Origin of the sequence: Clostridium sp., from assembly GCF_050717545.1 — a bacterium.
Lineage (GTDB): Bacteria > Bacillota > Clostridia > Clostridiales > Clostridiaceae > Clostridium_AD.
The window spans coordinates 115,343-160,801 of record NZ_JBOITN010000029.1 but is presented as its reverse complement, the minus strand read 5'-3'; the positions used below and the strand labels follow the sequence as shown (position 1 = coordinate 160,801).

Genomic DNA, 45,459 nt, shown 5'->3' with positions numbered 1-45,459 from the left:
TCGCGAAATGCATTTAAAGAAGAAAATACTAACCCCTGGTGAAATGGAAAGCGTTAAACTTACTAAAGCAATTTTTGATAAATATAGTGACTGCACTAAAATTACTATAAAAGTAGAAAAGGAGTAGAGATTATGAGCATAAAAGAATTGACCTGTATTGGATGCCCCGTAGGTTGCGCTCTTGAAGTAGAGCTTGATGGTGATAAAGTAATAAAAGTAACAGGGAATACTTGTAAGATTGGTGAAAACTATGGAAAAAAAGAATGCACCAATCCAACAAGAGTAGTTACTTCGTCAGTTTTAGTAACAGGCGGTGATATTACGGTGCTCCCTGTCAAAACTGAATCAGATATTCCCAAAAGTATGATTTGTGATTGCGTAAAAGCATTGAAAAGTGTTATAGTTAATGCACCTATACTTATCGGTGATGTAATACTCAAAAATGTACTAGGAACCGGAGTAGATATTATAGCAACTAAGAATGTAAATAAAGCAGACTAATATTCCCCTTAATGAATTAGTTAGATAAAATTTCACGATATTATTTAATATATATGTAATATCGTGTTTTTATAAACTTTGAGTAAACGGTTACTAATAAATTAATAAGGAGTGTATAAATTATGCCTCAGTATGTAATTGCACTAGATCAAGGAACTACAAGTTCAAGATGCATCTTATTTAATAAAGAAGGATTAATAGCAAGTGTAGCTCAAAAAGAATTCACTCAAATATACCCTAAACCAGGTTGGGTTGAGCATGATCCTATGGAAATATGGGCAACCCAATTAGGTGTAACGCAAGAAGCTATGGCGAAAATTGGAGCTACAGCTCAAGATATATCCGCTCTTGGAATTACAAATCAAAGAGAAACTACAGTTGTCTGGAATAAACATACTGGAGTTCCTGTATATAACGCTATTGTATGGCAGTGCAGAAGAACAGCAGCTACATGTGATGAATTAAAGGCTGAAAACTTTGATAAAGTAGTACAATCTAAAACAGGCCTTATACTCGATGCATATTTTTCTGGAACAAAAGTAAAATGGATACTTGATAATGTAGCTGGGGCAAGAGCTGAAGCTGATAAAGGAAATTTATTGTTTGGAACTATAGATACCTGGCTAATATGGAAGTTAACAAAAGGCAAGGTTCATGTAACCGATTATACTAATGCTTCTCGAACAATGTTATATAACATTCATGAACTTAAATGGGATGACGAAATACTTAGCACTTTAAATATTCCTAAATCAATGCTTGCAGAGGTTAAACCATCAAGCTATGTTTATGGTTACACTGATGCTTCAATATTTGGATCTCAAATAGCAATAGCTGGAGCCGCAGGGGATCAACAAGCAGCGTTGTTTGGACAAACTTGTTACCAAGCTGGAACTGCTAAAAACACTTATGGTACTGGTTGCTTCTTATTAATGAACACTGGTGAAAAGGCAATAGATTCGCACAATGGCTTACTTACAACAATAGCATATGGTATCGATGGAAAAATCAACTATGCTCTAGAAGGAAGCGTATTTGTTGCTGGTGCTGCTATTCAATGGTTAAGAGATGAATTAAGAATGATTAAAAGCGCTCCTGACTCAGAAGAATATGCTACTGATGTTGATAGTACAGATGGAGTATATATGGTACCAGCTTTTGTTGGACTTGGTGCACCCTACTGGGATCCATATGCAAGAGGCACAATAGTTGGTTTAACTCGTGGAACTAAGAAGGAACACTTTATAAGGGCAGCACTAGAATCAATAGCATATCAGACAAATGACGTGTTAAAGGCTATGCAAGAGGATTCTGGTATTATACTCAAATCATTAAAGGTTGATGGTGGTGCATGTGCAAATAACTTTTTAATGCAATTCCAATCAGATATATTAGATGTTCAAGTTGACAGACCAGAAGTTATTGAAACAACAGCTTTAGGTGCCGCATACCTGGCAGGCTTGGCAGTAGGATACTGGAAAGATCAAGAAGAAATTTCGAAAAATTGGGCACTTTCAAGATCTTTCGATTCAAAAATGGGAGAAGAAAAGAGAGTAGAACTCTTAAAAGGATGGCATAAAGCTGTTGGTAGATCAAGGGACTGGGAAAAATAATTTTAGGCACTATGATATTTATCCTTAAAAAAAACATCTGCGTTGCAGATGCTTTTTTTGTTTATTTTTCTTCTCTCTTAGGTTTTTTGTTGCATATCTTTTCGCGTCTAGTTTCAAGTTCGTTTGCGACATCCTCTATTTTTATACCCTTTGCCACCATAAGTACTAAAGTGTGATAAAACAAGTCTGATATTTCTCCAACAGTTTCATTAGCATCACTGTTTTTGCTACTAATTATTACTTCCGCACTTTCTTCTCCAACTTTTTTAAGAATTTTATCAATCCCTTGTTCAAACAAATAACTAGTGTATGAACCCTCTATAGGATTTTCTTTTCTATCCTCTATTACTTTATAAAGCTGCTGAACTATATTATTTTGACTCATTTTACATTTCCCCTTTTATATTTATTTTTTTTCACCATCACTTTTTTTCATTAAAATATCTCTATAAAAACAACTTCTATTCCCAGTATGACATGCTGCTCCAACTTGCTCTACCTGAACAAGAAGTGTATCACCATCACAATCAAAACTTATTTTTTTAACATGTTGAAAATGTCCTGATGTTTCACCTTTATTCCATAACTTCTTCCTAGACCTACTCCAAAACCAAGTTGTTTTAGTTTCCATAGTTTTCTTAAATGATTCTTCATTCATGTATGCAAGCATCAAAACTTCTCCGCTCCACTCATCTTGCACTATAGCAGGTACTAATCCATTGTTAAATTGTATTTCATTTATATCATCCACGTTTTTCACCACATTTCTTTATTTATTATAATAATTACATTGTAATATTTAAATTATAATATATCTATATCCTAATTTCTACACCTTTATCTTTAAGATAGACTTTTACCTCTTTTATTGATAGTTCTTTATAATGAAATAAAGAAGCAGCAAGAGCTGCATCTGCTCCACTTTCCTCAAAAACGTTATAAAAGTCCTCTATTTTTCCACAACCACCTGATGCAATAACTGGAATATTTACAATATCCGTAATTGCATTTATAAACTCTATATCATACCCTTGTTTTGTTCCATCCGCATCCATACTTGTTAAAAGTATTTCACCTGCTCCTAAATCTTCTACTTTTTTCGCCCATTTTACTGCATCTAGTCCAGTATTTATTCTTCCACCATTTATAACTACATGCCACCCTAACCCATCATCATTTTTTTTACCGTCTATTGCAACTACAACGCATTGGCTTCCGTATTTTTTTGCAGCCTGGGTTATAAGGTCAGGACTTCGAATAGCCGCAGAATTTACAGATATCTTATCTGCCCCAGCTCTGAGAATTTCTTTAAAATCCTCTATAGTCTTAACCCCTCCCCCTACTGTAAGAGGAATAAACACCTTTTGGGCAGTCCTTTTTATAACATCTATCATTGTTTTTCTACCATCATGAGTTGCAGTTATATCTAGAAAAACAATTTCATCTGCTCCCTCTTTGTTATAAAACTCTGCAATTTCTACGGGGTCTCCTACATCTGTTAAGTTAATAAAGTTTATTCCTTTCATTACACGGCCCATAGTTACATCTAAACATGGAATAATCCTTTTAGTAAGCATGTTAACCTCTCCCTTCAAGTATCGCTTGCTCAAGGGATATATTGCCACTGTAAAGTGCTTTCCCTATAATTGCTCCGTATATGTTCATTTTCTTAAGTTTCTTAATATCTTCAATACATTTCATACCGCCTGATGCAATAATATCACAAGTAACCTCATCATTCATTTTACCCGTTGCTTCAAAATTAGGTCCGCTCAAAGTTCCATCACGGCTTATATCAGTGAAAATTATTGTTTTAATTCCTATACTCTCCATTTGTTTTGCAAAATCTATGTATTCTACTTTACTGCTTTTTTGCCAACCTTCTACAGCTACAAATCCATCTCTTGCATCTATTCCAATTGCAATTTTATCTCCATACTTTTTCACTGCTTCTTTTACTAGTGAAGGATTATTTAAGGCAGCAGTGCCAAGTATTACCCTACTTAAACCTTTATCAATAAGCATATCAATAGTATCTAAACTTCGAATTCCACCACCAAGCTGAATAGGGATTTTTAAATCATTTATAATTTTATCAATACTATTCAAATTTTCAATAGATCCTTTTAAAGCTCCATCTAGATCTACCATATGTAAATATTCTGCGCCCTTATTCATAAAGTTTAGGGCAGTTTGAAGTGGATCTTCTCCCACAACTTTAGCTGACATAAATTCACCTTGAAAAAGTCTAACACATTTCCCACCTTTTAAATCTATTGCTGGAAATATCTTCATTATATAACCTCCACAAAGTTTTTGAGTAATTTTTGCCCAAATTCGCCACTTTTCTCTGGATGAAACTGCATACCGAATATATTACCGTGGCTTACAATCGCAGGTATCTTTTTCTCATACATGCTATAAGCATTAGTAATACCTTCCTCACAATTTACAACATAATAAGAATGAACAAAATATACATACTCATTTTCTTCTATTCCTTTTAGAAGTGGCGAAGGAGTTTCAAAAGATAAACTATTCCATCCCATATGGGGAATTTTTATAGAACCTTCTAGTTTTATTATGTTTCCTTTTAATAATCCTAGTCCTTCACATTTTTCAACTTCATCACTTTCTTCAAAAAAAAGCTGCATTCCAAGGCATATACCAAGAATTGGTTTTCCTTCTTTCGCTGCTGCTTTAATTACCCTATCTAGCCCCGAAACCTTCATATTCTTCATTGCATCCGGAAAAGCACCTACTCCTGGAACGATAATACTTCTGCACTTTGATATAACCCCTGCATCTGATGAAATGATTGATTTAATATTCATAGAATTAAGTGCATTTTGAACGCTATTTAAATTTCCAACACCGTAATCAACTATACCTATCATAGTTTTCCTCCTTATAAAGATCCTTTTGTAGATAATACTCCTTTTATCCTTTTATCATAAGTTAATGCTTCACTTAATGCTTTTCCTAAAGCTTTGAACAAAGCCTCCACCATATGATGATTGTTTTTTCCGTAAATTACTCTTGCATGAAGTGTTATTCCACCGTTTGTTGCAATAGCCCTAAAAAATTCCTCAACCATTTCACAATCGAAACCTCCAATTTTATCTACAGTAAACTCAGCATCAAATACAAGATAGGCTCTACCGCTTAAATCTAGTGATACAGTGGCCAATGTTTCATCCATAGGTACAAAACTAGTGCCATAACGTTTTATTCCCTCTTTACCCTTTAGTGCCTCTTTAATAGCCATTCCAATTACTATTCCAACATCCTCAATTGTATGATGAGAATCTACGAATAAATCTCCTACAGCCTTAACATATAGATCTAATAGTCCATGTTTTGCAAAAAGGTTTAACATATGATCAAAGAAACCAATTCCTGTATCACCTTCATAATTTCCAGAACCATCTAAGTTTATATGGGCTTCTATATTTGTTTCATTACTTTCTCTGAGTATTTTCGCTTGTCTTTCTATCATATATATATCTCCTTTTTTTATAGGATATTTGTATTTTTATTTAAACCTCACTTTAATCGAATTCCCGTGAGCAGAAAGCCCTTCAACTTCTGTTAACTTTATAACCTGTTTTTCAACCCCTCTGAGGGCTTCTTTAGTATAGTATATATAACTAGATTTTTTAATAAAGTCATCTACTGATAATGGTGAAAAGAATTTTGCAGTTCCACTAGTTGGAAGAACATGATTCGGGCCTGCTACATAATCACCTAAAGGTTCTGGTGCATATTCACCTAAAAATATAGAACCTGCATTTTTTATATCTCCTAGATAATTAAACGGCTGGCGAACCATTAGTTCAAGATGTTCTGGCGCAATTTTATTTGCAAGGTCTATAGACTCTTTTATATCCTGCGTTATTAAGATAACTCCATATTTATTTAAAGATTCTTTAATTATCTCGCGTCTACTCATATCCTTTATCTGGATTTCAAGCTCACGCACTACCTTATCTGCAAATTCTCTTGAAGTTGTTATAAGCATTGCTGACGCAAGAACATCATGTTCTGCTTGAGACATTAAATCTGCTGCAATAAACTTTTCATTTGCAAACTCATCTGCAATAATTAATATTTCACTAGGACCTGCAATCATATCTATAGCAACAAACCCAAATACACTTTTCTTTGCCATAGCAACGTAAATATTCCCTGGTCCTACTATTTTATCAACTTTAGAAATCTTTTGTGTTCCATATGCAAGTGCTGCAATTGCCTGCGCACCACCTACTTTGTATATTTTATCAACGCCTGCTATATCCGCCGCTACAAGAATATGAGGATTAATACTTCCATCCTTAAGAGGAGGTGTTACCATAACTAAATTCTCAACACCTGCAACCTTTGCTGGAATTGCATTCATAATAACTGATGATGGATATGATGCTGTGCCACCAGGTACATATATCCCAACACTTTCAAGGCCTCTTACGGTTTGGCCTAAAATAACGCCCTTTTCTTTTGTCATCATCCAAGCGTTTCTCTTTTGCTTTTCATGGAATTCTAAAACATTTTTTTTCGCAAGCGTTATTGCTTCTAAAAAATCCTGATCTACTATTTTATATGCATCTTTAATTTCTTCTGATGTTACAATAATATTTTTATCCGTAACAAGTTCACTATCAAATCTTTGAGTGTATTCTATTATAGCATCATCGCCTCTAGCCTTTACATCTGCTAAGATTTTGTCAACTACTATGCTTACATCCTTTTGCAGCTCCTCTGATCGTTTCTTTAGAAATTCTATATATTCTTTTCCTTCATTACTATTTGCCTTCGTAATTTTTATCACAACGATGTCACCTCATTTTCATCCACATATTGTTGAACCTTTAATATTAATTTACTTATCTTTTCTTTTTTCATCTTCATACTGGCTCTATTTACAATCATTCTTGCACTAATATCACATATTTTCTCTATTATAATCAATCCATTTTCTTTTAAAGTATCTCCCGTCTCTACCAAATCTACAATGGCATCAGATAACTCGAGTATTGGAGCAAGTTCCACCGACCCATCAAGTTTAATAATTTCCACATCTTCATTGTTTTTCTTGAAGTACTCTTTAGCTACCGCTGGGTATTTTGTAGCTATCTTTTTACGATTATATCCATCATAACTTTTAAAACTTGGTAATGCTGCCACAGCAAACATACATTTTCCAACTTTTAAATCCACTACTTCATAAAATTCTTTGTTCTGTTCCATTAAAGTATCTTTGCCAACAATTCCAATATCTGCAGCTCCATGTTCTACATAAGTTAAAACATCTGTAGACTTAACTAGTACAAATTCTATATTGTTTTTTTCATCTTTAAGAATTAGTTTTCTGCCTTTGTTTCTAAGCTCTGTGCAGTCTATACCGATTCCTTCAAACATTGAAACAGCATATTTTTCTAATCTTCCTTTTGTTAATGCTATCCGTATTGCTTTCATTATTTTTCCTCCAAATCATTAATAGTTCCATCTAAACTATTTATAAATTCCTCAAAACTTGCTATATAACTTTTTTTACTTATTATATTTGTTATTTCAACTTTTTCATTTTCTGATATACACATCATTTTATCTATGTTTTTTTTCTGCGCATAAGCTACTGTTTTCTCTTTTTCTTCAAATAAACTTAACTCAGTTGTAAAACCTTTATTACGAATTTTCGTTGCAAGATTGTATGCACCTTCTATTAATGAATCTTCATAATGAATAATAAATTTCTCAGGAGCTACCTTATTGTTGCGCCCTTGTTTTTCTAGAACTGATAATATATTATCTACTTCTATTGCAAATCCAACAGCAGGCATAGATGCACCAAACTTTGAGATTAAATTATCATATCTGCCACCACTAATAATTGTAGTTCCAACTTCACTACTGTATCCTCTAAATGTTATGCCTGTATAATAGTCTATGTGTTGTACCATTCCTAAATCAATTGAAATATATTCACCAAGACCTACACTTTCTATTCTCTTATATATTTTTTCTATTGTGTCTATGGCCCCTAATGCTCTTTTATTTTGAGTTAATATTCTTGCCTTTGTAAGCACTTCAATACCACCAAATAGCTCAGGCAATTTTTTTAATGCCTCTACATTTTTTAATCCAAGTATACCTTGCTTATCCTGTATGAATTCTCGGAGTGCACCAAAGTTTTTATTTTCAACAAGCCCTCTTAATCTTTCCATTTCGCTTTCTGTAAGTTCTATATCTTCAACAAGTCCTTTGAAAAACTCTGCTTGACCAATTTCAAGCTCAAATTTTTGTACCCCTATAGCTATAAGTTCCTTAATTGCAGTTATAATTACTTCTGCATCGGCCTTTGGGCTTTCACTTCCTATTATCTCAATTCCTGATTGGGTCATTTCACTGACCTTCCCATTCCAATTTTCATTTATTCTAAATATATTTCCACTGTAACATATCCGAAGAGGAAACGCAGAATCTCTAAGTTTTGTAGCAGTAATTCTTGCTATAGGCATTGTCATATCTGGCCTTAAAACCAATATTCTTCCTGAATTATCAAAAAGCTTATACATTTTTTCTTGCTCTATTGATACATCCTCTCCCTGAAAAACATCATAAAATTCTAGTGTTGGAGACAACACCTCTAAATAACCTGCATCTATATTTAATTTCCTAAGTGTATCTATAATCTTAATTTTATTATTACAATCCTCAAAAAGTATATCTCTTGAACCTTCTGGTATATGCCTTTTCCAATTACTCAAAATTCCATTCCTCCAGTTTTAATTTATTACTTTAATACTTTAATACTTTATCACTGTAAACCAATAATGTAATAAAAGGTTACCATTTTTTTTTAAGAAAGTCAATAGTTAATGATTTTTTAAATCATTAACCAATTATATCATGCAATTCTATGTAGCTCTACATAAAAAAACTTTGTAACAATATATATCCAGCATATTGATATCTAAAAATCATTATGCTACTATTTTTGAAATTATGATTAATGCATTAATTGTTTAACGACATTTCAGCTCAGCAGGGGATGATTTAATTATGTGATTTATAATTATAGATAAAATCCAATAAATTATTGACTTTGGGTAAGATTTTGTATATCATTTAATATGAATATGAAAACTTCTAACCTCTTTTAAAATTGGTTAGGAGTTTTTTAAGGTTTATTAATTTAAGGAAGGCAAATAAATGTATTTGCCGTGGAGGTTAAAAATGGGTAAAAATCAAAGTGTTAAAGGTAATTTTATATACAACAATATAGAGAAACTAGATAAAAACTTTATGTATAAAAATCTTGAGAGAAGCAATTGCTATAATTGTGAGTTTTCTGGTTCTAATTTTAATTTTGTAAATTTTAGAGGTGCACATTTTAAATCCTGTGTTTTTTATGAATGCACATTTAAATGGGCAGAATTTATTGGTACCAACTTAAAAGGCAGTGATTTCGAAAAAGCTATATTTGAAAACACTTTATTTGATTCTGTAAATTTAGAAGGTGCCGATTTTAAAGATGCTCAGTTTAAAAACACAATATTTCTTTCAACTGATATTACGAAAGCTATTAATCTTAATGTTAAAAATCCAGGCATTAAAATTTACGATGAAATGCCATTATTAGAAATAAGCAAGGATCTTGAAACAGCTGTTATTAATGTAATGAAGAACAAATATGTAAAAGCTGCAAGAGTTCTTGATACAAAAAATGGTGGCATTAACGTAATAAATCTAATGATATTATTAGAAAATTTTGACGAACTTACTTTAATTAATGGTTTAAACATAGTGCAAGATGAACTTAATTGTGATTTTCACACATTAAGTTATATAGTAAAATATTTAAATAACAATATGTAATTAATTTTTCAAAAATGACATTAGATGAGGTAAGGAGTACATAAGATGAATGGGCGATCACATCAAAAAATAGCAATGTTATCATATGCAATTGTAGCAACAATACCTGCTATTAATTCAATGATAATTTTCAACAATAGATATATACGTATTCCAATGGGGATAACCCTTATGGGCCTTGGGGCTGCAGCTGTTTCAGGACTTATTGTTGATGCAGACAGTCAAAATAGTATGATAAGTCAAATTAACCCCCTTACAAGCGCTAGTACTAAAGTAATAAATAATATAGGGGATTTACTAAGGCTTTTATTAAGATTATTGTTGGGGCTTGGGTCCTGCGCACTAATTTTATGGTACATAACCCCTATTACAAATTGGTTAACATCAATAAAATATATAGGTGAATTTTCTCATATTTATTCTTATGAGAATATCCACCTATATGCTAAGGTATTTACATATTTCCTATCTCTGATTTTTTTGATTTTAGGACTAACAAATGAACGAATTTATAAAAAAATTCCCATAATTGGTTCTGTATACAGAAAATTATCTAAATCAATAAGTAAAAGCTCACATAATTTTAAAAGGATAACTTTGATGTTAACATATGTTATTGTAAGTATTATATTAGCAATTTATAACTACACTAATATAAACGATATTTATGTATACCTTATATGTATTTTGTTAATTTGCATTGCCGCTTTTCCCCATAGATCATTTTTACATTCAATTGAAGGTGTTATTGTTTTTACTATTTCAGCATCATATGTGTTTGACAAGTTAGGTCAAAAATATTTAACAGGGTGTTTTTTTATAGGCTATATAAGCCATATATATTGGGCTGATATATTTACTAAGGAAGGAGTACCATTTCTTTCACTTCCAAGATTTATAGCACAGGCATTAAAAAAATTAGGATTTCGTAATATATTTGTTATAACCCTAGAAAAAATCGGAAAGTTAAAACTTAGATTGCCACCACATATCAGCACTGGCTCTGAATATGGAAATTTGTTTGAAGTAATATATATTTTATTTTTATTTACAGTAGCTATAATAGGTTTCCTTGTTTATGGAGTAGACTTTAGATTAATTTAGTTAAATCATATTACGCACAAACATAAATTTAGGTATACAATTAAACATATACAAATGAAATAGTTAAAGGAGAGATTACATGAATTTTGTTTCTGATTTACATACACATACTATCGTAAGTGGACACGCATATAGTACTTTACTTGAGAATGCTAAATATGCTAGTGACATAGGTCTTAAAATACTGGGAATTACAGATCATGGTCCTAATATGCCAGGAGCTCCTAACCCTTGGTATTTTGGCAATTTAAAAGTTCTGCCAAGAGAATTGTTCGGTGTTAAAATGCTTTATGGATGTGAATCTAATATAATTGATTATGAAGGAAATCTTGATATCGAAGTGGAAAGGCAACAACTTCTTGATATAATGATAGTTAGTTTGCATGAACCTTTAATGGAGGGCGGAGGTGACATTGACTTAAATACTAATGCCATACTTAAAACTATGGATAATCCTTCTGTTAATATTTTAGGACATATCGGCAACCCAAGATTTCCTATACATGAAGAACTAATTGTAAAAAAAGCAAAAGAAAAAAATATATTAATAGAAATAAACAACAGTTCTTTTCTAACTTCAAGAATAGGTAGCGACATAAATTGTACTAGAATAGCAAAACTTTGCAAGGAATTTGATGTTAAAATTATTGTTAATAGTGATGCTCATTTCTGTTATTCCATAGGAAATTTCGCTGCTGTAGAACAAATGCTTAAAGATATCGATATGCCAGAAGAACTTATTGTTAATACAGATGAAGAAAGATTAATAAACTTCCTTAAACAAAAAGGCAAAAATATACAATAAATTCATATAGATATTTATAATTTAATATACTAAAGCCCACATTGAACATTACTTCAATGTGGGCTTTAAAACTTATATTTTACTTCTTTTCCTCATTTTCTTTATATTCCTCATCTTCTAAGTCCTCAAGTGCCTTTTCCATTGCAACCCCTACATCACCTACAGATTTCACATCAGTTTTTAAAACTGTTTGCTTTATTTCATCCGAGTTGTTATCTGTCTCTTCATTAACATTATTTGCATTGTTAATAATAATATTTTCTATTTCATCCATACATTTCCTAGCTACTATACCTGCAATTATCCCCCCAACTGCAAGCCCGATTACAGTAAAAATTATAACATTATCAGCAGAATTGTTTTTTTGTTTCCTTCTTTTACGTTTTATGTTTTTTGACAATTGGTCTAAATAACTCATGTTAACCCTCCTAAATATAATAAACATTTATATTACTTATTCTATTGTTTCCCACTTATCATAAAAAAATACTATTCCTATACTTATTAAAATTAATAGAAATATATAAACATATACACAAACTAAAAAACGAGGTACTGTAATGGATAAAAAATTGTTTATTTATACTTTATTTTTGGTAAATCTAAATATATTGAAAGTAAACCACAAACTATCATCAGATAAGAATATATTGAAAAAGGAATAATCTTCATAGGCGATATTTTACCGATTGTTGCTGCGAGTAATATTTGCGCTGCATAAGGACTTATACCTTGGAAAGCAGACGAGAATATATCTAAAATGCTTGCTGTTTTTACTTTGCTAACCATATATTCATCTGATAAATCCTTTGCCAGTGGTCCTGAAGTAATAATAGCTATTGTATTATTTGTAGTAGTTATATCTATAAGGCTTACAAGCGCTGCTATTCCTATTTCAGCTCCCTTCTTCGTTTTAACTCTAGATGTTATCTTTTCTAATAAAAACTCAATTCCACCATAGTAATGCATTAATCCAACTAATCCCCCTACCATAATAGAAATTAGCGCTAAATCTTCCATGCTAACCATTCCACGTTGTAATACTGACAGCATCTCAACTATATTAAAACTTCCCATTAATAGACCTATTACTGATCCTGCACTTATGCCTATAGCTAAAACAACCATTACATTTAGTCCAACTACTGCGCTAATAATAATTGCAACATATGGAATTATCCTAATTAATGAGTATTCATGTGGTGAAAGCTGGACATTTCCACCTGATAGAAAAGTTAAAATTATTATAGTTATAACAAAAGCAGGTAGAACAATTACACTGTTTGACTTAAACTTATCTCTCATTTCTACCCCTTGCGTTCTCGTAGATGCAATTGTTGTGTCAGAAATAAAAGATAAATTATCACCAAACATTGCACCTCCAACAACTGTCCCTAAAACCAAAGGTAAGCCCATACCAGTTTGCGTTGCTATCCCAACTCCAATTGGTGCAAGTGCTGTTACCGTCCCCATGGATGTACCCATAGAAAATGATAAAATTGAGCCAACTACAAATAAACCCGGAAGCAACATATTAGATGGTAAAACACTTAACCCCATATTCACGATTGATGTTACTGCACCCATTGCATCAGCAATAGAATAAAAAGCACCTGCTAATATAAATATAATAACCATTACCATAATAGTAGGCTCTCCTGCTGCTTTCGCAAATATATCAACTTTTTTTGATAATGATGTTTTTGCATCCTTTTTATCCAATAATAAAGAAAAAGCAGCAGACAAAGTAAATGCTACTAATAAAGGCATACTCGAGAAATTCCCTGTTAAAATACCAGACCCCATAAACAATATTAAGAAAAATACCAAAGGCAATAATCCCACAAAACTAGTTTTCTTTTTCATTTCATTTTCCTCCTAAGTGTAATAAATATTCTTCTATATCATTAATTACAAAGTTTCGTATAGCATTTATTATTTTAACATTTATATTCATTAATTTCGATAAATTTCAATATATTTGTTATATATTCATATAAATTATTTAGTAAAATAGAGTTTATATATATATAAGTGAAATACTATAACTGCTTATTTATAATTTTAACTACACATAGTATATATTTTACTATATTAAATAACCATATATTGATATTATATAAGAATACGGTAACTCACGAACAATTAACTATAAGTATTCCTAAAACGTATATGTATTAAAATAAAAATTAAGCACACAATTTTATTAGTAAAGGGCTAGGTGGAAAATATGAAATCAAAATCATTTAAATTAAAGGTTCTTGCTTTAGGGGTTATAACCATAATTGGAATAAGTATAGCAGTTAACGGTGCTATAAAAAACAATAATATAAAAAATGATGTTATTGCAGCAAGTATCAAAGCAGATTTAGCCGCAAACAAAATCAAAGAAATAAAACAGCAGCAGTTAAACCAAAACGAGCAAAAAATACAGCTCCAGATAAATCAAAAGCAGAAAAGTTTAGAGGCTACATGGAAAATAGGGTATGATCAATTTTTCAAAAAAGAATATAATAACGCAATTGAAACTGAAAGAAAAGTGATACAAGAAGATCCTACTTTTTACAAAGCATATGCTGTAGAGGGAATTGCATTGGCTTACAGTGGTAATTTTGAGAAAGGTATGGCGCAAATTGATTTATCATTAAAACTTAATCCAAGTTATGGTTATGCTAGGTTTAACAAAGCTTTAACTTATGAATTATACCATCATTATGATGAAGCATTAACCTGGTATAATAAAGCTTTAGAGGTTGAAAAATCCGAATGGAGTTATTACGGCATTGCTAGCATCTATGGAAGAAAAGGCGATACTTTAAACACTATAAAATATTTGAATCTTGCAATCGAAATAAACCCAAGTGTTAAAAATACTGCAAAAACCGAGGAAGATTTTAATAACGTTCGCGAAAGTCCAGAATTCAAGAAGCTACTAAACTAATACATAGTATAGGAAATTAACAAAATAAAAACATCCAATTAGTGTAAACATATTGGATGTTTTTATAATTCTATTTGTCTGTAATTCATCTTAAAAAATAGAGAATTTTAAAATGAATGCTGCAAATACAATTGATACCATTGAAAGTAATTTGATTAATATATTTATTGATGGGCCTGAGGTATCCTTAAATGGATCTCCTACAGTATCACCAATAACAGCAGCTTTATGACAATCTGATCCCTTTCCACCTAGGTTGCCTGCTTCAATATGCTTTTTCGCATTATCCCAAGCTCCACCGGAATTCGCCATCATAACAGCAAGTACAAATCCTGTTACAGTTGCTCCTGCAAGTAACCCGGCTACCCCATTTACGCCTAAGAGCAAACCAACTGTTATTGGTATAATAATAGCTAATATGGCAGGAAGAATCATTTCCTTTTGGGCTGACTTCGTGCATATGTCAACACATTGAGCATAGTCAGCTTCTGCTTTGCCCTCCATAAGACCCACTATTTCTCTAAATTGTCTTCTAACTTCTACCACTATAAGTTGTGCCGCTTTCCCTACTGCATCCATTGTAAGCGCTGCAAATACAAAAGGTACCATTCCACCAATAAATAATCCTATAAGAACCTGAGGATTTAATATTGATAAATTAAAAACAAAATCTAAATTCTCTTTTTTTACAATAATCTCCACTTGCTCTCTATATGCTGCAATAAGTGCAAGAGCTGTTAACGCTGCAGAACCTATAGCAAAACCTTTACCTGTAGCTGCAGTAGTATTTCCTAAAGAATCGAGAGCATCTGTTCGCTCACGTACTATAGGCTCTTGATGAGTCATTTCTGCAATTCCACCAGCGTTGTCCGCCACAGGACCATAAGCATCTGTAGCTAATGTTATCCCTAATGTACTAAGCATTCCTACTGCTGCTATACCTACACCATATAAACCCATATTATAATCTGCTGATCCTCCAGCAAAATAGAAACTAGCTGCTATAGCTGCGGCCACTATTATAACCGGAAGGAAAGTGGACATCATTCCAAGTGATAAACCGCCTATAATAACAGTGGCTGCACCTGTTGTTGTTGTTTGAGCTAATTTCTTAGTAGGCTTATACGTGTCAGACGTAAAGTATTCTGTACAAAATCCAATTAAGTTACCTGCTATAAGTCCACTTAATATTGCAAAATAAACTCCGATACGCTCCCATCCAAGTACATTCCAAACTAAGAAGAAAGAGAGCACAGCAATTATTGCAGAACTGACATAGATACCGCGTCTAAGTGCTGCTAAAAGTACTTTTTGCTCAGCTTTCTCCCCAGCTTTAACAAAGAAGGTTCCAATAATAGATGCAACTACCCCTATAGCTGCTATAGTCATAGGAATTGAAACACCTGAAACTCCAAGACCCGCAGCTACGGCAAGTGCAGAAGTGGATACTATCGAGCCTACATATGACTCATAAAGATCAGCACCCATACCTGCAACATCTCCAACATTGTCCCCAACGTTATCCGCTATAACTGCAGGATTTCTTGGATCATCTTCCGGAATTCCTGCTTCTAACTTACCAACAAGATCTGCACCTACGTCTGCCGCTTTAGTAAATATACCTCCACCAACACGTGCAAATAATGCCATAGAACTTGCTCCCATTCCAAATGTAATCATTGCGCTTGTTATATTTTGAATTCTTAATGCTGGCTCTAGATTTCTATAGAAAAAATCTAGTAAAAAATACCATATACTAATATCAAGAAGACCAAGACCTACAACAGTAAGTCCCATTACTGCGCCACTTGAAAAAGCAATATTTAATGCACTGTTTAGACTTCTCCCAGCTGCATGTGTTGTTCTAACATTTGCTTGCGTTGCTATTTTCATACCTATAAATCCTGAGAGACCTGAGAAGAAACCTCCACTTATGAAAGCAAAAGGTACAAACGGGGTAAGAAATCCAAACCCTACCAGTATCCATAGTATTATAAACAAACCTATAAAGAAAAAAGCCACTCCAGTGTACTGCCTTTTTAGATAAGCATTTGCACCTTTTCTTATATCATTAGCAATTTTTTTCATTTGTTCGTTTCCCTCATTTTCTTTTAATACTTTAGATGCAAGATATCCAGCAAAAGCAAGGGCTAATATGGAACAAATTGGGGCTAAAATAAATATACTCATAATAACTACCTCCTAGAAATTTTAATATACAATTATATAATAATACTTCTCTAAATAGTAATTAATTCCTCTTTTTTCATATATAATAAATAAAATATTATTTAATTTATTACCATTGCTATTAATTAAAAATATAATATCATTCATTTCAGTATTGTCATTAAAATTGGTATTACAATCAGAGTCCCTATAGTTGTAATAGCTATCATTAATGAGGCAAAATTATAATCGGACCCATAAGCTTTTGCAATTATTGCAGAATTAGCCATTACAGGCATAGCTGCTTCAACAACAAAAACCGAACCCATAAGGGTCGGTATAGGAAACATAGGTACAATTAATAGCACTAGTGCTGGTGATATCACAAATCTACCTATTAATACCCAAACTATATCTAAGCTGAACTTTACTGATTTCAAATTTATTAAGTAAATGGATGCCCCTATAAAAAACATTGATAGAGGCGTTGTAAGATTACCCAAACTTTTAGTGGTACCCATAATAACTGATGGTAATTTAATATTTAATAACACCAGAATCATTCCAAAGATAAACCCCATTAGTGGAGGAGAAAATATCTTTTTTATAAAATCAACTGATAAAAATTTAAACGCTCTTTTATTCCCGTCCTTAGTTATTTCATAAACACCTATTGTCCAAAAAAAAGCACTATTAGCTATGTAATAAAGTAACACATATGGCACACTTTTTTCTCCAAATAGAGCCATATTAACTGGGATTCCCATATATATAGTATTTGAATTAGAGAACATACACACAAAAAGTCCACGCCTACTAGTCTTAACTTTAACAATTTCAGCAAATATCTTTGCAATAATAAAAGTACCTCCGATTGTTAAAAAAGGAACTACTAATCCACTTGAATCTGCTATAAGTTTCTGTTTTGTAAAATTAGTCATAATTGTATTAATCATCATCATCGGAAGTGAAATATTTATAACAATGGTTGTTATTAAATTAATTCCTTTTTCATCAAGTATTTTTTTATATGCTAAAAAATACCCTACTATAATCAGTATCATTATACTTAATACACTTTGATTTGCTGCAAAAAACATATAAACCCTCCCCCCCTCTATTTAATAGCCTTCCTATATTCCATTGGAGCACAACCCTTTAACTGTTTAAATACTCTGTTGAAAGTCTTAACACTATTAAATCCAGATTTATATGCTATTTGAGTAATAGAATCCATTTCCACCATAAGATGCCATTCTGCCTTAGTTATTCGAAAATTATTCAAATAATCTACAAAGGTCACTCCAGTGTTCTCTTTAAAAAATTTTGTGAAATAATATAAACTAAATCCAGCTACATTTGAAATTTCCCGTAAATTAATATTTGATTGATAGTTTTTATCCACATATTGAAACACTTTATCAAGCTTTTGTAGTTTTTCCATATGGTGACTCTCAGCCTTCGCCGAATACTCACCTTTAGGCATGTATCTAATTAATATTCCGGCTAAGTCGTAAAGTCTAGCTTTCATTATAAGTTTATACCCTTCTCGTTCTCCACTGTTTTCACTTATAAGCTGCTGAATTTGTTTTTCCATTAGAGTATGGATAACAGTGCCAGGGGTAAGATATTTAGAATGAGTGAACATAGGCCTTATAACTTTGCTATCCTTAGCTCCAGAAAGAAATGCATCGTAAATTGACATTCTAAATTGTATTACTACCCTATTGCTAGGCTGCTTTTCTTTTAAAAAGAAATGCACCTCCCCAGGCCCTATTATTAAAATATCTCTTGCTTTAAGGTGATATAAATCGTTAGCTATACCTACTTTCACTTTTCCTTCTACATGATAGATTATTTCAATATCTTCATGCCAATGATGAGGTGTACTCTCATAACCATCATTTAAAAATAACCTAAAAGGAAAATCTGGTTCTAACACAGTTTTTTCAAAACTACATTGCATAATTTCCTCCAAAAGTTTATTTGAAACATGCAATTTACATGCTACACCTTAATTTTAACTCTTTTCATGCCAGATTCATAGATGCAGCATATATTAAAAAATTCTATATCAATTTTTCAAGATAATTTATTCCAATTTTTAATCCTTCTTTTACTTTTTCTTCACTGCCTTCATAAAGCGGATCTTCATGCTCAATACTTACTACACCATCGTATCCAATTTCTTTTAGTTCATTTAGAAATTTTACCCAATCAATAGTTCCAAGTCCAGGCATTCTGTATCTCCAAAATCCAAAATCTTCATTGCTAACATTTAGTTGTTTATCAAAAGTACCATACATTTTTATTTTATCCTCAAATACTTCAGTATCCTTTGCATGTACATGGAATATTCTATTTTTAAATTCCTTTATTGGGCTAATATAATCAATTAGCATAGAATGTAAATGAGAAGGATCATAATTCAATCCGAAATTTTTATTTGGAACTCTTTTAAACATTTCTCTCCATAACTCTGGTGTAAATGATATAGTTCCTGGTATGCCCTTTACTTGCCATCCATTCATTGCACAGTTTTCAATTACTACATCTATACCTTTATCCTCTGCGTATTTTACCAAATCACTAAATACAACTTCAAACTCATCAAAGTTTTCCTCTAAAGATTTATCTATATCCCTTCCAACGAAAGTCCCAACACAACTCACTCCTAGCAATACCGCTGCATCTACACATTTTTTGAAATGGTTATTTACGAATTTTCTTTTTTGTGGGTCATGATCTAAATTATTATCGTAATAGGCTATTGAAGATATTGTAAGTCCATATTCTTTAAAATATAACTTTATTTCTTCTGCTTCTTCCTTTGTAAAATTAGCTACATCTATCTCACTTCCTGAATAATCGCGGCTATTAGTCCTTGGCCAACAAGAAAGTTCCAATGCTTTAAACCCATGTTCACTAGCCCATTTTGCTTTTTCCTTTAATGGAATCCCACCGAGACACCCTGTTAATAATCCTATATACATATTAAACACCATCCTTAATTATTTTTTTAAAGTTTTTAAATCCTATTTCTACACTTTAACGACATTTCAGAAGAAAAGTCTCCCACTTCTATAAGTGGGGAGATAACAATTCATTAAGCATCTTCGCCACCTTTATTTATTTAAATAAATCGGTTTTCCTGTTTTTGAAGACTCATATATCGCTTCTAGTACTTCTGTAACCACTAAAGCCTGTTCAGGTTTTACTATTGGTTGCGTGTCGTTTAATATACAATCAATCCAGGCCCTAGCCTCAGCCTCTGCTGGGTCCTCCGAAATTCCTTCATTAAATGCAACTCCAGAAGATTCAAAATCAACTTTAGTTTCATATAATCTACCTAGGTTTTCTCCATTAATTCTAAGACCATCCTTCATATCAGCCCCACCTTCTGTACCACTAAGGCTTGTCTGAGCTTCTCCAACCTCAAGACTATTTAATGCCCAGCTTGATTCAATTACTACAGTAGCTCCATTTTCCATAGTAACAAAAGCAAATGCAGAGTCTTCAACTGTAAATTTGCTTGGGTCCCAAGGTCCCCATGCATTAGCTGCATTTTCTTTTTTACTTAACTTATGGTATACATTTCCTACAACATACTTAGGTTTATAATTATCAAGCATCCAAAGAGTTAAATCTAAAGCATGTGTTCCAATATCAATTAACGGTCCTCCGCCTTGCTCAAATTCATTTAAAAACACACCCCAAGTTGGAACTGCTCTTCTTCTAATAGCATGTGCTTTAGCAAAATATATATCTCCAAGGTCTCCATTTTCACAAATGGTTTTAAGATATCTGGAATCCGCTCTAAATCTATTTTGATATCCTATAGTAAGTTTTTTACCAGTTCTTTTGGCAGCTTCAAGCATTTTTCTCGCCTCATCTGAGGTTTTTGCCATTGGTTTTTCACACATAACATGTTTTCCTGACTCAAGCACATCCACCGTTATAAAACTATGTGACCTATTAGGTGTACACACATGAATGACATCAATAGAATCATCTTTTAAAAGCTCTTTATAGTCTAAATATACCTTAGCGCCTTTACTTCCATATTTTTTTGCAGCCTCTTCAGCTTTTTCTATTTCTAAATCACAAAAAGCTACCATTTCAACTTCTATTATTTTCGCAAGACTTGGCATATGCTTAGCATTTGCTATACCACCACAACCAATTATTCCAATGTTTAGTTTCTTTTCCATAAATTCATTCCTTTCTACTTCACAATTACTATATTATTTAGTTTTATAAATTGTTTTACGTTTACACTTATTATTCTATATCATTTTTATTATAATTACTCCCCAGCAATTGCTCAATACTTCTCATATATTGCTTTTTGCACATATTAATTCAATTTGTTAGGTTCATATATTTATATATATACCCCCATACGTTGACATTACTTAAGCTATCATGTTTAATATATAGAAAGAGAAAATGTGGAGGTAACTTATGATGAGCGAATTTGAATTGAAACAAGGAATAGGAACTGTTAAGTTTTCTATTAGTGAAAAAAATCTAATTGGTGTAATTGAAAATAAATCATCAATAAGTTCTAAAACCGAGGAAGACATTATAAAAGATGCGCTTGAGAATCCTATATCTAGTCCTAAGATAAAAGAAATAGTGCAGGCTTTAGAAACAGTTTGTATAGTTATACCTGATGTTACCAGGATGTGGCAAAAACCTTATTTATATCTTCCGATTATTATAGATGAACTTTTGGGAGCTGGAATAAAACCTAAAGATATATTATTTATCAGCGCTACTGGCTCTCATAGAAACCAAACTGAGGATGAATATAGGCAACTTCTTGGTGACAAACTTTACGGGAAATATAAAATAATTGATCATGATTGTAATGACAAAGATAACTTAATTTATGTAGGCAAAACAAGCTTTGGTACATCAGTAAGCATTAATAAAATAGCTATGAATTATAACCATATTATAATTACGGGGGGCATAGTATACCATTTTCTAGTTGGTTGGTCTGGCGGAAAAAAATCAATTTTACCTGGCATTGCAGCTTATGAAACAATAATGGCAAATCACGGTCTTTCACTTAATAAAAACTTAGGGCAAGGAACCCGAGATGAAATTAAGTGTGGAAATATTACAAACAACCCTGTTCATCTGGATATGGAAGAAGCCACTGCTATGGTAAATCCATGTTTTATGTTTAATGTAATCATGGCTAGTAACGGTAATATCGCTCAAGCTGTTGCAGGCAATTATTTAAAAGCACATGAGCAAGGCAGAAAATATGTTGACGAGTCTGACAGTACAGATATAATGCACAAAGCTGACTTAGTAATTGCAACAGCTGGAGGTTACCCTAAAGATATTAATTTCTATCAATCCTCAAAACTTATATTGAATGCAAGGGAAGCTTTAAAAGAAGGCGGTACCTTAATTGCATTAACGCAGTGTAGTGAAGGACTTGGTGGTGATGATGATGTTAGATCTATACTTGCAAACTTTGATAACTTAATTGATCGTGAAAAATCATTAAGAAATCGTTATACCATATCAAAACATGTAGGATGTCTTGCTTGTGAAACTGCTGAAACTTTTAATCTTATTCTTGTTTCAGATTTAGACCCTAAATTCCTTGAAAATACAGGAATTAAAATAGTTAAAACAATAGATGAAGCATTAAAGTTGACTTATGCCCAAAAAGGTGAAAATTTAAAAACTTATATAATGCCACATGGAGCAAACACTTTGCCTAAACTTCCTCCTACTGTTTAAAATAAATATTAATTTAATTATACGCACGAAAAAAAGCTCTTGATACTAATCAAGAGCTTTAGCTATTATTAAAGCTACTTTGTTTGTCTATTTAAGTAATAATCCATTACTCCTTTTACCATAGGTGTAACATAGTGACTTTCACCTTTATTTTTTACATTTTCAATTAACATCGATACCACTATTTTAGGATTTGCAGTATCCATACATACAAACCACCCATTATCTTCTGCAGTTGTATCACTATCATCTTTTTTTAGTTCTGCTGTTCCAGTTTTACCTGCAAGAGCTAATCCGTCAATTTTTACATTATGTGCTGTACCATTTACGTCTTCTATAACTGCGGTAAGATCATCTTTTATTATTTTTATATTATCTTTTGAAATTACATTTTGTTTCCATACCACTGGCAGTATCTTTTCGCTTACAGCTTCTAAAGTTGGTGACATAATATTTCCATCATTAACAACTGCGCTATAGGATAGTGCAAGCTGGAGTGGACTCATAAGGACTTCCCCCTGACCATAACCAGTATCGGCCAGCAACTCGTCATTTTTAATTTTGTTATTATTTGCTACTTGTGAATTTCTTATAGGATAACCTACTGGAAGCTTTTCTCCTAACCCAAATTTATTGCTCCCACTTATGAATGCATCTGCTCCTATACTAATTGCTGACCTTGCAAAGTATATGTTATCGGAATAGACAAATGCATTTTTTAAGTTCACGGGACTTACATCGCCGTTAACTCTTTTAACCATATGTGATCCCCAGGATTTATCTGGTTGCCATGTATCTCCTTGTATGTCTATAGCCTCATCAGGTTTTATCTTCCCAGTATCGAGTCCAATAGCCGCCGTTATAAGTTTAAATGTAGATCCTGGAGAATATGCGGCGCTAAATCTATTTTTAAATGGTTCATCAGCAGCTTTCCATGCTGCTAGTTGCTTATTAGACTTATATGTTGAATAAGCATTTGAGTCAAAGGACGGCGAACTAACCATGGCTAGCACCTCTCCTGTTTTTGGGTTTACAGCAGTTGAAGCGCCTGGTTCCCCCTTCATCTCTGCATATATCTTCTTTTGGAGCTCAATATCTACTGATAATTTTATATTTTCACCAGCCTTAGCTTGTTTTTTAATAATTTCAACTGTGCTCTTATCCTTAACTTTAGATATATATATTGTTGAACCATTCTCACCCTTAAGTCTATCTTCGTCCACCTGCTCTAGACCTTTTGCACCTATCATGCTATGTGCGCTATAACCCTTACCAGAGTTATTTTCTAGCTCTTCTGCAGTTATAGGTCTAATGTACCCTATAAGAGAACCAAATGCTTCTCCACCTGGATATATTCTTCCTTTAGATATCTGTGGCAATACTCCCTCAATTTTCATAACTCCATCTATTTTTGCTGTTTCGCTCCTCAATATATTAATAATTGGTATAAACTGAGTAGACGCTTCATTACCTTTTAATTTATTTACTATTACCGAAGCGTTAATATCAAGTATTTTAGCCATTTGAGCTATTTTAGTATCCTTATCTTTTACAAATCTAATAGGTTCTAAGCCCAGAGTAACAATTTCATCATCTGTATTTTTAGCAAGTGCTACTCCATTCCTATCAGAAATTTCTCCACGCGTCGCAAGGATTGTAGTTACCCTTACTGTATCCCCCGCTTCCATACTAGGAAATATCATTTTCTCATCCCAACCTATTGTCCACTGATTTTTATTATCGACTTTTTCCTTTACCATATATGCCTGGTAGCCTGGAGTCGTTACTTGCCCTGCAACAGTATCCATAGCTAGAGAAAATGGTATGGTAATATCTTTTTTGTTTGCTTCTTTAATTTGATCCTCATTCTCCATTTTAATTGATATATTTTTCGCCTCTATACCATTATAAATATTTGTGTATTTATCTATAAATTCTTTTTGAGTTACTTCCCCTTTAGTTTTAACCGAAAGCATATCGTACATACTTTTATAGTCTTTCTTTACCCAATTGTTTTTATATGTATTAAAGGTTTGCGTTGCACTATCTCCCTTTGTAAAAAAAATATACGTAAATACTGCTATTACTATTAAAATAATTCCTAATGCTACAAACAAAATTGCTCTTAAAGTCTTTTTTGACATTTCTTTACCACCTCTCGCTTATTATAACACTAGGAACCTTTACTTAAATAGGAAATATTTTCTTTTATATTTATATTGTTTATCCTCTAACCATAAATCAAAAGCCTATGCAAATGCATAGGCTTTTATGTAATATATACTTTTTATTTTATTCTGCCATTCTTCTTTGTTCTTCCTTTTCTTCTTGCTTTTTCAGTTTGTATTCATAAAATAGGTATAGTTCTTCTATTTTAGTATTAAAATACTTCTTAGATATTTTGACCTGAGTTATATTACCAAGTTTGTTTAAATCCTCAAAGAATTTTCTAATTACGTTCTCTATTACTTCTACATTGCTATATTTAACCTTATCAATTATTGCATCGCATTCATCATTAAAAATTCTAAGAACTAATTTAACCATCTCGCCCGTCTTATCATCTACTATTTGATTGTCTTCGTCTATACTTGCATTAATAACCCACTGCTTAAATTCAATAGCTTCTTTAGATTTAATCATTTCCATTTGCTTTTCTCTTATATTTTGAAGCATTTTAGATGATTTTTCTGAGTCCATGAACTCATGTTTAGGTTTAGATACCCCAAAACTTTGCATTAAAACATCAGCATCTAAGTTTACTATTTGAGATTTTAGACTATCTACATTTATTTTTACATTATCATATTCTACATTAAGCTCATCAATAGATTTTGTTTTAGTATCAATTAAAATTCCAAATTCGTTTGATTTACTCTCAAGTTCATTGGCTTTAAGTTTAATTAAATCCTCATATTCTTTACTTTTATTTTCTATAAACTCATCGTATTCATTTGATTTTTCTTCAAGCTCATTTCTTTTAATTTCTATTAAATTATCATATTCATTTGATTTCTCTTCAAACTCTTTAGATTGATAACCAGCTTGGTTATTGTATTCCATTTTTAGTTCTTCTATGTCCCTTGTTTTCGTTTCAATTAACCTATTGTATCCTTCAAGCTCCACTTCAAGTTCTTTAGTTCTAGATAAAATTTGGCTCATTCCCATTTGGGATGGAGTTAGTTTTATATATTTCAAGTTTTTATTTGCCTCAATTAAATTTTCAATCTCAGATTTATATTGCTTTGCATTTAGCGCATCCTTAATAGACGTAAGTATTGCCATAGTAAATCCTCCTTATTTCTTTAATAATTTATATTATAACACAAAAGATTCACTTTTAAATATACAAAATTATCCTTTCAATTAATATTTAACACTATATTCATATTATAATGTTAAATAAATATAATGATAAAGTGTAAGTTATTATAAACATAAAATGTAAGATTACATTTGAAAATATGTCTAAATGCTTGCAAAAATGATAAAGAAAATGTAATGTATTATATAAGAAATCCAAAGGATGTGATATATAATAATTAAAATTTGTAAATCAAATAAAAACTATAATGAGTTAACGAAATCTCTTAAAGATAACAATATGGAATTTAAACACAAAAAATGTTTAAGTAAATGTGGACTATGCCACAAACAACCTTTTGCAAAAATACATGGTGAATTTATCTCTGCTGATAGTGTAGAAAAACTCATAAAAAAATTAAACCAAAACAAATAAAAATTAAGGGTAGATTTTAAAATCTATCCTTCATTTTTATTTGTTTTAAATTATTTATAAGCCCTTTTCTAATACATTTTTTAAACTATTAATTTTTTTCAGATACTCTCGGTTCAAACCCATTTTCTTCCCAATATTCCTTCATATCATAGATTTTCCGTTTACTTTTATTATCCTTTTCAAGTATAATATCATAAAATAATTGCTGACTATTTATTGATTCTTTTCCTCTTCTATCAATCCTTGTATAAGCTCCATCTTTATTTAAAATTCTGGCTTTCTGCGTATCTCCTAGTGAAATATCCAAAATAGCTTTAATTTTTTTTCTAGCTTTATTATCTTCAACTGGGAATAAAAGTTCAACTCGACTATCTAAGTTTCTAGTCATCCAATCCGCACTAGATAAATAGATATTTTCTTGTCCGTCATTATAAAAATAAAAAATACGACTGTGTTCTAAAAATCTTCCTACGATGCTTGTTACAGAAATGTTTTCACTTACACCTAATATTCCTGGTTTAAGACAACAAATTCCTCGTACTAATAGATCAATTTTTACTCCTTCTGTTGATGCTTTAAATAGTGCTTGGATAATTTCCGTATCACCTAATGAGTTTACTTTCACAATAATTCTAGCCTTTTTACCATTTTTAGCATTTTGTGTTTCCTCAAATATCATATTCAAAAATCTGTCTCTTAATTGTAATGGAGCGAGACTAAACTTATGTAATGCTGTTGGCTTAGAATTACCCGATAGCATATTAAATAATGCCGACGCATCTTCTCCAAAATAAGGATTTACGGTAAATAATCCTATATCTGTATAAAGTTTAGCAGTAACATCATTATAATTTCCCGTTCCCACATGCACATAACGCTTAATCCCATCTTCTTCACGCCTTACTACAAGCAATATTTTACAATGAGTTTTTAGTCCCACAAGACCATAAATAACATGACACCCTGATTGTTCTAGTTGCTTTGCCCAAACAATATTATTACTTTCATCAAATCTTGCCTTAAGCTCCACCAATACTGTAACTTGTTTCCCCATTTCTGCAGCATTTGCTAAAGCCTCTATAATAGGTGAGTTACCACTTACACGGTACAATGTATGTTTTATCGCTAGTACATCAGGGTCAACAGATGCTTGCTTAACAAACTCAACAATTGGGTCAAATGATTCATATGGGTGATGTACTAAAATATCTTTTTCTGCAATAGCCTCAAATATGCTATTATATTTTAAAAATTGTTTGGTTGGCTGTGGTTTTATAGTCTCATATTCTAATCTTTCATAACCCTTAATTCTTCCTATCTTGGTTAAAAATGTTAAATCTATTTGGCCATTTATTATATATTCCTGCTCTTTTGAAATTTCAAGCTCGTTCTGAAGAATTTCAAGCAAATTTTTATTCATACCCTTCTCTATTTCAAGACGTACAGCCTTTCCCCATTTGCGTTGCTTTATTGATTCTTCAATTGCTTCTAGAAGATCCTCCGCACCTTCTTCATCTAATGCCATATCTGCATTTCTAGTAATTCTATAACAACTTGTATCCATAATTTCATATCCACTAAAAAGCGAATTTAAATTCATTTTAATAATATCTTCTAAAAACATAAATGATATGCCTTCTTCATCTGGAATTTTTAAAAGTCTATCAAAAACAGAAGGAATCTTTATTGTTGCAAAAATGTTCCCATTCTTGTTATCTTTAAGGAGAATTGCAATATTTAGACTTTTATTTGATATTAATGGGAATGGGCTACTTTGATTAACCACCATAGGTGTTAAAACTAGGAAAATGTTTTTTTTATAATAATTATCAACATATTTAGTCTGCTCTTCATTTAAATCACTTATTTTTAAAAATTTAAATTTTTCTCTTTTAAGAGCTTTTTTTAATGAACGATTATAACAATTAAATTGATCATAAACAAGTTTATGTACTAATATTTCTATTCGAGCCATTTGCTCTATTGGCGAAAGTCCTGAAGGATCTTTTTTATCAAACTTAGCTGTAATTTGATCAGAAAGCGATCCAACCCTAACCATAAAAAACTCATCTAAATTTGAGCTTACTATAGCTGCAAATTTTAGCCTTTCAAAGAGTGGATTTGTTTTATCTTGTGCCTCTTCTAAGACTCTCTCATTAAACTGTATCCAGCTTATTTCTCTATTAATAAAGTATTTAGACAATAAGTGATCAGTCATTTTTTAACTCCCTCCTCTATATTATAGGTTTAACACCAATTACCTCTTCGAAAAAATCTACATGTTTTAAGAACTCCCACTCCTCTAAAATGATATCACCTTCAGATCTTAAATTAAAAAATAGTTTATCTTTGCTTCCTAATAACTTAATTTCTTTAATTTTTTGAAGATGCGATATATCTAAAGACTCTGATAATTTTAATATAGCAGCCAATGTAGATACAATCATTTTATCTCCATCACTTAAAAACCTGTAGTTTTTATGACCTTCGATGGGAATATCTTCAGAGTGGTATCTAGCTGCACTTGCAATAAGTTTAATCTCAATATCTGAAAACCCTATAATACTCTGTGCTCTAATTATATTGTAAGAATGAAAATTATGCTCGTTTGCACTTATAAACCCACCTACATCATGTAGTATAGCTGCCACTTGAAGGTAAAGCCGCTCTCTATCTCCTAATTTATGTAATCTTTTAGTATGATCAAAAATTTCAAGTGAGTGCTTTTCTACAAAAGCAGCATGTTTTTTATCTATTTTATATTTTTCACCTATATACCAAACAGAATTTATAATATCATTTATCAATTCTTTTCTTCGCGAAACATTTAGTATTTCATCAGATAAATCATATAATATACCTTGTCTTTGTGATAATTTAGGAATCTGAATTCCCTCTGCCTTAGTCATTTTTAAAAAGCAATAAAAAATTAATATTGAGGTCAAAAGAAGTTCTGATGTTTTATTAGTAAGTCCGAATGTGTTTTTAATTTGAAAATTATCCATATTACCAATTTCCTTGATGAGTGATAGTAATGCTTCCTTTTTGATATAATAGTCTTTTTTACTAACACCTTTCTTTTTTCTTATAATTGCACATATAGTATTTAGCTCTCCACCTAACCCTAAAAAATGATTAACTTCAAATTTTTCAATTTGAGGTTTTAATACGTATATCTTACTTTCAATATATTGCTCTATAGTTTCTGAAAATTCAGTTGTTTTTGTTTCTAAACCCAATAAAGCTTCTCTTATTTTTAATGATCCAACCTTTACATTCTCAGTAAATTTTAATATACCGTCTTCATAAATTGATGTTTCAACTGCACCAGATGTAATATTAACAATTAAGTATTTTTCTGATTTTTTAATATCAATATCATTCAAATGGTTTCTAACTGCCTTCAACATAAAAAATTGTTCCTGTGCTATATTTATACATTCTATATTTAATCCAGTTCTAAGTCTAATCTGCTCTAATACATATTGTTTGTTCTGGGCTTCTCTAATTCCACTAGTTGCTACTGCCCTATATAATTTAATTCTGTAATCTTTCATAAGACTAACAAAACCCCTTAAATCATCACAGGTATCATGTATTGTGTGGACAGAGATTCTTGATTTAGAAAATGTATTTTTACCTATATTTGTAGGTTTTACTACCTCTTCTAAAACCCTTATTTCGCCTTGTGTATTAATTTCTCCAATTGTCATTTTTAAATAGTTTGCTCCTACATCAATAGCCGCAAATATTTTCCAAGTTGGTACTATGTCCATAAAATTTCTCCTTTGTGTATTAAAATTAATAAATAAACATATAATATATTTTACTATAATAGCGTTTTATATACAATTAATCGAACTATATTTAACAATTTTTAACCACACTTTAACAATAATATAATGTTATTTAGAGTTATTATTTCCATTAATACTTGCAAATAAAATAATACTTTACTATTATGTATATGAGTTCTGTTAAATTATTTTTAAAGGAGAATATGAATGAAAAAAATAGCCATTATCGATATAGGTTCAAATTCAATGCGTTTAGTACTTGTTAAAATAAACAAAGATAACTCTTTTAGTATAATAGATGAAGTAAAAGAAACCGTTCGCCTAGGAAAAGATATGACTCCACAAGGAGGTTTAAATTCTTTTAGAATAGACAAAGCAATCTCTACTTTATCCTTTTTTATACAATTATGTAATATCCAAAACATAACTGAAATTTTACCTGTTGCAACAGAGGCCGTTCGCAAAGCAACAAATCAAAAAGAATTTATAAACCGTGTTAAATTGGAACTTTCAATTAATATTCGCGTCTTAACTGGAATTGAAGAAGCATTTTATGATTATTTTGGAGCAATTAATAGTATGGACTTTTCAGATGCACTTATTATGGATATTGGTGGGAGTAGTTCCGAAATAATTCATGTTGAAAATAGAAAATTAAAAAATTCTATAAGTTTACCTTTTGGAGCTATAAATCTCACCGAGAAATTTTCACTTCAAAAACCTATGAATGATAAAAGTGAAACTGCTATTAAAGAATTTTTAGTCTCACTTTATAAAGATATTCCTTGGTTAAAAGAAGTCAAAAATGTTCCTATAATTGGAATTGGCGGTACTATAAGAAATATAGGAAAAGTACATATGAAAAAAACAAAATATCCCATAGATAATCTCCATAATTATATAATCTCTGCAGATGAAGTGATTGATATTTATGAAAAAGTTAAAGTGAAAAATTCTTCACAAAGAAAAAAGCTTAAGGGACTTTCAAAAGAAAGAGCAGATATATTTGTTGGAGCTACTACAGCTTTAGTTAAATTAATTGAATATCTCGATATAAAAGAACTCCATGTAAGTGGAAGTGGACTTAGAGACGGTTTCTTATATGAATATATTTTCAAAAATAATACTCCCTTAACTGATGTTCTTGATTTTTCTTTAAAAAATAATTTGTTAAATTATAAAATAGATCTTAAACATCCTAGCCATGTATGGATGTTAACTGAGACCTTGTACAATCAACTTAATCAAATTATCGACATAAACATAAATCCTTATAAAATTTTAAAAACCTCAGCTATGCTCCATGATATAGGTATTTTAATAAGTTATTTTGACCACAATAAACACTCTTCTTATATGATTGCTAACTCTAAAATTAATGGACTTACTCATAAAGAACAACTGATGGCCTCATACATAGCTGCACTTCATAGAAAAAACGAATTTAAAATAGACTTAAAATTATATCAAGAAATAATAACTAAAGAAGATTTAGTTATTATTGATAAACTAAGCATATTATTACGTATTAGTGAATGTCTTGATAGATGTTTAAACGGCAATATAAAAATGATTAGTTGTAATATAAATTTAGATACAGTAACCATAACTGTTGATGCAAAATCAGACCCACTTCTAGAAATAACCGCTGCAATAGAATGTTCATCTTCATTTGAAAAAATATACAATAAAAAATTAATATTCCAATAATAAAATTCGAATATAACAAAATATAAGCATGTCATATGCTTTCCTTTCATATAATCAATATAGGTTAAGATATTTTAAAAATACGCCTAATATTGAAAGGACGATGACATGCTTAATATTAAAGATTATTTAAGTAGTACGGAACTTCTTAATGTTTTAAATAAATATAATGTAGTTGATATAAGAGCTCATAGCATGAAAGTTTCAAATTGTGCTTTACGTTTATTTGATTCGCTAAACCCCTGCTATGAATTTAAAGATGAAGAAAGAACTCTCCTATATTTAAGCTCTATGCTCCACGATATAGGCTATTTTATTAACAAGGAAAACCATCATAAGCATTCCAAATATATTATTTTAAAAGAGCCACTTTTAGATATTTTGCCAATTAATATTAGAAATAACTTGGCCATCATTGTAAGTAGTCATGGAAAATCAATGGATGATGATATAAAATTATATCAAGATAAGGAAAAAACTTCTGTTCTAAAATTAATATCACTCCTTAGAATTGCAGACTCATTAGACCATAAACATAATTTAAATGTTAAATTAGAAAAGGTAGAACTACGAAATAATTCTTTAAATATTCAAATAAAAGGTGATGCTTCCTGTATAATTTTAAAAAGAATTAAAAAGAGGTCCTCATTGTTTTCAAACACATTCAATATACCAATATACACGAAATGCATTTAAAAACCATCATTAACTAATTACAGTTTTACTGAATTAGTTAATGATGGTTTATAGTTTATTTTACATTTCTATTTTAAATTTAGTAGTAGTTCTCCTGCCTTTACCTGTTGACCTTCCTTAACCTTAATTGACTCGACTTTGCCCATTACTGAAGCTATAACCCTAGTTTCCATTTTCATAGCCTCAACTACCATTATTGGTTGATTTTCAGTTATCGAATCGCCTTCTGCTACAAGGATAGATATAACAGTTCCGGGAATTGGCGATCCTACCTCTAAAGGATTTGACTGATCGGCCATTTCTGATGCTTGGTAATCTTGAGCAACTTTATTATTTTTGTCTTTTATTTTTATTTCGCGTCTATTTCCATCAACCTCAAAAATAAGAACTTTGTTACCTTCTAAATCCAATTTACTTATGTGTAGCAACTTTATCATATGTGTTTTTCCATCAGCAATTTCAACTTCGCAGGTTTCACCCTCGTTAAGCCCGTGGAAAAAGATATCACTACCTATTCTACTTAAATCTCCAAATTCTTTTTTATATTTTATATAGCCATCAAATACCTCAGGGTATAATGAATAACTTAGTATATCTTTTTTATTTGGTACAATATCAAAGTTATCTTTTAAATGTTTTTCAACCTTTGCCAAATCCTCATCTGGCAGTAATTCTCCAGCTCTACATGTAATTGGATCTTCGCCCTTTAATACTAGTTTCTGAAGCCTTTGTGGGAATCCACCCATTGGTTGACCCATCATTCCTTTAAAATATGCCACAACGGAATCTGGGAAAGACATCTTAACTCCTTTTTCATATATATTTTCTGGTGTAAGGTCATTTTGAACCATAAATATTGCAAAATCCCCAACCATTTTAGATGATGGCGTTACCTTTACAATATCTCCTACCATATCATTTACTTCTTTGTACATTTCTTTAATTTCATTGAATTTATGCCCAAGACCAAAACTCTCAACTTGTGGTTTAAGATTAGAGTATTGACCTCCTGGAATTTCATACCTATAAATTTCAGCAGAACCAGAATTAAGATCTGATTTAAATTGATCATAAACTGGTCTTACAGCATCCCAATAATCTGAAATCCCTTGAATTCCTTTGAGGTCTATACCAGTATCTCTGTCAGTATTCTCAAGTGCTGCAACTACTGAGTTTAAAGCTGGCTGACTTGTTAGACCTGACATACTGTTAAACGCAGTATCTACTATGTCAACGCCTGCCTGCGCTGCCATAAGTACAGTAGCTACACCATTTCCTGTTGTATCATGAGTATGAAGATGGATAGGCATTCCTACTTCTTGCTTTAAAGCACTAATCAACTTAAATGCAGCATGAGGTTTAAGCAGTGCTGACATATCCTTTATTCCTAATATATGAGCTCCTGTTTTTTCAATTTCTTTTGCCAGTTTTATATAATAATCTAAATTATATTTATCTTTTTTATCATTTAATATATCACCCGTATAACATATGCAAGCTTCTGCAACCTTACCACTTTTAATAACCTCTTCAATTGAAATTTCCATTCCCTTTAGCCAATTTAGAGAATCAAAAATTCTAAAAACATCAATACCTGTATCTGCAGATTCTTTAATAAATTCACGAATTATATTATCTGGATAATTTTTATATCCTACTGCATTTGCTCCACGAATTAACATTTGGAAAAGTACATTAGGAATTTTCTTTCTTAGTTGTGTTAGTCTTTCCCACGGAGATTCATTAAGATACCTATATGCTACATCAAAAGTAGCACCTCCCCACATTTCAAGGGAAAACAAATCAGCTCCATAAACAGAGGTAGCACTTGCTATCTTTAACATATCCTTCGTTCTTACCCTAGTTGCCATTAAAGATTGGTGAGCATCTCTCATTGTGGTATCCGTTAGTAATAATTTATTTTGACCTTTAATCCATTTTAACAGGCCTTCTGTCCCCTGCATATCTAAAATCTGTTTTGTGCCACTAAGTTTACCTGGAATTATAATTTTAGGAACTACCGGAACATCATAAAGTTTTTTGACGCCAGTGTTTTCATTTACCATTTTTTCACCAATAAATTTTAGAACTTTACTTTCTTCATCTTTCTGAGGTGTAATCGATATTAATTCAGGATTTTCTTCAATAAAACTTGTATTACATTCACCCTTTAAAAAAGTAGGATGATTCAATACATTAATTAAAAACCCTATATTAGTTTTTACTCCTGTAATTCTAGTTTCTTCAACAGCTCTTATACACTTCTTTACAGCATCCTTAAAAGTTCTAGAACATGATATGGTTTTTACTAAAAGACTATCATAGTAGGGGCTTATTACTGCTCCTGCAAAACCATTACCACCATCAAGTCTTATACCAAAACCAGATCCTGTTCTATATTCTTCTATTTTACCAGTATCTGGTGCGAAATTATTAGAAGGGTCCTCTGTTGTTATACGGCACTGAATAGAAAAGCCATTAACTTTAACATCATCTTGGGAATTAATTCCTATTTCAGGTGAATTTAATGCGTAATCTTCTGCTATAAGTATTTGACTTTGCACTATATCAATGCCTGTTACCATTTCTGTAACAGTATGTTCAACTTGAATTCTAGGGTTCATTTCTATAAAATAATGATTTCCCTTAGTATCTACTAAGAACTCTAATGTTCCAGCACTTCTATAATTTACAGATTTCGCTATTTTTAGTGCATCGTTACAAATTTTATTTCTTATTTCTTCTGATATTGAAAACGCAGGAGTATATTCTACAACCTTCTGATGCCTTCTTTGAATAGAACAATCTCGCTCATGCAGATGAACAATATTTCCAAACTTGTCTCCAAGAACCTGTACCTCTATATGTTTAGATTTTTCAAGGTATTTTTCTATATAAAGATGGTCTATCCCAAAAGCTTTCTTTGCTTCACTTTTAGCACTAATATATGAAGATGCTAATTCACTTGCCTCTCTTACAATTCGCATACCACGTCCACCGCCACCAGCAACTGCCTTTAGCATAACAGGATATCCGCATTTGCGTGCAAGTTCTTTTGCCTCATCAATTGTTTCAACTTCTTTTTTATCTCCAGGTATTGTAGGAACTCCCACTGCATTAGCTACAATTTTAGATTTAATTTTGTCTCCAAGGCTATCCATCATAGCAGCTGTTGGTCCAATAAATTCAATACCAGCTCTCGCACATTTTTTTGCAAATTCAGGATTTTCTGATAAAAAGCCGTATCCAGGATGAATAGCATCTACACCTTTTTTAAGTGCAATACTTATTATTTCCTCGATATTTAGGTAAGCTTCAACAGGGCTTCTGTTTTTTCCAATTAAATAAGCCTCATCTGCTTTTGTCTTAAACAATGAATACTTATCCTCATTGGAATAAATCGCAACTGTACGAATTCCAAGTTCATTACAAGCTCTAAAAACTCTTATGGCAATTTCGCCTCTGTTTGCTACTAATACTCTTTTAAATTTTTTCACGTTTGTTACCCCCTCATATAGCCTTTTATCCCTACTCCATAATTTAAATCATTTTACTATTCATTAATCATTATTGATTAGAATACAGGATGTTGAGGAAAAATGCAATGAAATTTATATGGCATTACATTTTTTTTACGATTGATATAACCCAATAATATTATATTCTTTCTATTCTTCTTAAATCATCGACAAACATCCTAACATAATTTTCCTTTGTTGCCCATGATGTTACTAGCCGAATAGCAGAATTATCCTCATCTACTTTTTGCCATATAAAAAACGAATACTTTTCTTCAAGTCTCTCAATTGTTTTATTATTCAATATAGGAAATATTTGATTTGTTGATGAATTTATTAAAAAACCATTCCCACAATCACTAATTCCTATTTTTAAGATTTCTGCCATATCATTCGCATGTTTTGCAAGTTCAAAGTAAATGTCATCCTTGAATAACTCCAAAAACTGTATGCCAATTAACCTTCCCTTTGCAAGCAATCCACCCTTTTGTTTAATGTGATACCTGAAATCTTCCTTAAGAGAATCTTTGCAAATAACAAGAGCTTCTCCTAATAATGCACCATTTTTAGTTCCACCTATGTAAAAAGCATCAGTGAGGTTTGGCAAATCTGAAAGTTCTATATCATTCGCTTTTGAGCATAAAGCTGATCCAAGTCTCGCTCCATCCATATATAAAATTATATTGTTTTTTTTGCAGAAATCACTTAGATCTTTTAATTCTTCTTTCTTATATACAGTCCCTATTTCTGTTGGATTTGATATATAAACCATCTTTGGTTTTACCATATGCTCATCAGTGTGTTCATCTATCGCCATTTTTATATATATAGGATTAAGTTTTCCATCTTCCACTTGAATGGAAATGACTTTATGACCAGTTGCCTCTATTGCTCCAGTTTCGTGAACTAATACATGGCCTGTATTTGCTGAAATAATAGCTTCATGTGGTCTTAAAAAAGCTGAAATAGCTGTTAGGTTTGTTTGAGTTCCACCACAAAACATATGAATATCAACATCCTTGCATTTTAATTTATCCTTTAGTAATTTAATAGCATCTATAGAATACCTATCTTCCCCATACCCATCTGTCTGCTCCATATTTGATTCTATCAAAGCATTCAGTATGTTTGGATGAGCTCCCTCACCGTAATCATTTTTAAAACTGTACATTTGTTTTTTCCCCTTTCGGCATCTCTATTATTTAAAATCACTGTATTTAAAAATCTTATATCTTTAAGTTCCTATATCTATTATATGTGGCCATCACTTCTTGTCTTCTAGGCATAGCCAAGTTACCACTTCCACCTTTTAAATTGTCCATGGATATTAACCCATCCTTGTCTATTTTACAAATTATATTATTAAGCATTTCTTCAAAGCATAATCCCTTACTCATAATATTAACTTCTGCCCATTTCATAATTAGACCTATTGCATTTACTTGTTCATTATCTACTATCTGCTCTACACCCCTTAAATCTATATCCTCTCGATTTATACTTAATGTATTTAATCCCATTGATTTTATTTTAATACCTTTATCACCTGCAATAATTGTACCCGATTTTACTTTTCTTTTAAATTTAATATCTATTTTTAAATTTCGTGCGTTAACTCTTTTTGTAATATTACCAATGCTTAAATTTTTAGCCTCTTTTGTAACATCAATTGCCATATAATTATCTAACTGCAGCACATAATCCGCTATATCAAAAAAATCTCCTGAGCTTCCTACAACCATTATTGTTGAAATGCCCATTTGCTCATATATTGGCCTTACTACCTCAATAAATGGTGTTATTGGTTCCTTTTCTTTAGATACTAATTTTTGCATAAGGTCATCTCTCATCATAAAATTTGTAGCTGAAGTATCTTCATCTATTAAAAGCAGCTTAGACCCACTTTCTATGCCTTCCATAATATTTGCAGCTTGTGATGTGCTCCCACTTGCGTTTTGAGTAGAAAATTCTTCTGTGTCTTGACCATTAGGTAAGTTATCAATAAATAGTGAGATATCTGTTTTAGTTATAGATCTACTATCTTCTGCCCTTACTTTTAAGGATGACCCATCTGTTATAACTAGTTCGCGTCCATCCCCTTCAATATGATTATATACTCCAAGTTCTAGAGCTTTGAGTAGCGTAGATTTACCGTGATATCCTCCACCTACAATAAGCGTTATGCCTTTTTTAATACCCATGCCACGAATTATTCCTAGGTTCTTTGTATTAAACTCTACTTCTAATTCCTTTGGTGATTGAAAAGCCTTACCTTCACTTAACGCTTTTGTAGATATGCCACTTTGCCTTGGCAACATTGATCCATTAGCCACAAAAGCTACTAGTCCACGCCCTGCTAGATTGTTTCTTATATCTTCCTGATCTTCTACAAGCAAAACCCTACTCGTTAATTTTTTTATATTAATATTCTCATAGATTAAGGTCTTATTTATTATTATAGGCAACACGTTGTATAAAATTTTTATAAGTTCTTTTGATAAAACACTTCTTCCTCTTGCTGGAAATCCAACATAAAATCTAGCTTCTATTTTATCCTCATCTATAATTATCGAAGTTCTATCCAATATCTCCTGTGGACATTTGCTTATAGCTATTAATCCACTTTTACCCGAACCAAAAACCTTTTGAGAGAATTTATTGATATTCGAATAAAATTCTCTTGTTAAATAATCTGCAACTGCTATGCTCTTATTTTTATTATTAAAAATATCCTTTGGAAATTTGGCAACTTTTTGATCCACTATTACTCTAATCCTTGATGGAGATGCAAATGGGTCCCCTTGAACATGGTCTATGCTAAGGGCAAAACTCTCAAAATCATATTCTCCCTCTAACTCCTTATATGCCCTATAACTTTTACCATCGATTCTATCTATTTCTTTTTTTAACATTTGTGAACTTTTCATTGTAACTCCCCTTTTATGACAATACATAATTAAATCATCTCCTACGGAGCTGAAATATTAATTTAACCTACTTTAAATGTTATAATAAATATTACTCTTATACAAGCATAAAGTCTCAAAATTATTAAATCAAAGTTATATATTAATTATAATGCCTGTGTTTATCAAACTATTTTAAAAATAATTGCTTATCGTACTAATAAATCAACAATAAATACATAATAATGATATTTTATGAAGACATTATTTAAAAGGTTAATTTATTGTTTGTAATTTAATTACAATACAATCCTTAGAAAATATCGGCATAGTACGTAGTTTTTATAACTATGTATTGTAATGTTTATATTTATATGATATATTATTAATATACAATAAATTAATTAACCAATAATTTTATTTGTGGAGGTATATTATGGAAACAAAAGATAATTACACTATAGTAGCATATGGCGATTCTATTACTAGAGGTATTATTTATGATGATGAACGATCTAAGTATTCAATTTTAAAAGAAAACTTTACAAGTATTATTGAGGATAAAATAAAAGGACCTGTATATAATGCTGGTAAATTTGGTAGCACCATTATAAGAGGAGCACGCAAGATGTACAATGATGTAATTAAAAAATCTCCTGATATGGTTTTAGTAGAATTTGGTGGTAATGATTGTGATTATAATTGGGGAGATATTGCCAAAAATCCTAACATGGAATACAAACCAAATACTGATATTCTTACTTTTCGTGAAACACTACTTACAATGATAGATACATTGAAAACTAATCACATACTTCCCGTGCTTATGACTCTACCTCCTCTTGATCCTTTAAAATATTTTAAGTGGATAGCAAAGGAAGATCCAAGTAACGAGAAAAATATTTTGCAGTGGTTAGGTTCAAAAGATAGACTTTTTACCTGGCACAATTCATATAGTAAAATGATTACCGAGGTAGCTAATGAAACTGGCACAACACTAATAGATGTACGTTCAGAGTTTTTAAAATACACTGATTACAGTAAATTTTTATGTACTGATGGGATACACCCAAATATAGAAGGCCAATCATTAATAGCATCTGTTATATTAAACTCTATAAAAGAAAATTTTAATTTTTTATTAGAAAATTAAAAGAATAAATCACGAGTATAGTCCTTACTTTAAAATACCTATACGCCGCCTAAAATACAATTTATAAGTATTAGAGACTTGAAATTAATTTTCAGTCTCTTTTTTTCTACTCAAAAGTATGAAAACATTTTATTCATACTGCGTAAATTTGTAAATTTGAATTATATGAAAATGAAACTTGCATATTTCAAAAATCGTGGTACAATTTAAATAATCATTTATATAATTAAAAGGGGGTAATATTGTGAATAATAGCATTGGTTATCCTGAAAAGCAAGGATTGTACGATCCTGCCTTTGAAAAAGATAATTGTGGTGTTGGCTTTATAGCGAATATAAGAGGTGAAAAAACCAACAGCATTATAAAAAAAGGATTAAAGGTTCTCGTGAACTTAACCCATAGAGGTGCAGTTGGAGCAGATCCTAAAACTGGAGACGGTGCCGGTATTCTGGTACAAATTCCTGATGAATTTTTTAGGATTAGTTGCGATAATTTAGGTCTAGAACTTCCAATGACGGGAAAATATGCAGTTGGAATGATTTTCCTTCCAAAAGAACCAGCATTAAGGTTTCAATGTGAAGGCATAATCGAAAGAATTGCTGAAGAAGAAGGTCAGAAAATATTAGGCTGGAGATCCGTTCCAACTGATAATAGAAATATTGGTGATACAGCAAAAGGAACAGAACCAATTATAAGACAACTGTTTATAGGTTCAACTTTTAAAGATGTTGATCTTACTGAAGACGAACTTCAAGAAGATTTTGAAAGAAGACTTTATGTTATAAGGAAAAGAGCAGAAATAGAAGTAGTAAAGCTGGTTGATAGAAACACAGAATACTTCTACATCTGCAGTCTTTCTAGCAGAACAATTGTTTACAAAGGACTTTTACTTGCAGAGCAGATAAAAGGCTTTTATGTTGATTTACAAGATATTAATTTTAAGAGTGCTCTTTGCCTTGTTCATCAAAGATATAGTACAAATACATTTCCAACTTGGGATTTAGCACAACCCTTTAGATATTTGGCTCACAACGGTGAAATAAATACAATCCGCGGAAATAGGAACTGGATGAATGCTCGCGAAGGAGTTCTAAAGTCTAAAGTATATGGAAAAAATCTAAAAAAATTATTTCCTATAATTAGCCCTAATGGTAGTGACTCAGCATCGCTTGACAACATATTAGAACTTTTAAAAATGGATGGAAGGTCTCTTCCTCATAGCATGATGATGTTAATTCCTGAAGTTTGGACGTCAAACAATTATATGGAAGATTATAAAAAAGCTTTTTATGAGTACCATGGATCATTAATCGAACCTTGGGATGGACCTGCTGTTGTAGCATTTACTGATGGTATTAGAATAGGTGCAACCCTGGATAGAAATGGACTAAGGCCTGCAAGATATGTAATAACAAAGGACGGATTTGTTGTCCTTGCGTCTGAAGCGGGTGTACTACAATTTAAGCCAGAAAATATCGAAAAAAAGGGGAAACTTCAACCAGGAAAAATGTTTTTAATTGATACAAATGAGGGAAGAATAATTACAGACGAAGAGGTTAAAAAGAAAATCTGTACAGATAAGCCTTATGGTGAAATGATTTTAAAAAATAAACTTTACCTAGATGATTTTGATGCAGTAATTGACGAGATTAAAATAGATAAATATATTCTAAAAGAAAGACAACAAGCCTTTGGGTATACACTAGAAGATTTAAAAATCATTTTAGCTCCTATGGCAAAAGATGGGAAAGAACCAATTGGTTCTATGGGAAATGATACTCCACTGGCTGTATTATCAAATGAGCCTCAGCTTTTATTTGCTTACTTTAAGCAACTTTTTGCACAGGTTACTAATCCCCCAATAGATTCAATTAGAGAAAAAATGGTAATGTCCTTAATGAACTATCTAGGCTCTCAAAATAATGTTTTAAACCAAGATCTTAATGATAATCCATTTATAGAAATAAATAGGCCCATACTTACTAATTTAGAACTAGCTAAGATTAAAAGTTTAAAAGATAATGCCTTTAAAACTACTACAATCCCTATAACATTTAAAGCAGATACTGGAATTGAAGGTTTTAAAGATGCTATCGATAAGTTATGTGCTCGTGCATCTGCAAGAATTAAAGAAGGTTACAATATCATTGTTCTTAGTGATAAGTCTGTAGATTCTTATGATGCTGCAATCCCAAGTTTACTTGCGTTATCTGCTGTTCAACAACATTTAACTAGGGAGAAGACAAGAACTTCCGTTTCTATTATAGTAGAAACCGGAGAAGCAAGAGAAACCATGCATTTCGCCTTATTAATTGGTTATGGCGCAACAGGGGTTAATCCCTATCTTGCTTTAAAATCCATTGATAATATTATTAACGAGGGTGATATAGCAAATATTTCTGTAGAAAAAGCTCATGAAAACTATATACACGCAATATCCCAAGGACTCCTTAAAATATTATCTAAAATGGGAATTTCAACTATACAAAGTTATCATGGAGCACAAATTTTTGATGCAGTTGGACTAAGTTCCGATCTACTAAAAAAACATTTTGGTGGTACTCCTTCAAGAATTGGTGGAATAGGTTTAGATGCACTTGCAAAAGAAGTATTAATTAGACATAAAAATGCTTTTAACAAGTTAAGAAAACCAATATCTGAGCTTGAAGTTGGTGGTAAGTATTCTTGGAGAAAAGATGGTGAATACCATTTATTTAACCCAGATACAATTTTTAAACTTCAAGTTGCTGCAAGGACAAATGATTATAAGTTATATAAAGAATATTCAAAAATTATAAATGATCAAGATAAACACTTATGTACAATTAGAGGATTGTTTGAACTTAATTATGGAAATGAAATTCCAATAGAAAAAGTTGAACCAATTAGCGAAATTGTAAAAAGATTCTGCTCTGGCGCTATGTCCTATGGTTCTATTAGTAAGGAAGCTCACGAAACTATGGCTATAGCAATGAATAGACTTGGTGGGAAAAGCAACACTGGTGAAGGTGGAGAAGACGCCGATAGATTTAAGGTTGATGAAAATGGTGATTTAAGAAGAAGTGCAATTAAACAAATAGCTTCCGGTAGATTCGGAGTTACTACTGAATATCTTGTAAATGCGGATGAATTACAAATAAAAATAGCACAAGGAGCAAAACCTGGAGAAGGCGGACAACTTCCAGGCAAAAAAGTTAATGAAACTATTGCAAGGCTAAGACATTCAACCCCTGGTATTGATTTAATATCACCACCACCACATCACGATATATATTCTATTGAAGATTTAGCTCAACTTATTCACGATTTAAAGAGTGTAAATCCTAGAGCGCGAATAAGTACAAAATTAGTTTCAGAATTAGGTGTTGGAACAATAGCCGCCGGTGTTGTTAAAGCACATTCTGATGCTATAGTAATAAGTGGTCATGATGGCGGAACTGGTGCTTCTCCTCTTTCTTCAATAAAGCATGCAGGATTACCTTGGGAACTTGGTCTTGCTGAAACTCAGCAGGTATTGCTTTTGAATAATTTAAGAAGCAGAGTAACAGTTCAAACTGATGGTCAGCTCAAAACAGGTCGAGATGTTGTTATAGCAGCACTTCTTGGTGCAGAAGAATTTGGTTTTGCAACTACAGCTCTTGTAGTACTTGGTTGCACTATGCTAAGAAATTGTCACTTAAATACTTGTGATATGGGAATCGCAACTCAAGACCCAGAACTTCGTAAGAATTTCAAAGGAAAACCTGAATATGTTGTGAATTTCTTTACATTTATTGCAATGGAAATAAGAGAACATATGGCTAAACTTGGTTTTACAACTATAAATGAAATGGTGGGAAGAGTAGATAAAATCAGTCAGAAAAAAGCTATTGCGCATTGGAAAGCAAAAGATTTAGATTTATCTAATATTCTTTATAAACCTGATATGCCTAAAAGAATTAAGCGTTATTGCGTAATTGCTCAGGATCATGGTTTAGATACTTCATTAGATTTTAAACTAATTGAAATGGCAAAAACTTCACTAGAAGAAGGTAAAAAAAGCACTTCTAATTTAGAAATTGAGAACGTTAATCGTTCTGTTGGTGCAATGCTGAGCGGAAGAATTGCTATGAAATATGGTGCTACTGGACTTCCAGATGATACAATAACCATTAATTTTGTTGGAGCAGCCGGTCAAAGTTTTGGAGCATTTGGAGCTAATGGATTAACATTAAAATTAGTTGGAGATGCAAATGACTATGTTGGTAAAGGCTTGTCAGGTGCTAAAATAATTGTAAAGACACCAGAAAGTTGCACCTTTAAACAAGATGAAAACTTCATCGCAGGTAATACAATTCTTTATGGAGCAACTTCTGGTAAGTTATTCATAAATGGACTAGTAGGTGAACGTTTTGCAGTAAGAAATTCAGGAGCTCAGGCTGTAGTTGAAGGAGTCGGAGACCACGGTTGTGAGTATATGACAGGTGGAATTGTAGTTATTATCGGAAGAATTGGTAGAAACTTTGCAGCCGGCATGAGTGGTGGTATAGCATATGTTATCGATGAAGATGGAATGTTAAAATCAAGATGCAATATGGAAATGATTGAAGTAGAAAAAGTATCCTCAGAACGTGATTCATCAGAGCTTTACTCAATAATAAAACAACATTTTGAGGCAACTAACAGCCATAAAGCTGCAAAAATACTCGATAATTGGGATGAATATAAATTAAAATTCAGAAAAGTAATACCAACCGCATACAAAGCGATATTAGAAGGTAAATAGAATAGATATGGAGGTGTTAAATTTGAGAAAATTGGATGGTTTCAGAGAATTTAAAAGAGAAACTGCAAAAAAGCGCCTTGTAAAGGATAGAATCAAAGACTCTAAAGAATTATTTGTACAGTTCCCTGTAGAAAAACTACGTCAGCAGGGCGCAAGATGCATGGAATGTGGAGTTCCTTTCTGCAACTGGGGTTGTCCTCTGGGAAACCTAATTCCAGATTGGAATGACATGGTCTACAAAGAAAAATGGGAAAAAGCATATAACAGGTTAACTCTTACAAATAACTTTCCAGAGTTTACTGGCAGAATATGCCCCGCACCTTGTGAAGGCTCATGTACATTAGGTGTTAATAGAGATCCAGTTGCAATAAAAGAAATAGAACTAAATATTATCGAAA

36 protein-coding genes (1 of these 36 running past the window's edge) are annotated in these 45,459 nt (G+C 31.7%); 13 read left to right on the top strand and 23 right to left on the bottom strand.

The window, feature by feature from the left end; translation table 11 throughout:
* Window positions 1–132 precede the first annotated feature (132 nt).
* Window positions 133–501 carry a DUF1667 domain-containing protein gene (locus ACREVX_RS07845; RefSeq protein ID WP_431543617.1) on the top strand — a complete coding sequence of 123 codons (369 nt, stop codon included), beginning with the start codon at window positions 133–135 and terminating at the stop codon, window positions 499–501.
* 122 nt (window positions 502–623) lie between these two features.
* Complete coding sequence (gene glpK, locus ACREVX_RS07840) at window positions 624–2,114, top strand: glycerol kinase GlpK (RefSeq protein WP_431543616.1); 1,491 nt, start codon at window positions 624–626, stop codon at window positions 2,112–2,114.
* 61 nt (window positions 2,115–2,175) lie between these two features.
* Here the strand turns inward: glpK and hisE are convergent, their stop codons facing one another.
* From hisE to ACREVX_RS07795, 9 genes are all read right to left on the bottom strand, one after another.
* A complete protein-coding gene (gene hisE / locus ACREVX_RS07835) occupies window positions 2,176–2,499 on the bottom strand; it encodes a phosphoribosyl-ATP diphosphatase (protein ID WP_431543615.1) in 324 nt (107 codons plus the stop codon).
* A gap of 21 nt (window positions 2,500–2,520) precedes the next feature.
* Window positions 2,521–2,865 (bottom strand): phosphoribosyl-AMP cyclohydrolase, encoded by a 345-nt coding sequence (gene hisI, locus ACREVX_RS07830; protein WP_431543614.1) that lies wholly within the window; start codon window positions 2,863–2,865, stop codon window positions 2,521–2,523.
* A gap of 64 nt (window positions 2,866–2,929) precedes the next feature.
* Window positions 2,930–3,691, bottom strand: coding sequence for an imidazole glycerol phosphate synthase subunit HisF (gene hisF / locus ACREVX_RS07825; RefSeq protein ID WP_431543613.1), 762 nt, complete (start codon window positions 3,689–3,691; stop codon window positions 2,930–2,932).
* Between the two features lies 1 nt (window position 3,692).
* Entirely contained in the window at window positions 3,693–4,409 is a 717-nt protein-coding gene (gene hisA, locus ACREVX_RS07820; protein ID WP_431543612.1) for a 1-(5-phosphoribosyl)-5-[(5-phosphoribosylamino)methylideneamino]imidazole-4-carboxamide isomerase, read from the bottom strand.
* A complete protein-coding gene (hisH, locus tag ACREVX_RS07815; protein ID WP_431543611.1) occupies window positions 4,409–5,011 on the bottom strand; it encodes an imidazole glycerol phosphate synthase subunit HisH in 603 nt (200 codons plus the stop codon). Before hisH ends, hisA begins: the two co-directional genes overlap by 1 nt.
* An 11-nt stretch (window positions 5,012–5,022) precedes the next feature.
* Window positions 5,023–5,613 carry an imidazoleglycerol-phosphate dehydratase HisB gene (hisB, locus tag ACREVX_RS07810; protein WP_431543609.1) on the bottom strand — a complete coding sequence of 197 codons (591 nt, stop codon included), beginning with the start codon at window positions 5,611–5,613 and terminating at the stop codon, window positions 5,023–5,025.
* A 36-nt stretch (window positions 5,614–5,649) separates the two neighbouring features.
* The gene (gene hisD, locus ACREVX_RS07805; RefSeq protein WP_431543608.1) at window positions 5,650–6,942 is read right to left on the bottom strand and encodes a histidinol dehydrogenase; all 1,293 of its coding nucleotides are present in this window, start codon (window positions 6,940–6,942) and stop codon (window positions 5,650–5,652) included.
* On the bottom strand, window positions 6,939–7,589 hold the full coding sequence (gene hisG, locus ACREVX_RS07800; RefSeq protein WP_431543607.1) for an ATP phosphoribosyltransferase: 651 nt from the start codon (window positions 7,587–7,589) through the stop codon (window positions 6,939–6,941). Before hisG ends, hisD begins: the two co-directional genes overlap by 4 nt.
* The gene (locus tag ACREVX_RS07795) at window positions 7,589–8,881 is read right to left on the bottom strand and encodes an ATP phosphoribosyltransferase regulatory subunit (RefSeq protein WP_431543606.1); all 1,293 of its coding nucleotides are present in this window, start codon (window positions 8,879–8,881) and stop codon (window positions 7,589–7,591) included. Before ACREVX_RS07795 ends, hisG begins: the two co-directional genes overlap by 1 nt.
* A 469-nt stretch (window positions 8,882–9,350) precedes the next feature.
* Between ACREVX_RS07795 and ACREVX_RS07790 the strand changes: the two genes are divergently transcribed.
* The 3 genes from ACREVX_RS07790 (at window position 9,351) to ACREVX_RS07780 (ending at window position 11,901) form a co-directional block, all read left to right on the top strand.
* The gene (locus ACREVX_RS07790; protein WP_431543605.1) at window positions 9,351–9,992 is read left to right on the top strand and encodes a pentapeptide repeat-containing protein; all 642 of its coding nucleotides are present in this window, start codon (window positions 9,351–9,353) and stop codon (window positions 9,990–9,992) included.
* A gap of 45 nt (window positions 9,993–10,037) precedes the next feature.
* Window positions 10,038–11,096: a metal-dependent hydrolase gene (locus ACREVX_RS07785; protein WP_431543604.1), complete on the top strand. Its 1,059-nt coding sequence runs from the start codon at window positions 10,038–10,040 to the stop codon at window positions 11,094–11,096.
* A gap of 79 nt (window positions 11,097–11,175) precedes the next feature.
* On the top strand, window positions 11,176–11,901 hold the full coding sequence (locus tag ACREVX_RS07780; RefSeq protein WP_431543603.1) for a phosphatase: 726 nt from the start codon (window positions 11,176–11,178) through the stop codon (window positions 11,899–11,901).
* A 79-nt stretch (window positions 11,902–11,980) separates the two neighbouring features.
* Here the strand turns inward: ACREVX_RS07780 and ACREVX_RS07775 are convergent, their stop codons facing one another.
* Window positions 11,981–12,319: a hypothetical protein gene (locus ACREVX_RS07775; RefSeq protein ID WP_431543602.1), complete on the bottom strand. Its 339-nt coding sequence runs from the start codon at window positions 12,317–12,319 to the stop codon at window positions 11,981–11,983.
* A 158-nt stretch (window positions 12,320–12,477) separates the two neighbouring features.
* The gene (locus tag ACREVX_RS07770; protein ID WP_431543601.1) at window positions 12,478–13,767 is read right to left on the bottom strand and encodes a Na+/H+ antiporter NhaC family protein; all 1,290 of its coding nucleotides are present in this window, start codon (window positions 13,765–13,767) and stop codon (window positions 12,478–12,480) included.
* A 364-nt stretch (window positions 13,768–14,131) separates the two neighbouring features.
* Here ACREVX_RS07770 and ACREVX_RS07765 point away from each other — a divergent pair, with 364 nt between their 5' ends.
* Complete coding sequence (locus ACREVX_RS07765) at window positions 14,132–14,842, top strand: tetratricopeptide repeat protein (protein WP_431543600.1); 711 nt, start codon at window positions 14,132–14,134, stop codon at window positions 14,840–14,842.
* A 90-nt stretch (window positions 14,843–14,932) separates the two neighbouring features.
* On the opposite strand, the gene ACREVX_RS07760 is transcribed toward ACREVX_RS07765, so the two are convergent.
* The 5 genes from ACREVX_RS07760 to ACREVX_RS07740 all read right to left on the bottom strand — a co-directional run bounded on the left by ACREVX_RS07760 (window position 14,933) and on the right by ACREVX_RS07740 (window position 21,222).
* The gene (locus tag ACREVX_RS07760; RefSeq protein ID WP_431543599.1) at window positions 14,933–17,032 is read right to left on the bottom strand and encodes a sodium-translocating pyrophosphatase; all 2,100 of its coding nucleotides are present in this window, start codon (window positions 17,030–17,032) and stop codon (window positions 14,933–14,935) included.
* A 143-nt stretch (window positions 17,033–17,175) separates the two neighbouring features.
* A complete protein-coding gene (locus ACREVX_RS07755) occupies window positions 17,176–18,111 on the bottom strand; it encodes an AEC family transporter (protein WP_431543598.1) in 936 nt (311 codons plus the stop codon).
* Window positions 18,112–18,128: 17 nt separating this feature from the next.
* The gene (locus tag ACREVX_RS07750) at window positions 18,129–18,977 is read right to left on the bottom strand and encodes an AraC family transcriptional regulator (RefSeq protein WP_431543597.1); all 849 of its coding nucleotides are present in this window, start codon (window positions 18,975–18,977) and stop codon (window positions 18,129–18,131) included.
* A 103-nt stretch (window positions 18,978–19,080) separates the two neighbouring features.
* The gene (locus ACREVX_RS07745) at window positions 19,081–20,004 is read right to left on the bottom strand and encodes a sugar phosphate isomerase/epimerase family protein (protein WP_431543596.1); all 924 of its coding nucleotides are present in this window, start codon (window positions 20,002–20,004) and stop codon (window positions 19,081–19,083) included.
* Between the two features lie 132 nt (window positions 20,005–20,136).
* Window positions 20,137–21,222 carry a Gfo/Idh/MocA family protein gene (locus ACREVX_RS07740; RefSeq protein ID WP_431543595.1) on the bottom strand — a complete coding sequence of 362 codons (1,086 nt, stop codon included), beginning with the start codon at window positions 21,220–21,222 and terminating at the stop codon, window positions 20,137–20,139.
* Between the two features lie 256 nt (window positions 21,223–21,478).
* On the opposite strand from ACREVX_RS07740, the gene ACREVX_RS07735 reads away from it, so the two are divergent.
* The gene (locus tag ACREVX_RS07735; RefSeq protein WP_431543621.1) at window positions 21,479–22,777 is read left to right on the top strand and encodes a lactate racemase domain-containing protein; all 1,299 of its coding nucleotides are present in this window, start codon (window positions 21,479–21,481) and stop codon (window positions 22,775–22,777) included.
* 74 nt (window positions 22,778–22,851) lie between these two features.
* Here ACREVX_RS07735 and ACREVX_RS07730 read toward each other — a convergent pair whose 3' ends face one another.
* Window positions 22,852–24,921: a penicillin-binding transpeptidase domain-containing protein gene (locus ACREVX_RS07730; protein ID WP_431543594.1), complete on the bottom strand. Its 2,070-nt coding sequence runs from the start codon at window positions 24,919–24,921 to the stop codon at window positions 22,852–22,854.
* 148 nt (window positions 24,922–25,069) lie between these two features.
* The gene (locus ACREVX_RS07725) at window positions 25,070–26,062 is read right to left on the bottom strand and encodes an SNIPE associated domain-containing protein (protein WP_431543593.1); all 993 of its coding nucleotides are present in this window, start codon (window positions 26,060–26,062) and stop codon (window positions 25,070–25,072) included.
* 250 nt (window positions 26,063–26,312) lie between these two features.
* Here ACREVX_RS07725 and ACREVX_RS07720 point away from each other — a divergent pair, with 250 nt between their 5' ends.
* Window positions 26,313–26,516 carry a DUF1450 domain-containing protein gene (locus ACREVX_RS07720; RefSeq protein ID WP_431543620.1) on the top strand — a complete coding sequence of 68 codons (204 nt, stop codon included), beginning with the start codon at window positions 26,313–26,315 and terminating at the stop codon, window positions 26,514–26,516.
* Window positions 26,517–26,604: 88 nt separating this feature from the next.
* Here the strand turns inward: ACREVX_RS07720 and ACREVX_RS07715 are convergent, their stop codons facing one another.
* Together ACREVX_RS07715 and ACREVX_RS07710 are read right to left on the bottom strand one after the other, a co-directional pair.
* Window positions 26,605–28,734 carry an RNA degradosome polyphosphate kinase gene (locus ACREVX_RS07715; RefSeq protein WP_431543592.1) on the bottom strand — a complete coding sequence of 710 codons (2,130 nt, stop codon included), beginning with the start codon at window positions 28,732–28,734 and terminating at the stop codon, window positions 26,605–26,607.
* A 16-nt stretch (window positions 28,735–28,750) separates the two neighbouring features.
* Window positions 28,751–30,292: a Ppx/GppA phosphatase family protein gene (locus tag ACREVX_RS07710; protein ID WP_431543591.1), complete on the bottom strand. Its 1,542-nt coding sequence runs from the start codon at window positions 30,290–30,292 to the stop codon at window positions 28,751–28,753.
* A 228-nt stretch (window positions 30,293–30,520) separates the two neighbouring features.
* On the opposite strand from ACREVX_RS07710, the gene ppx reads away from it, so the two are divergent.
* Both ppx and ACREVX_RS07700 read left to right on the top strand, forming a co-directional pair.
* Window positions 30,521–32,023: an exopolyphosphatase gene (ppx, locus tag ACREVX_RS07705; RefSeq protein WP_431543590.1), complete on the top strand. Its 1,503-nt coding sequence runs from the start codon at window positions 30,521–30,523 to the stop codon at window positions 32,021–32,023.
* Window positions 32,024–32,131: 108 nt separating this feature from the next.
* Window positions 32,132–32,719: an HD domain-containing protein gene (locus ACREVX_RS07700; RefSeq protein WP_431543589.1), complete on the top strand. Its 588-nt coding sequence runs from the start codon at window positions 32,132–32,134 to the stop codon at window positions 32,717–32,719.
* A gap of 68 nt (window positions 32,720–32,787) precedes the next feature.
* Here the strand turns inward: ACREVX_RS07700 and ACREVX_RS07695 are convergent, their stop codons facing one another.
* From ACREVX_RS07695 to ACREVX_RS07685, 3 genes are all read right to left on the bottom strand, one after another.
* The gene (locus ACREVX_RS07695) at window positions 32,788–36,216 is read right to left on the bottom strand and encodes a pyruvate carboxylase (protein WP_431543588.1); all 3,429 of its coding nucleotides are present in this window, start codon (window positions 36,214–36,216) and stop codon (window positions 32,788–32,790) included.
* A gap of 160 nt (window positions 36,217–36,376) precedes the next feature.
* Window positions 36,377–37,408, bottom strand: coding sequence for a threonine aldolase family protein (locus ACREVX_RS07690; protein ID WP_431543587.1), 1,032 nt, complete (start codon window positions 37,406–37,408; stop codon window positions 36,377–36,379).
* Between the two features lie 55 nt (window positions 37,409–37,463).
* Window positions 37,464–39,164, bottom strand: coding sequence for an ABC-ATPase domain-containing protein (locus tag ACREVX_RS07685; protein WP_431543586.1), 1,701 nt, complete (start codon window positions 39,162–39,164; stop codon window positions 37,464–37,466).
* Between the two features lie 415 nt (window positions 39,165–39,579).
* Between ACREVX_RS07685 and ACREVX_RS07680 the strand changes: the two genes are divergently transcribed.
* The 3 genes from ACREVX_RS07680 to ACREVX_RS07670 form a co-directional block, all read left to right on the top strand.
* Window positions 39,580–40,296 carry an SGNH/GDSL hydrolase family protein gene (locus ACREVX_RS07680; protein ID WP_431543585.1) on the top strand — a complete coding sequence of 239 codons (717 nt, stop codon included), beginning with the start codon at window positions 39,580–39,582 and terminating at the stop codon, window positions 40,294–40,296.
* Window positions 40,297–40,540: 244 nt separating this feature from the next.
* Complete coding sequence (gltB, locus tag ACREVX_RS07675; protein WP_431543584.1) at window positions 40,541–45,061, top strand: glutamate synthase large subunit; 4,521 nt, start codon at window positions 40,541–40,543, stop codon at window positions 45,059–45,061.
* Between the two features lie 22 nt (window positions 45,062–45,083).
* Window positions 45,084–45,459, top strand: partial view of a glutamate synthase subunit beta gene (locus ACREVX_RS07670; protein WP_431543583.1) — the 5' end (the start) only. It continues 1,061 nt past the right edge of the window; 376 of the gene's 1,437 nt are visible here — the first part of the coding sequence; it begins with the start codon at window positions 45,084–45,086; its stop codon lies off the right edge, out of view.

Excerpts from the sequence above, each read along its gene's own strand:
- ACREVX_RS07845 (WP_431543617.1), top strand. The coding sequence starts at position 133 with ATGAGCATAAAAGAATTGACCTGTATTGGATGCCCCGTAGGTTGCGCT.
- glpK (WP_431543616.1), top strand. The coding sequence starts at position 624 with ATGCCTCAGTATGTAATTGCACTAGATCAAGGAACTACAAGTTCAAGA.
- hisE (WP_431543615.1), bottom strand. The coding sequence starts at position 2,499 with ATGAGTCAAAATAATATAGTTCAGCAGCTTTATAAAGTAATAGAGGAT.
- hisF (WP_431543613.1), bottom strand. The coding sequence starts at position 3,691 with ATGCTTACTAAAAGGATTATTCCATGTTTAGATGTAACTATGGGCCGT.
- hisA (WP_431543612.1), bottom strand. The coding sequence starts at position 4,409 with ATGAAGATATTTCCAGCAATAGATTTAAAAGGTGGGAAATGTGTTAGA.
- hisH (WP_431543611.1), bottom strand. The coding sequence starts at position 5,011 with ATGATAGGTATAGTTGATTACGGTGTTGGAAATTTAAATAGCGTTCAA.
- hisB (WP_431543609.1), bottom strand. The coding sequence starts at position 5,613 with ATGATAGAAAGACAAGCGAAAATACTCAGAGAAAGTAATGAAACAAAT.
- hisG (WP_431543607.1), bottom strand. The coding sequence starts at position 7,589 with ATGAAAGCAATACGGATAGCATTAACAAAAGGAAGATTAGAAAAATAT.
- ACREVX_RS07790 (WP_431543605.1), top strand. The coding sequence starts at position 9,351 with ATGGGTAAAAATCAAAGTGTTAAAGGTAATTTTATATACAACAATATA.
- ACREVX_RS07785 (WP_431543604.1), top strand. The coding sequence starts at position 10,038 with ATGAATGGGCGATCACATCAAAAAATAGCAATGTTATCATATGCAATT.
- ACREVX_RS07780 (WP_431543603.1), top strand. The coding sequence starts at position 11,176 with ATGAATTTTGTTTCTGATTTACATACACATACTATCGTAAGTGGACAC.
- ACREVX_RS07775 (WP_431543602.1), bottom strand. The coding sequence starts at position 12,319 with ATGAGTTATTTAGACCAATTGTCAAAAAACATAAAACGTAAAAGAAGG.
- ACREVX_RS07770 (WP_431543601.1), bottom strand. The coding sequence starts at position 13,767 with ATGAAAAAGAAAACTAGTTTTGTGGGATTATTGCCTTTGGTATTTTTC.
- ACREVX_RS07765 (WP_431543600.1), top strand. The coding sequence starts at position 14,132 with ATGAAATCAAAATCATTTAAATTAAAGGTTCTTGCTTTAGGGGTTATA.
- ACREVX_RS07760 (WP_431543599.1), bottom strand. The coding sequence starts at position 17,032 with ATGAGTATATTTATTTTAGCCCCAATTTGTTCCATATTAGCCCTTGCT.
- ACREVX_RS07755 (WP_431543598.1), bottom strand. The coding sequence starts at position 18,111 with ATGTTTTTTGCAGCAAATCAAAGTGTATTAAGTATAATGATACTGATT.
- ACREVX_RS07750 (WP_431543597.1), bottom strand. The coding sequence starts at position 18,977 with ATGCAATGTAGTTTTGAAAAAACTGTGTTAGAACCAGATTTTCCTTTT.
- ACREVX_RS07745 (WP_431543596.1), bottom strand. The coding sequence starts at position 20,004 with ATGTATATAGGATTATTAACAGGGTGTCTCGGTGGGATTCCATTAAAG.
- ACREVX_RS07740 (WP_431543595.1), bottom strand. The coding sequence starts at position 21,222 with ATGGAAAAGAAACTAAACATTGGAATAATTGGTTGTGGTGGTATAGCA.
- ACREVX_RS07735 (WP_431543621.1), top strand. The coding sequence starts at position 21,479 with ATGAGCGAATTTGAATTGAAACAAGGAATAGGAACTGTTAAGTTTTCT.
- ACREVX_RS07730 (WP_431543594.1), bottom strand. The coding sequence starts at position 24,921 with ATGTCAAAAAAGACTTTAAGAGCAATTTTGTTTGTAGCATTAGGAATT.
- ACREVX_RS07725 (WP_431543593.1), bottom strand. The coding sequence starts at position 26,062 with ATGGCAATACTTACGTCTATTAAGGATGCGCTAAATGCAAAGCAATAT.
- ACREVX_RS07715 (WP_431543592.1), bottom strand. The coding sequence starts at position 28,734 with ATGACTGATCACTTATTGTCTAAATACTTTATTAATAGAGAAATAAGC.
- ACREVX_RS07710 (WP_431543591.1), bottom strand. The coding sequence starts at position 30,292 with ATGGACATAGTACCAACTTGGAAAATATTTGCGGCTATTGATGTAGGA.
- ppx (WP_431543590.1), top strand. The coding sequence starts at position 30,521 with ATGAAAAAAATAGCCATTATCGATATAGGTTCAAATTCAATGCGTTTA.
- ACREVX_RS07700 (WP_431543589.1), top strand. The coding sequence starts at position 32,132 with ATGCTTAATATTAAAGATTATTTAAGTAGTACGGAACTTCTTAATGTT.
- ACREVX_RS07690 (WP_431543587.1), bottom strand. The coding sequence starts at position 37,408 with ATGTACAGTTTTAAAAATGATTACGGTGAGGGAGCTCATCCAAACATA.
- ACREVX_RS07685 (WP_431543586.1), bottom strand. The coding sequence starts at position 39,164 with ATGAAAAGTTCACAAATGTTAAAAAAAGAAATAGATAGAATCGATGGT.
- ACREVX_RS07680 (WP_431543585.1), top strand. The coding sequence starts at position 39,580 with ATGGAAACAAAAGATAATTACACTATAGTAGCATATGGCGATTCTATT.